The 57,671-nt window shown below is 39.2% G+C and carries 48 protein-coding genes and 2 pseudogenes (1 of these 50 running past the window's edge); 41 read left to right on the plus strand and 9 right to left on the minus strand.

Going from position 1 to position 57,671, the window contains the following annotated elements; translation table 11 throughout:
• The first annotated feature begins 456 nt into the window (after nt 1–456).
• Nucleotides 457–2,148 (plus strand): phospho-sugar mutase, encoded by a 1,692-nt coding sequence (locus RG565_RS04920; protein WP_247937114.1) that lies wholly within the window; start codon nt 457–459, stop codon nt 2,146–2,148.
• Nucleotides 2,149–2,329: 181 nt separating this feature from the next.
• Here the strand turns inward: RG565_RS04920 and RG565_RS04925 are convergent, their stop codons facing one another.
• Nucleotides 2,330–3,298, minus strand: coding sequence for an NAD(P)/FAD-dependent oxidoreductase (locus RG565_RS04925; RefSeq protein ID WP_247937115.1), 969 nt, complete (start codon nt 3,296–3,298; stop codon nt 2,330–2,332).
• Between the two features lie 126 nt (nt 3,299–3,424).
• Between RG565_RS04925 and RG565_RS04930 the strand changes: the two genes are divergently transcribed.
• The 13 genes from RG565_RS04930 (at nt 3,425) to RG565_RS04990 (ending at nt 20,236) form a co-directional block, all read left to right on the plus strand.
• Nucleotides 3,425–5,968 carry a M1 family metallopeptidase gene (locus RG565_RS04930; RefSeq protein ID WP_247937116.1) on the plus strand — a complete coding sequence of 848 codons (2,544 nt, stop codon included), beginning with the start codon at nt 3,425–3,427 and terminating at the stop codon, nt 5,966–5,968.
• A gap of 160 nt (nt 5,969–6,128) precedes the next feature.
• Nucleotides 6,129–6,872 carry a DeoR/GlpR family DNA-binding transcription regulator gene (locus RG565_RS04935; RefSeq protein ID WP_070671076.1) on the plus strand — a complete coding sequence of 248 codons (744 nt, stop codon included), beginning with the start codon at nt 6,129–6,131 and terminating at the stop codon, nt 6,870–6,872.
• Nucleotides 6,869–7,780 (plus strand): 1-phosphofructokinase, encoded by a 912-nt coding sequence (gene pfkB, locus RG565_RS04940; protein WP_247937117.1) that lies wholly within the window; start codon nt 6,869–6,871, stop codon nt 7,778–7,780. Before RG565_RS04935 ends, pfkB begins: the two co-directional genes overlap by 4 nt.
• The gene (locus tag RG565_RS04945; RefSeq protein ID WP_247937118.1) at nt 7,777–9,726 is read left to right on the plus strand and encodes a fructose-specific PTS transporter subunit EIIC; all 1,950 of its coding nucleotides are present in this window, start codon (nt 7,777–7,779) and stop codon (nt 9,724–9,726) included. The genes pfkB and RG565_RS04945 overlap by 4 nt, the downstream gene beginning before the upstream one ends.
• A gap of 160 nt (nt 9,727–9,886) precedes the next feature.
• Nucleotides 9,887–10,261 (plus strand): DUF1149 family protein, encoded by a 375-nt coding sequence (locus RG565_RS04950; protein ID WP_144208069.1) that lies wholly within the window; start codon nt 9,887–9,889, stop codon nt 10,259–10,261.
• A 3-nt stretch (nt 10,262–10,264) separates the two neighbouring features.
• Nucleotides 10,265–11,113, plus strand: a complete 849-nt coding sequence (locus RG565_RS04955) for a DegV family protein (RefSeq protein ID WP_247937119.1) — start codon at nt 10,265–10,267, stop codon at nt 11,111–11,113.
• 10 nt (nt 11,114–11,123) lie between these two features.
• Nucleotides 11,124–11,891 carry a 4-hydroxy-tetrahydrodipicolinate reductase gene (dapB, locus tag RG565_RS04960; RefSeq protein WP_247937120.1) on the plus strand — a complete coding sequence of 256 codons (768 nt, stop codon included), beginning with the start codon at nt 11,124–11,126 and terminating at the stop codon, nt 11,889–11,891.
• Nucleotides 11,888–13,087, plus strand: coding sequence for a CCA tRNA nucleotidyltransferase (locus RG565_RS04965; RefSeq protein WP_247937121.1), 1,200 nt, complete (start codon nt 11,888–11,890; stop codon nt 13,085–13,087). The genes dapB and RG565_RS04965 overlap by 4 nt, the downstream gene beginning before the upstream one ends.
• Nucleotides 13,084–14,949 carry an ABC-F family ATP-binding cassette domain-containing protein gene (locus tag RG565_RS04970; protein ID WP_247937122.1) on the plus strand — a complete coding sequence of 622 codons (1,866 nt, stop codon included), beginning with the start codon at nt 13,084–13,086 and terminating at the stop codon, nt 14,947–14,949. Before RG565_RS04965 ends, RG565_RS04970 begins: the two co-directional genes overlap by 4 nt.
• 305 nt (nt 14,950–15,254) lie before the next feature.
• Nucleotides 15,255–16,301: a phenylalanine--tRNA ligase subunit alpha gene (pheS, locus tag RG565_RS04975; RefSeq protein ID WP_049533066.1), complete on the plus strand. Its 1,047-nt coding sequence runs from the start codon at nt 15,255–15,257 to the stop codon at nt 16,299–16,301.
• Between the two features lie 5 nt (nt 16,302–16,306).
• Nucleotides 16,307–16,834: an N-acetyltransferase gene (locus RG565_RS04980; RefSeq protein WP_247937123.1), complete on the plus strand. Its 528-nt coding sequence runs from the start codon at nt 16,307–16,309 to the stop codon at nt 16,832–16,834.
• A gap of 123 nt (nt 16,835–16,957) precedes the next feature.
• Complete coding sequence (gene pheT / locus RG565_RS04985; RefSeq protein ID WP_247937124.1) at nt 16,958–19,363, plus strand: phenylalanine--tRNA ligase subunit beta; 2,406 nt, start codon at nt 16,958–16,960, stop codon at nt 19,361–19,363.
• Between the two features lie 90 nt (nt 19,364–19,453).
• Nucleotides 19,454–20,236, plus strand: a complete 783-nt coding sequence (locus RG565_RS04990) for a DUF4037 domain-containing protein (RefSeq protein WP_049533064.1) — start codon at nt 19,454–19,456, stop codon at nt 20,234–20,236.
• Between the two features lie 203 nt (nt 20,237–20,439).
• Here the strand turns inward: RG565_RS04990 and RG565_RS04995 are convergent.
• The 3 genes and pseudogenes from RG565_RS04995 to gorA all read right to left on the minus strand — a co-directional run bounded on the left by RG565_RS04995 (nt 20,440) and on the right by gorA (nt 23,526).
• Nucleotides 20,440–20,913: pseudogene (locus RG565_RS04995) on the minus strand (GNAT family N-acetyltransferase).
• A 152-nt stretch (nt 20,914–21,065) separates the two neighbouring features.
• Entirely contained in the window at nt 21,066–21,602 is a 537-nt protein-coding gene (locus RG565_RS05000) for a biotin transporter BioY (protein ID WP_059220850.1), read from the minus strand.
• A 574-nt stretch (nt 21,603–22,176) separates the two neighbouring features.
• Nucleotides 22,177–23,526, minus strand: a complete 1,350-nt coding sequence (gorA, locus tag RG565_RS05005) for a glutathione-disulfide reductase (RefSeq protein ID WP_247937125.1) — start codon at nt 23,524–23,526, stop codon at nt 22,177–22,179.
• A gap of 259 nt (nt 23,527–23,785) precedes the next feature.
• Here gorA and RG565_RS05010 point away from each other — a divergent pair, with 259 nt between their 5' ends.
• Genes RG565_RS05010 through RG565_RS05020 form a run of 3 tightly spaced genes read left to right on the plus strand, consistent with a single transcriptional unit; the run spans nt 23,786 to nt 26,893 of the window.
• Complete coding sequence (locus RG565_RS05010) at nt 23,786–24,940, plus strand: efflux RND transporter periplasmic adaptor subunit (RefSeq protein WP_247937126.1); 1,155 nt, start codon at nt 23,786–23,788, stop codon at nt 24,938–24,940.
• The gene (locus RG565_RS05015) at nt 24,924–25,616 is read left to right on the plus strand and encodes an ABC transporter ATP-binding protein (RefSeq protein WP_247937127.1); all 693 of its coding nucleotides are present in this window, start codon (nt 24,924–24,926) and stop codon (nt 25,614–25,616) included. The genes RG565_RS05010 and RG565_RS05015 overlap by 17 nt, the downstream gene beginning before the upstream one ends.
• Nucleotides 25,616–26,893: an ABC transporter permease gene (locus RG565_RS05020; protein ID WP_247937178.1), complete on the plus strand. Its 1,278-nt coding sequence runs from the start codon at nt 25,616–25,618 to the stop codon at nt 26,891–26,893. Before RG565_RS05015 ends, RG565_RS05020 begins: the two co-directional genes overlap by 1 nt.
• A gap of 105 nt (nt 26,894–26,998) precedes the next feature.
• Here the strand turns inward: RG565_RS05020 and RG565_RS05025 are convergent, their stop codons facing one another.
• Entirely contained in the window at nt 26,999–27,169 is a 171-nt protein-coding gene (locus RG565_RS05025) for a DUF3042 family protein (protein ID WP_003024081.1), read from the minus strand.
• A gap of 77 nt (nt 27,170–27,246) precedes the next feature.
• Between RG565_RS05025 and miaA the strand changes: the two genes are divergently transcribed.
• The 9 genes from miaA (at nt 27,247) to recJ (ending at nt 35,815) form a co-directional block, all read left to right on the plus strand.
• Nucleotides 27,247–28,131: a tRNA (adenosine(37)-N6)-dimethylallyltransferase MiaA gene (miaA, locus tag RG565_RS05030; RefSeq protein ID WP_247937128.1), complete on the plus strand. Its 885-nt coding sequence runs from the start codon at nt 27,247–27,249 to the stop codon at nt 28,129–28,131.
• The gene (hflX, locus tag RG565_RS05035) at nt 28,124–29,362 is read left to right on the plus strand and encodes a GTPase HflX (RefSeq protein ID WP_247937129.1); all 1,239 of its coding nucleotides are present in this window, start codon (nt 28,124–28,126) and stop codon (nt 29,360–29,362) included. The genes miaA and hflX overlap by 8 nt, the downstream gene beginning before the upstream one ends.
• Nucleotides 29,355–29,984 (plus strand): cystathionine beta-lyase, encoded by a 630-nt coding sequence (locus RG565_RS05040; protein WP_247937130.1) that lies wholly within the window; start codon nt 29,355–29,357, stop codon nt 29,982–29,984. The genes hflX and RG565_RS05040 overlap by 8 nt, the downstream gene beginning before the upstream one ends.
• A 10-nt stretch (nt 29,985–29,994) precedes the next feature.
• The gene (rnz, locus tag RG565_RS05045) at nt 29,995–30,924 is read left to right on the plus strand and encodes a ribonuclease Z (RefSeq protein WP_117644379.1); all 930 of its coding nucleotides are present in this window, start codon (nt 29,995–29,997) and stop codon (nt 30,922–30,924) included.
• Nucleotides 30,925–30,970: 46 nt separating this feature from the next.
• Complete coding sequence (locus RG565_RS05050; protein WP_247937131.1) at nt 30,971–31,579, plus strand: histidine phosphatase family protein; 609 nt, start codon at nt 30,971–30,973, stop codon at nt 31,577–31,579.
• 9 nt (nt 31,580–31,588) lie between these two features.
• Entirely contained in the window at nt 31,589–32,344 is a 756-nt protein-coding gene (locus tag RG565_RS05055; RefSeq protein ID WP_247937132.1) for an SDR family oxidoreductase, read from the plus strand.
• A gap of 9 nt (nt 32,345–32,353) precedes the next feature.
• On the plus strand, nt 32,354–33,091 hold the full coding sequence (locus RG565_RS05060) for a class I SAM-dependent methyltransferase (RefSeq protein ID WP_268732219.1): 738 nt from the start codon (nt 32,354–32,356) through the stop codon (nt 33,089–33,091).
• Entirely contained in the window at nt 33,069–33,485 is a 417-nt protein-coding gene (locus RG565_RS05065; RefSeq protein ID WP_247937134.1) for a GNAT family N-acetyltransferase, read from the plus strand. The genes RG565_RS05060 and RG565_RS05065 overlap by 23 nt, the downstream gene beginning before the upstream one ends.
• 95 nt (nt 33,486–33,580) lie before the next feature.
• The gene (gene recJ, locus RG565_RS05070) at nt 33,581–35,815 is read left to right on the plus strand and encodes a single-stranded-DNA-specific exonuclease RecJ (RefSeq protein ID WP_247937135.1); all 2,235 of its coding nucleotides are present in this window, start codon (nt 33,581–33,583) and stop codon (nt 35,813–35,815) included.
• A gap of 136 nt (nt 35,816–35,951) precedes the next feature.
• Here recJ and RG565_RS05075 read toward each other — a convergent pair whose 3' ends face one another.
• The 3 genes from RG565_RS05075 to RG565_RS05085 are packed head-to-tail and all read right to left on the minus strand — an operon-like array spanning nt 35,952 to nt 37,831.
• Nucleotides 35,952–36,749 carry a hypothetical protein gene (locus RG565_RS05075; RefSeq protein WP_003029266.1) on the minus strand — a complete coding sequence of 266 codons (798 nt, stop codon included), beginning with the start codon at nt 36,747–36,749 and terminating at the stop codon, nt 35,952–35,954.
• Nucleotides 36,750–36,766: 17 nt separating this feature from the next.
• Nucleotides 36,767–37,462, minus strand: coding sequence for an ABC transporter ATP-binding protein (locus RG565_RS05080; protein ID WP_003042057.1), 696 nt, complete (start codon nt 37,460–37,462; stop codon nt 36,767–36,769).
• Nucleotides 37,463–37,465: 3 nt separating this feature from the next.
• Nucleotides 37,466–37,831, minus strand: a complete 366-nt coding sequence (locus tag RG565_RS05085) for a GntR family transcriptional regulator (RefSeq protein ID WP_003029270.1) — start codon at nt 37,829–37,831, stop codon at nt 37,466–37,468.
• Nucleotides 37,832–37,986: 155 nt separating this feature from the next.
• Between RG565_RS05085 and RG565_RS05090 the strand changes: the two genes are divergently transcribed.
• The 7 genes from RG565_RS05090 to RG565_RS05120 all read left to right on the plus strand — a co-directional run bounded on the left by RG565_RS05090 (nt 37,987) and on the right by RG565_RS05120 (nt 46,722).
• Entirely contained in the window at nt 37,987–41,088 is a 3,102-nt protein-coding gene (locus tag RG565_RS05090; protein ID WP_247937136.1) for a DNA polymerase III subunit alpha, read from the plus strand.
• Between the two features lie 82 nt (nt 41,089–41,170).
• Complete coding sequence (gene pfkA / locus RG565_RS05095; RefSeq protein WP_003042339.1) at nt 41,171–42,181, plus strand: 6-phosphofructokinase; 1,011 nt, start codon at nt 41,171–41,173, stop codon at nt 42,179–42,181.
• A gap of 58 nt (nt 42,182–42,239) precedes the next feature.
• Complete coding sequence (pyk, locus tag RG565_RS05100) at nt 42,240–43,742, plus strand: pyruvate kinase (protein ID WP_003024114.1); 1,503 nt, start codon at nt 42,240–42,242, stop codon at nt 43,740–43,742.
• Between the two features lie 155 nt (nt 43,743–43,897).
• A complete protein-coding gene (gene lepB / locus RG565_RS05105; RefSeq protein ID WP_003042836.1) occupies nt 43,898–44,455 on the plus strand; it encodes a signal peptidase I in 558 nt (185 codons plus the stop codon).
• A 143-nt stretch (nt 44,456–44,598) separates the two neighbouring features.
• Nucleotides 44,599–45,240, plus strand: coding sequence for an amino acid ABC transporter permease (locus RG565_RS05110; RefSeq protein WP_268732220.1), 642 nt, complete (start codon nt 44,599–44,601; stop codon nt 45,238–45,240).
• A gap of 9 nt (nt 45,241–45,249) precedes the next feature.
• Nucleotides 45,250–45,879: an amino acid ABC transporter ATP-binding protein gene (locus RG565_RS05115; RefSeq protein ID WP_247937138.1), complete on the plus strand. Its 630-nt coding sequence runs from the start codon at nt 45,250–45,252 to the stop codon at nt 45,877–45,879.
• A gap of 9 nt (nt 45,880–45,888) precedes the next feature.
• Nucleotides 45,889–46,722: an amino acid ABC transporter substrate-binding protein gene (locus RG565_RS05120; RefSeq protein WP_247937139.1), complete on the plus strand. Its 834-nt coding sequence runs from the start codon at nt 45,889–45,891 to the stop codon at nt 46,720–46,722.
• Between the two features lie 266 nt (nt 46,723–46,988).
• On the opposite strand, the gene RG565_RS05125 is transcribed toward RG565_RS05120, so the two are convergent.
• Nucleotides 46,989–48,185 carry a cation diffusion facilitator family transporter gene (locus RG565_RS05125; protein ID WP_247937140.1) on the minus strand — a complete coding sequence of 399 codons (1,197 nt, stop codon included), beginning with the start codon at nt 48,183–48,185 and terminating at the stop codon, nt 46,989–46,991.
• Nucleotides 48,186–48,339: 154 nt separating this feature from the next.
• Here RG565_RS05125 and pcrA point away from each other — a divergent pair, with 154 nt between their 5' ends.
• The 8 genes and pseudogenes from pcrA to truB all read left to right on the plus strand — a co-directional run.
• Nucleotides 48,340–50,622, plus strand: a complete 2,283-nt coding sequence (gene pcrA, locus RG565_RS05130) for a DNA helicase PcrA (protein ID WP_247937141.1) — start codon at nt 48,340–48,342, stop codon at nt 50,620–50,622.
• A 19-nt stretch (nt 50,623–50,641) separates the two neighbouring features.
• Nucleotides 50,642–51,040: an NUDIX pyrophosphatase gene (locus tag RG565_RS05135; protein ID WP_247937142.1), complete on the plus strand. Its 399-nt coding sequence runs from the start codon at nt 50,642–50,644 to the stop codon at nt 51,038–51,040.
• Nucleotides 51,041–51,064: 24 nt separating this feature from the next.
• Nucleotides 51,065–51,964 carry a YafY family protein gene (locus tag RG565_RS05140; RefSeq protein WP_247937143.1) on the plus strand — a complete coding sequence of 300 codons (900 nt, stop codon included), beginning with the start codon at nt 51,065–51,067 and terminating at the stop codon, nt 51,962–51,964.
• 451 nt (nt 51,965–52,415) lie between these two features.
• Complete coding sequence (locus tag RG565_RS05145) at nt 52,416–54,185, plus strand: ABC transporter ATP-binding protein (RefSeq protein WP_247937144.1); 1,770 nt, start codon at nt 52,416–52,418, stop codon at nt 54,183–54,185.
• Nucleotides 54,178–55,917 carry an ABC transporter ATP-binding protein gene (locus tag RG565_RS05150; protein ID WP_247937145.1) on the plus strand — a complete coding sequence of 580 codons (1,740 nt, stop codon included), beginning with the start codon at nt 54,178–54,180 and terminating at the stop codon, nt 55,915–55,917. The genes RG565_RS05145 and RG565_RS05150 overlap by 8 nt, the downstream gene beginning before the upstream one ends.
• 124 nt (nt 55,918–56,041) lie before the next feature.
• Complete coding sequence (locus RG565_RS05155) at nt 56,042–57,316, plus strand: DUF2130 domain-containing protein (protein WP_247937146.1); 1,275 nt, start codon at nt 56,042–56,044, stop codon at nt 57,314–57,316.
• Nucleotides 57,317–57,325: 9 nt separating this feature from the next.
• Nucleotides 57,326–57,473: pseudogene (locus RG565_RS05160) on the plus strand (GNAT family N-acetyltransferase); the annotation flags it as partial.
• A gap of 43 nt (nt 57,474–57,516) precedes the next feature.
• Nucleotides 57,517–57,671, plus strand: the start of a protein-coding gene (gene truB / locus RG565_RS05165) for a tRNA pseudouridine(55) synthase TruB (protein WP_247937147.1). The gene runs 724 nt beyond the window's last position; the window shows 155 of its 879 coding nt (coding positions 1–155); it begins with the start codon at nt 57,517–57,519; the stop codon falls past the right edge of the window.

The following is a 57,671-nucleotide window of genomic DNA, read 5'->3' on the forward strand; positions in this document are numbered from 1 at the left end:
CAAAAATAAAAAAAGATTTTATTGCAAAAGCTATTGAAGAAAATTATCAAGACAAATTAGTACAAGTTAAGTAGTTTCTAATATGTCTCCTGTAATATTGCTACTATGATATCAAGCTTTAGCAGGAACCAGACTATGAATTCGAGAAAGTTCATCCTGCAGTCTTGTTTTTACATGCGCATTACGTTAAGTCTGTTGATCTATTATCTAAGCTAGATGTTGCTTATCAGGATATTCTTGTATTAGATGAGAATGATATTCAATTTATTGATTAAAATCTACCTAATCAACAATCACCCACTGAGAGATAAAATCTGCGAAGTTTACATATAAATAACTGTTTTAAACAAAGAACTGCAAGCGTTTTAAAGAAAAATCGGAAAAAGGATTGATAAAAACGAAAAGGTAGTATAGAATGGAATTATTGAGAAATAATATATTAAAAGGAGTCGTTATATGAACTACAAAGAAGTTTATGAACAATGGCTAAACAATGATTTCTTCGATGAAGAAACAAAAGCTGATTTGCTGTCTATTCAGGATGATGAAGCTGAAATCGAAGATCGATTCTACAAGGGTCTTGAGTTTGGGACAGCTGGTCTTCGTGGGAAATTGGGTGCTGGTACCAACCGCATGAATAAATACATGGTAGGAAAAGCAGCCCAAGCATTAGCTGAAACCTTGAAAGACCATGGTGAAGAAGCGATTAAAAGAGGTGTTGCAATCAGTTATGATGTCAGATATAAATCAAAAGAATTTGCTGAATTGACTTGCTCTATCATGGCGGCTCATGGAATTAAAACCTATATTTACAATGGCATTCATCCTACACCAATGTGCTCGTATGCAATTAGAAAATTGCACTGTAAAGCAGGAGTCATGGTAACGGCTAGTCATAATCCACAAGAATACAATGGCTATAAAGCGTATTGGGAAGAAGGTTCACAGATTTTAGATGACATTGCAGGACAAATTGCAGGTCATATGGATGAAATTGTGAATTTTGAAGACATCAAGTCCATTCCTTTTGAAGAAGCCTTGGAAAGCGGTCTTGCAAATTATATTGATGCATCTGTTGAAGAAGATTACTACCAAGAAGTTCTCAATTTAACGATCAATGAAGATGTTGATAAATCTATCAAAGTTGGCTATACGCCTTTGAATGGTACAGGAAATATTCCTGTCAGAGAAATTCTGAAGAGAAGAGGATTTGAAAATATTTTCGTCGTAAAAGAACAAGAATTTCCTGATCCAGATTTTACAACAGTTGGTTATCCAAATCCAGAATTTCCAAAAGCATTTGCTTACTCTGAAAAGCTTGGAAAAGAAAATAATTGTGACATTTTGATTGCCAATGATCCAGATTGTGACCGTGTTGCTCTGGAAGTAAGAGATGCGAATGGCGATTATATCTTTTTAAATGGAAATAAGATCGGTGCTTTGCTTGCTTATTACATCTTCTCTCAACGTTATGCCCTCAACAATTTACCTGAAAATCCTGTCATGGTGAAATCTATCGTTACAGGTGATTTATCTAGAGCAATTGCAAAGAAATATGGCATTGAAACAGTTGAGACTTTAACTGGATTTAAAAATATCTGTGGAAAAGCCAATGAATATGAACGCACCAAAGAAAAAACTTATGTGTTCGGTTATGAAGAAAGTATTGGCTTCTGCTATGGAACTTTTGTCAGAGACAAAGATGCTGTCAGTGCTTCTATGATGATTGTAGAAATGGCTGCTTACTTTAAAAAACAAGGTAAGACTTTGTTAGATGTTTTAAATGATATCTATGCAGAATTTGGATTTTATAATGAAAGACAGGTTTCGCTTGAGCTAGAAGGTGTAGAAGGTCAAGAGCGAATTGGTCGCATGATGGAAGAATTTAGAGAACATCCGTTGACAACAGTTGGAGCAATGGAACTTGAAAAAGTGATTGACTTTAAAGATGGCTATCTTGATTTTCCAAAACAAAACTGCTTGAAATATTACTTTAAAGATGGTTCATGGTATGCACTCAGACCGTCAGGTACAGAACCTAAAATCAAACTATACATCTATTCAATTGGTAAAGACGAAAAGGAAAGTGTTGAAAAACTCGATCTCATCGAAAAGGCTTGCCGAGAAAAAATGGATAGCGTGAAATAAGCACATATAAAAGAGTTTGGGACAAAAAGATTTCAATTTTTAAAAATCTTAATTATTAAGCCCTTCAAATCTATAATTAAATGCGAAAAGCGAACAAAGCAGAATTCTGATTACCAGAAAACTAGCTTTGTTCGCTTTTTATATTTGAGGTCGGACTTTTGTCCCAGCTTCTTTTTGCCTTTTAAAGACTGGTCGAATGTTTTGGCTGTATTTTTTGGTCGGGATAGATATAGTTCATAGCATTGTTGATAGCTGTAGGAGCTTCGCCTAGTCCTGTGGCTATCAAATCAATCTTTCCGTCGTAACTACAGCAATCTCCAGCAGCATAGATACCTGCGACAGAAGTTTCTTGTTTGCTATTGACGATAATCTTGTGGCGATTGAGTTCTAGTCCCCATTTTTTTAAGTTTCCAACAGATGATTTGAAGCCATAATTGACAAAAAGCTGATCAAGCGGCAAGAGCTCTGTTTCATTGCTTTTCACTTTAGTAATCTCAAGATGAGTGAGTTTGTTTCCATCGCCTATAAGTTGACTTGGGACAAATGGTGTTTTAATCGTGACAGTAGAAGCTTTTAGCTCATTGACACTGTGTTCTAAAGCACGGAAATTATCCCTGCGGTGAATGATGCTGGTCGGTGCAATCTTATCAAAAGCCAATGCCCAATCAACAGCAGAGTCACCACCGCCTAGAACGACAATATTTTGCCCAGCGTATTGATTGATATTTGACACGTGATAGTGAATGTTTTCAAATTGGTCTACATTTTCTAGCTCCAGCGGACGTGGTTTAAAAGCACCACCTCCCATAGCAATAAAAATGGCTTTTGAGATGTGTTCCCCTTTGCTAGTTGTTAAGGTAAATAATTCATCATTTTTTTCGATATCTAATACAGTCTCATTGAGATGTATGCTTGTTTCAAATGTTTTTACTTGATCAATCAAACGCTCAATCAATTCTTCACCTGTTAGATTGATAAAACCAGGAACATCCAGAATTTTCTTTTCAGGATAGAGAATGGCTGGCTGTCCACCGAGCTGAGGCAGCGAATCAATCAAATTTACTTTTGCTTGACGCATATGAGCATAAAAAGCAGCAAAAAGACCCACAGGTCCCCCACCAACAATCGTAATATCAAAAATTTCAGACATGATTTCTCCTTAAAATAGTAACGTATTTCTATTTTATCACAAAATGAGGAAAACGATAGAGAAATTGTGTTAGGACACGTGAATTATGTTACAATAGTTACAGATTATATTATTAAGGAGACATACATGCAAGCAGTTGCACATTTTATTGAAACATTTGTTCCAGAACATTATGATATTTTTTTAGATTTGAATCGGGAGCAAAAAACATTCACAGGTAAGGTTAGCATTAGCGGGGAAGCAAAGGGAGAAAAAATCTCTCTTCATCAAAAGGATTTGACAATCCAATCCGTTGAGGTAGCTGGCGAAGCTCGTCCTTTCTCTGTAGATAATGAAAATGAAGCAGTTTACGTTGAGCTTGGTCAAGCAGGAGTTGTTGAAGTAACGCTGACTTATACGGGTAAAATTACAGACAATATGACAGGGATTTATCCGTCTTACTATACTGTCAATGGAGTCAAAAAAGAAGTTCTTTCTACTCAATTTGAAAGTCATTTTGCACGTGAAGCCTTTCCAAGTGTAGATGAGCCAGAAGCAAAAGCTACGTTTGATCTTTCTTTGAAATTTGACCAAGAAGCAGGAGAAATCGCACTTTCAAATATGCCAGAAGTTGATGTAGAAAATCGAAAAGCAACTGGCATCTGGAAGTTTGCAACAACTCCTCGCATGTCGTCTTATCTTTTGGCGTTCGCGGCTGGTGATTTGCAGGGCGTTACAGCAAAAACGAAGAATGGTACCTTGGTCGGCGTGTACTCTACCAAAGCTCACCCTGCTTCAAATTTGGAATTTGCCTTAGATATTGCAGTTCGCTCTATTGATTTTTATGAAGAATACTACGGGGTAAAATATCCGATTCCTCAATCTCTGCATGTAGCTTTGCCAGACTTTTCTGCAGGAGCTATGGAAAATTGGGGCTTGGTCACTTATCGTGAAGTTTATCTTTTAGTAGATGAAAACTCAACTGTTACAAGCCGTCAGCAAGTAGCTCTTGTGATTGCTCACGAATTGGCTCACCAATGGTTTGGTAACTTGGTTACAATGAAGTGGTGGGATGACCTTTGGCTCAATGAAAGTTTTGCCAATATGATGGAATATGTCTGTGTGAATGCCATTGAGCCAACATGGAACATTTTTGAGGATTTCCAAACAGGTGGTGTCCCTCTGGCTCTAAAACGGGATGCGACTGACGGTGTTCAATCTGTCCATGTGGAAGTAAAACATCCAGACGAAATCAATACGTTATTTGACCCAGCGATTGTTTATGCTAAAGGAAGTCGTCTTATGCACATGCTTCGTCGTTGGCTAGGAGATGAAGATTTTGCAAAAGGCTTGAATGCTTATTTTGCAAAACACCAATACAGTAATACGATTGGTCGCGACTTGTGGAATGCTCTCGGTGCAGCTTCAGGGCGTGATGTGGCAGCCTTCATGGATTCGTGGTTAGAACAACCCGGTTATCCTGTTTTGACAGCGGTTGTGGAAGATGACACTCTCAAAATTTCTCAAAAACAATTCTTTATTGGAGAAAAAGAAGAAAAAGACCGTCTATGGGTTGTACCGTTAAATAGCAATTGGACAGGTATTCCAGATACTTTAGAAACCGAAACGCTTGAAATTCCGAATTATGCAGCTCTAGCAGCACAAAATGAAGGAGCGCTTCGCTTCAATACAGAAAATACTGCGCATTACATCACTGATTATCAAGGTGAATTGTTGGATAATATTTTGGCAACTATTACGAACTTGGATAATACAAGTAAGCTACAAGTGGTGCAAGAACGTCGTCTGTTGGCTGAAGCTGGTTCTGTTTCATTTGCAGACTTAATCCCAGTTATCGAAAAATTGACCAATGAAAAGTCTTATCTTGTAGTATCTGCTGTAAAGGCTGTACTAAATAGCTTGCGGACTTTTGTGGATGAAGGAACAGAAACAGAGGTTGCTTTCAAGAAATTACTCGTTAAGCTGAATCAAGCTAACTTTGACCGACTTGGATTTGAAGCGAAAGACGGTGAAACAGACGAAGATGAATTGGTTCGTCAAATTGTTGTAGCGAATATGATTGCGGCTGATGATGAAAAAGCTAGCCAAAAAGCTAGCCAAATTTTTGAAGCATATCAAGAAAACTTGGAAAAACTTCCAGCAGCCACTCGTTTGCAAATTTTGATTAACCAAATCAAACACCATGAGACAGCAGAATTGACTGATAACTATCTAGCAACCTACATTGCAACGGTTGATGGTAACTTCCAACGTCAATTGGCTTCGGCTCTGTCTTATACGAAGAGTGAAGCAACATTGACACGTCTTTTAAAAGAATGGAAAAATAAAGATGTTGTGAAGCCACAAGACTTGGCCATGAGTTGGTATCTGACTTTCTTACAACATGATTTTACTCAGGGAACGATTTGGACTTGGGCGCGTGAAAACTGGGATTGGATCAAGGCGGCTCTTGGCGGAGATATGAGCTTTGACAAATTTGTCATTTATCCAGCAAATATCTTTAAAACGCGTGAACGCTTGGCAGAATACAAAGCCTTCTTTGAACCACAATTGTCTGACTTGGCTATCAGCCGTAACATCAGCATGGGAATCAAAGAAATTTCCGCTCGTATTGATTTGATTGACAAAGAAAAAGCAGCTGTTGAAGCAGCGATCCAAGCTACTGTATAACAACTAAATGAAAAGAAAGGTTGAACGAAAATTTCAGCCTTTTCTTATTGCATTTTGCTGTTTTATTAAAAAAGTGATAGTTTTTGAAAGAAAATGCTTGACTTTGAAATAGAATGGTGTATAATAAGTCTGTAAACGATTGCAGGAAGGGGTGAGGTCTATCTTAAAATCAGAGCGCAAACAGGTGATTTTAGAAGAAATCAATCGTCATCAAGTTGTTTCTCTGGATAGCTTAGTTCGTTTGTTAAATACGTCTGAATCAACAGTGCGTAGGGATTTAGATGAATTGGAAGATGAAAGAAAGCTGCGCCGGATTCACGGTGGAGCAGAAAGCATTCATTTCCTTCAAGAGGAAGAAAGCAATCAAGAAAAATCTATCAAAAACGTTCAAGATAAATTGCGAATTGCTCAAAAAGCGGCGGAATTGATACAAGAACAGGATGTTATTTTTATTGATGCTGGAACGACAAATGAATTGTTAATCAATGAGCTTTCAAGCAAACATATGACGGTTGTAACCAACTCCATTCACCATGCTACAAAGTTAGTTGAGAAAAACATTCCAACGGTTATTATCGGAGGAGTTGTCAAAAGCTCAACAGATGCTAGTATCGGTGGTGTTGCTTTGAACCAAATTGGTCAGTTGAATTTCAATAAAGCTTTTATTGGTATGAATGGGATTGATGAAAATTTCTATACAACGCCTGATATGGAAGAAGGAGCAGTCAAGCGAGCGATTCTTGAAAACGCCAAACAGACTTATATCTTAGCTGACGCCTCAAAAATCGGTCAGACCTCTTTCGTGAAAGTCGCACCTATCAAACGTGCAAGTATTATTACCAGTGCTTGTGCCAGTGAGCAATTGGAAAAGATAAAAGAAAAAACGGAGGTTATTGAAGTATGATTTATACTGTTACGCTTAATCCTTCTATTGACTATATTGTCCGTTTGGATAAGGTCAATGTTGGAAGCGTGAATCGTATGGAGAGCGATGATAAATTTGCCGGTGGCAAAGGCATCAACGTCAGTCGTGTGCTCAAACGTTTGGGAATTGACAATACAGCGACTGGCTTTATTGGTGGCTTTACTGGAAAATTTATTACTGATACCTTGGAAAATGAAGCGATTGCGACAAAATTTGTCCAAGTGTCAGAGGATACGCGTATCAACGTCAAGATTAAAGCAGATGCTGAGACAGAAATCAATGGAACGGGTCCGACCGTCTCACCAGAGCAATTGGCAGCATTAAAAGATATTCTTTCAGGGCTGTCAGAGAAAGATACAGTTGTCTTTGCAGGGTCAAGCAATAAAAATTTAGGAAATGTCGTCTACAAAGAGTTAATTAGCCTGACGAGACAAACTGGCGCACAGGTCGTTTGCGATTTCGAAGGACAAACACTTATTGATTCACTGGAATTTCAGCCATTATTGGTTAAGCCGAATAACCATGAACTTGGTGATATTTTCGGAGTGAAGCTGGAAAAGCTGGATGAGATTGAGAAATATGCTCGTGAAATTCTAGCCAAGGGAGCCCAACATGTCATTATTTCTATGGCAGGCGACGGTGCGCTTTTGGTAACAAAGGACGGAGCTTATTTTGCAAAACCAATCAAGGGAATCGTAAAAAATTCTGTCGGAGCTGGTGACTCAATGGTTGCAGGCTTTACTGGCGAATTTGTCCGTTCAGGAAATGCTGTTGAAGCCTTCAAATGGGGAGTAGCTTGCGGAACGGCAACGACTTTCTCTGATGACTTAGCGACAGCTGATTTCATTAACGAAACATATGAAAAAGTAGAGGTAGAAAAAATATGAAAATTCAGGATTTACTGAGAAAAGATGTGATGTTGCTTGATTTACAAGCAACTGAAAAAACAGCTGCTATTGATGAAATGGTTCACAGTTTAGTTGACCACGGTTATGTAACGGATTTTGAAACATTCAAAGAAGGAATCTTGGCTCGTGAAGCTTTAACGTCAACAGGCTTGGGCGACGGGATTGCCATGCCACACAGTAAAAATGCCGCAGTCAAAGAAGCAACAGTGCTCTTTGCTAAGTCAAACAAAGGTGTGGATTATGAAAGTTTAGACGGGCAACCGACAGATTTATTCTTCATGATTGCTGCACCAGAAGGAGCGAATGACACTCACTTGGCTGCACTTGCAGAATTGTCACAGTACCTGATGAAAGATGGATTTGCAGACAAACTTCGTCAAGTAACTTCACCAGATGAAGTGATTGCATTATTTGACCAAGCATCTGAAAAAGCAGCAGAACCTACAACGGTAGCACCGGCAACCAAAGATGGTGATTTCCTTGTTGCGGTAACAGCATGTACAACGGGAATTGCACATACTTATATGGCGCAAGAAGCTCTTCAAAAGGTAGCTGCTGAAATGGGAGTTGGTATCAAGGTTGAAACCAACGGTGCTAGTGGTATCGGAAACAAACTGACCGCAGAAGATATTCAAAAAGCAAAAGCGGTTATTATTGCGGCTGATAAAGCTGTGGAAATGGATCGATTTGACGGTAAACCATTGATTAACCGCCCAGTTGCTGACGGTATTCGTAAGACAGAAGAGTTGATTAACTTAGCACTATCAGGAAAAGCAGAAGTGTATCATGCAGCCAATAAAAAAGCTGCCTCCTCTTCAACAAATGCAGCAGGTGGATTCTACAAACACTTGATGAGTGGTGTTAGCCAAATGCTTCCATTCGTTATTGGCGGTGGTATCATGATTGCGGTGGCATTCTTGATTGACCAAGCAATGGGAGTGCCAAAAGATCAATTAGCAAATCTCGGTACTTATCATGAGTTGGCAGCAATGTTTAAGAATATTGGTGGTTTGGCCTTTGGCTTTATGCTTCCTGTACTGGCTGGTTATATCGCTTATTCTATCGCTGAAAAGCCAGGTTTAGCACCAGGTTTTGTAGCAGGTAGTATGGCTTCAGCAGGTCTTGCTTTTGGTAAAATTCCATTTGCTGAAGGTGGGAAAGCAACTCTTGCACTTGCCGGTGTACCTTCTGGTTTCCTTGGAGCTCTAGTGGGTGGTTTCCTTGCAGGTTACGTTGTAAACTTCCTTAAAAAAACCTTGAGTGGTCTTCCAAAATCACTTGAGGGTATCAAGTCCATTCTACTTTATCCACTTTTAGGTACATTGCTAACTGGTTTCTTGATGCTGTTGGTAAATATTCCAATGGCCGCTATCAATACTGGCTTGAATAGTTTCCTAGAAGGCTTATCTGGTAGTTCAGCTGTCCTCCTTGGACTCGTTGTAGGTGGTATGATGGCTATTGATATGGGCGGTCCTTTCAACAAAGCGGCTTATATCTTTGGTACAGGAACTCTTGCTGCAACTGTTTCAACAGGTGGTTCAGTTGTAATGGCAGCAGTTATGGCTGGTGGTATGGTTCCACCTCTTGCAGTCTTTGTCGCAACCCTTCTATTCAAAGATAAATTCACCGAAGAAGAACGCAATTCAGGTTTAACAAACATTGTTATGGGTCTCTCATTCATCACGGAAGGTGCTATTCCATTTGGTGCTGCTGACCCTGCCCGTGCCATTCCAAGCTTTATGGTTGGTTCAGCTTTAGCAGGGGCACTTGTCGGCATGGCTGGTATTAAACTCATGGCACCGCACGGAGGTATCTTCGTTATTGCACTTACTTCAAATGCCCTTCTCTATATCATCTTCATCTTGATTGGCGCAATTGTAAGTGGTGTGTTATTCGGAGCGCTTCGCAAACCATTGAATAAATAATGATGAGTTTCATCGTTCTAGGAGTTGGAGAATAATTCTCTAGCTCCTTTTTTAATCTAAAAGAAAGAATGAAAGGAGATGATTTTCATACTGATTAAAATAGTCAGGCGCTGGAAAATATGTTATAATTTTAATAACGCATATTTTGAGGAGAAATGAAATGGAATTACAACGCGAAAAAGAATTTGTCAGTCAATATCACTATGACGCACGTAATTTAGAGTGGGAAAAAGAAAACGGAACGCCAGAAACGAAAGTGGATGTCAATTTTCAATTATTAAATCAAGATCAAGAAGGACAAGTGACTTCTATCGTTGTAATTGTGAGCTTTATGATTGTCTTTGATGCTTTTGTAATTAGTGGAACAATCTCACAAGTCAACCATATCATGGGACGAATTGTCAATGAGCCAAGTGAATTTGAGCAGGACGAAGTAGAACAACTTGCTCGTCCAAGTTTGTCCGTCTTAAATCGTTTGACCTATGAAGTAACAGAAATCGCCTTGGATTTACCAGGTATCAATTTGGAGTTTTAATGCATGAAATTAGCCGTAATTACTGATTCGTCAGCATATTTGGATAGCAAAGTCATCGAAAATGAGCATTTATTTGTCTTAGATATTCCCGTTAGTATTGACGGGGTTGAGTACATCGAAGGAAAGAATCTTTCTGCTAGCGAATTTTATCAAAAAATGGCAGCCTCTAGTGAATTGCCAAAAACTAGCCAACCGAGTATCGCTAGCTTAGTGAACACCCTGTCTTTAGTAGAAGGGCAAGGTTATACTCATGTCATTGGATTGTTTTTATCAAGTGGCATTTCTGGCTTTTATCAAAATATTCAGTATTTGAAAGATGAATTTCCAAGTTTAGAAATTGGTTTTCCAGATTCAAAAATCACAAGTGCGCCGCTTGGAATGATGGTGGAGCATATTTTGAATTGGGCTGAGCAAGGGTTAGCGTTTGAGCAAATTCTGAGCAATCTTGACGTTCAAATCAAAGGAATTGGCGCTTTTATCATGGTAGATGACTTAAATCATTTGGTAAAGGGCGGTCGTTTGTCGAACGGCGCTGCAATTCTGGGAAACTTGCTCAGTATCAAACCAATTCTTTACTTTAATGCCGAGGGTGTCATTGAGGTTTATGAAAAGATTCGTACCGAGAAAAAAGCTACGAAACGCCTAATTGAGATTGTTAAAGAGCAGACTGCACAGGGAAATTACCAAGTGGTGATTATTCATGGAAATGCTTTGGAAAAAGCAGAACATTTACATCAATTGTTGTTAGAAGATGGTATTTCCGGAGAGATTCCAATTGCGACATTTGGTAGTGTGATTGGAACTCACTTGGGTGCTGGAAGTATTGCCTTAGCTTATATTCCGATTGTTTAAGGAGAATTCCATGAGTATAAAGGTCATAATTGCTGGTTTCAAAGGAAAAATGGGACAAGCTGCTTATAACATGGTGACAGAAGATCCTGCTTTAGAGCCCGTTGGACTGCTTGATCCGTTCACTCCAGAAAGAGAAGTAGCTGGTGTTCCCGTTTTTAATCAGAAAGAAGATTTGAGTGGCGTAGAAGCGGATGTATGGGTTGATTTTACAACTCCTAAAGTAGCGTATGAAAATACTCGTTTTGCATTAGAGCATGGCTTTGCGCCTGTGGTCGGAACGACTGGATTTACATCGGATGAAATCAAAGAGTTAGTTGAGCTTTCTCGGCAAAAAGAGCTGGGAGGCTTGATTGCTCCTAATTTTGCTGTGGGAGCGGTTCTCTTGATGCAATTTGCAGCGCAAGCAGCTAAATATTTTCCAGATGTGGAAATCATTGAATTACATCATGATCAGAAAAAGGATGCGCCGAGCGGCACAGCGATTAAAACAGCTGAATTGATTAGCAAGGTTCGCCACAAGAAGCATCAGGGTGCAATGGATGAAAAAGAGTTATTACAAGGAGCGCGTGGTGCAGAAATGGACGGCATGCGTATTCATTCGGTTCGTTTACCAGGATTGGTGGCTCATCAAGAAGTCATCTTTGGCGGACAAGGTGAAGGACTGACACTTCGTCATGATTCGTACGATCGTAAGTCTTTCATGACGGGGGTGAATTTAGGTATTAAGGAAGTGGTCAAGAAAAAAGAGCTTGTCTACGGATTGGAATATTTATTATGAGATTAGAAAATCTGCCTTCTGAATTTCAGGAGGCTTTACCAGTATTAAAGAAGATTAAGAATGCCGGTTTTGAGGCGTATTTTGTCGGTGGTTCGGTCCGCGATGCTTTATTGAATCGACCGATTCATGATGTGGATATTGCAAGTTCCAGTTATCCAGAAGAAACCAAACGTATTTTTGAGCGAACGATTGATGTCGGAATTGAGCATGGGACAGTTTTAGTCTTAGAAGACAATCATGAATACGAAGTGACGACTTTTCGGACAGAGGATATCTATGTAGACTATCGCAGACCTAGCCATGTCACATTTGTTCGTTCTCTCGAAGAAGATTTAAAACGGCGCGATTTTACGATCAATGCTTTGGCTTTGGATGAAGCAGGGAATGTGATTGATTTATTTGCAGGGTTAGCTGATTTAGAAAATCAGATTTTACGTGCTGTAGGAACACCTTCGGAACGTTTCAACGAAGACGCTCTGCGCATTATGCGAGGATTTCGTTTTCAGGCAGCTTTAGGTTTTGACTTGGACACAGACACATTTCAGGCTATGAAACTGTGTTCGCCGCTATTAGAAAAAATTTCTGTGGAGCGGACTTTCATTGAATTTGACAAACTACTGACAGCGTCTTATTGGCGTAAAGGATTGAAAAGTCTGCTTGCCAGTGGTGCAACGGACTATTTACCTGACATGCGCAGCAGCCAATCACAATTGAAAACAATGTTTGATATTAAAGTAGATTTTCAATTTACGAGTTCAGAGCAAGCCTGGGCTACTCTTTTAATGGCTCTTCAAGTAAATAATGTTAAAAAATTCCTCAAACATTGGAAAACTTCAAATGAATTTCAAAAGCGCGTAGAGCAAATTGTCACGATTTATACTATCCGCCAAAGGCATTTTCTGGATAAGGAAGAATGCTATCGTTTTGAACTGGACCTGATGATACAAGCAGAAGAAATTCGTCAAGCACAGGGATTAGCGGTTGATTTTGAAAAAATTCATTCTACTTATGATTCACTAACGATTCATGATAAACATGAAATTGTCGTCAATGGTGGCCTGTTAATCAAAGAGTTTGGTTTTAAGCCGGGGCCTGCTTTAGGACAGCTCTTGACTGAGATTGAGACGGCTATTGTGAATGGTGTCTTGGATAACCGTCTGGAGGCTATTTTAGCTTTTGTAGAGGAGAGAAGATGAGTGACTTTATTGTTGAAAAGTTGACTAAAACGGTGGGAGATAAGACTGTTTTTAAAAATATTTCCTTTATTATTCATGATTTGGATCGGGTTGGCTTGATTGGGGTCAATGGAACTGGAAAAACGACTCTTTTGAATGTCCTGTCTGGAAAATCTGGATTTGACGGGGATGTCAATCCTTTTTCTGCTAAATCGGGCTATAAGATTGGTTACTTAACCCAAGAACCGCACTTTGATGACGACAAAACGGTACTAGATACGGTTTTATCTAGCAATCTGCGAGAAATGCAGCTCATTCGTGAGTATGAGCTATTGCTGTCTAACTATGATGAAAGCAATCAATCTCGTTTAGAGAAAATTATGGCTGAAATGGATGCTCTTCAAGCTTGGGAAATTGAAAGTCAAGTTAAGACTGTTTTGTCGAAGCTAGGTTTGAACGACTTATCTGCTAAGGTAGGCGACCTGTCGGGTGGTTTACGACGGCGCGTGCAATTGGCGCAAGTCTTGTTAGGAGACGATGACTTATTGCTCCTTGATGAGCCGACAAATCATTTGGATATTGATAGTATCGAATGGCTGACGAATTTTTTGAAGAATTCCAAAAAAACGGTTCTTTTCATTACCCATGACCGCTATTTTCTAGATCATGTTTCGACGCGGATTTTTGAATTGGACAGCGGAGATTTGCTTGAATATCAAGGAAATTATCAAGATTATGTTCGTTTGAAGGCAGAACAAGACGAGCGAGATGCTGCCCTTCTCCATAAAAAGCAGCAACTTTATAAGCAGGAATTATCCTGGATGCGCCGTCAGCCACAGGCCAGAGCAACCAAGCAGCAAGCTCGAATCAATCGTTTTCAAGATTTGAAAAAAGATTTATCTGATCAAGCGATTCAGACAGACTTAGAAATGAATTTCGAGACCAGTCGGATTGGGAAGAAAGTGATTGAATTTAAAGATGTGGACTTTGCTTATGGTGATAAGAAGATTCTTTCTCATTTCAATTTGTTAGTTCAAAATAAAGATCGGATTGGGATTGTGGGGGATAATGGTGTTGGAAAATCTACCTTGCTCAATCTAATTGCTGGGAAATTAGCACCTCAATCTGGTCAATTGATCATTGGTGAGACGGTTCGTGTGGCTTATTTCTCACAGCAAATTGAAGGGTTGGACGAATCCAAACGCGTTATTAATTTCTTGCAGGAAGTCGCAGAAGAAGTTAAGACATCTGTGGGGACGACATCTATTGCTGAACTGCTAGAACAATTTCTCTTTCCTCGCTCCACTCATGGAACTTTGATTGAAAAATTGTCTGGAGGAGAGAAAAAACGGCTTTACCTTCTCAAGTTATTGTTGGAAAAGCCGAATGTTTTGCTGTTGGATGAGCCAACCAATGATTTAGACATTACAACTCTGACGGTATTGGAGAATTTTCTGCAAGGTTTTGCTGGACCAGTCATTATAGTCAGCCATGATCGGTATTTTCTTGATAAAGTAGCAGATAAGATTTTAGCCTTTGAAGAGGGAATTATCAGAGAATATTTCGGCAATTATACTGATTATCTGGATGAAAAGGCGTTTGAGCTAGAGAGATCTGCCATTTCCCAACAACCTGAAAAGGAAAAAGTAGCTAAAGTGCGAGAGGAAAAGAAGCGCTTAAGCTACTTTGAAAAACAGGAGTGGGAGTCTATTGAGGGAGATATAGAGAAGCTTGAGGAGGAAATTGTAGCTATTGAGCGGGAAATGCAGGAATATGCTTCGGACTTCGGTCGACTCGCTAAACTTCAAAAAGAACTAGATGGCAAAAACGATTTACTTTTGGAGAAATATGAGCGCTACGAATACTTGAGCGAGCTAGTATAGAATTGACTGCTGCCTGTAATGTATGTTGAGTACGATTGCATTTTTAAACAAGGTCTATTTACAAGTCCTATAAAATTTGGTATAATACCAATTAATTAAATAAGAATCCGCAAGACTAGTAGCTTGGGGGAAGTTTGACAGGGAGAAGAGCCAGAGACTGAGAGCTCTTTAGATGGAATCTAGGTGAATTCACTTGCAAAAGGATTGAAAATTAAGGTCTGGAAAACCAGATAAAAACGGATGGTACCGCGTGTCAACGCTCCGCTTATGGAGTTTGGCATGCGGTTTTTATATTTGGAGGAATTATGTCAACCATTGAAGAACAATTAAATAAGCTTAGAGAAGAAACGCTGGCGTCGTTGAAAAAAATTTCAACTGAAAATGAAAAAGAAATGCAGAATCTGCGTGTTTCTGTCCTTGGAAAGAAAGGCTCTTTAACAGAAATTTTAAAAGGTATGAAAGATGTCTCTGCTGATATGCGTCCGATTATCGGGAAACATGTCAATGAAGCACGAGATGTGTTGACTGCTGCTTTTGAAGAATCGGCAAAGTTACTGGAAGAACAAAAAGTTGCCAATCAGTTGGCGAGTGAGTCTGTAGACGTCACCCTTCCCGGCCGGAAAATTTCTGCTGGGAATCGTCATGTTCTTAGCCAAACAAGTGAAGAAATTGAAGATATTTTCATCGGTATGGGCTATCAAGTCGTAGATGGTTTTGAAGTTGAAACAGACTATTACAACTTTGAGCGAATGAATTTACCAAAAGACCACCCAGCACGTGATATGCAGGATACTTTCTACATTACAGAAGAAATTTTGCTGCGTACTCATACCAGCCCAGTTCAAGCTCGTGCTATGGACGCTCATGATTTTTCTAAAGGGCCTCTAAAAATGATCTCGCCAGGGCGTGTGTTCCGACGGGATACGGACGATGCGACGCATTCTCATCAATTTCATCAAATTGAAGGTTTAGTTGTCGGAAAAAATATTTCTATGGCAGACCTTCAAGGGACATTGCAGCTCATTGTGCAAAAGATGTTTGGGGAAGACCGCAGCATTCGTCTGCGTCCATCTTACTTCCCGTTTACAGAGCCATCTGTTGAGGTGGATGTTTCTTGCTTCAAATGCGGTGGGCAAGGCTGCAATGTCTGCAAAAAGACTGGCTGGATTGAAATTATGGGAGCTGGAATGGTGCACCCTCGTGTCCTTGAAATGAGTGGCATTGATGCTGATGTTTATTCTGGCTTTGCTTTTGGACTGGGTCAAGAACGGGTGGCTATGCTGCGCTACGGTATCAATGATATTCGTGGATTCTATCAAGGTGATGTTCGTTTTTCAGAACAATTTAAATAAATGCTATGTTAGTAAAAGTAAAAGAAAAACAGGTTGAAGTTCTACGAGAACTGGAAGTGCAAACTTATCAAGAAACTTTCGGCCCTTATATCAAAGTGGAAGATATGCAAGATTATTTTACTCATGAACTCTCCCTTGAGCAGATTCAGAAGGATTTGGCGCAAGTAGAGTCGGAGACTTATTTTGCACTAGATGAGAAAGAAAAGATTGTTGGCTTTCTCAAATTTAACTGGGGGCAAGCACAGACTGAGCCAGTAGAATCAGAACACTCAATGGAGAATGCTTTTGAGGTTCATCGGATTTATGTTTTGAAACCTTATCAAGGACAGGGCTTCGGCAAGGAAATGTTTAATTTTGCCATGCAAGAAGCTACTAAACGAAAGTTTTCGTGGATTTGGCTAGGTGTTTGGGAAAAGAATTTCAAAGCGCAAAACTTTTACTTTAAATATGGTTTTGAACGTTTTAGTGAGCATGAGTATGCGACTGGTGAAACGGTTGATATTGACTGGCTCATTCGGAAAGAATTAAATTAAGCGAAAAAGCACTTGGCTTGGGCACTTGTCCCAGCCTCAAAAAGAAAGGAAGTAATATGAGGCAAAATTTTTGAGCAGAAACAATAGTTCTCAAAGATTTCTATGCACTCATATAGATGAATTATGCTAGTAAGTTATAAATGGTTAAAAGAACTAGTTGACGTAACTGTTCTGAGTGAAGAATTAGCTGAAAAAATGTCAACGACAGGGATTGAAGTAGAAGGGGTCAGCTCTCCTGCTGAGGGATTGTCAAAAATTGTAGTTGGTGAAGTGATTAGCTGTGAAGATGTAGCTGAAACACATCTCCATGTCTGTCAAGTGAATGTTGGAGAAGAAGCGTTTCGACAAATCGTTTGCGGCGCTCCAAATATACGAGCAGGAATCAAGGTTATGGTAGCTCTTCCAGGAGCTCGTATTGCAGATAATTATAAGATTAAAAAGGGAAAAATCCGTGGTTTAGAATCCCTTGGAATGATTTGTTCTCTTGGAGAATTAGGCATTTCGGACTCGGTTGTTCCAAAAGAATTTTCTGATGGCATTCAAATCCTGCCAGAAGAAGCTGTGCCGGGGGATTCCGTTTTTCCTTACCTTGACTTAGATGATGAAATTATTGAGCTTTCTATCACACCGAACCGTGCAGATGCGCTTTCAATGCGTGGAGTAGCGTATGAGGTAGCAGCTATCTACGACAAGTCAGTTCATTTTAAAGATTTTCCGTTGTTGGAAACACAAGATCAAGCTGGAGAACAGCTCTCTGTTGCGATTGAAACGGACAAGGCGCCTTTTTATGCAGCACGTATTTTGGAAAATGTAACCATTGCTCCAAGTCCGCAATGGCTTCAAAATCTGCTGATGAATGCAGGGATTCGTCCTATCAACAATGTAGTAGATGTGACAAATTATATTCTACTTTACTTTGGACAACCAATGCACGCCTTTGATTTAGATACTTTTGAGGGCAATCAAATTGTGGTGCGCAAAGCGCATGTGGGTGAAAAATTAGTAACTCTTGATGACGAAGAGCGCGACTTAGAGACGAGCGATCTTGTGATTGCGGTAGCAGATAAGCCAGTCGCTCTTGCTGGTGTCATGGGTGGAGCTGCAACAGAAATTTCTCCTCAATCAAGGCGTGTAGTGCTTGAAGCAGCAGTTTTTGACGGAACTTCTATTCGTAAGACAAGCGGGCGTCTCAATCTTCGTTCAGAATCATCTTCTCGTTTTGAAAAAGGAATTAACCTAGCGACAGTAACAGAAGCTCTAGATGCTGCGGCTAGTATGATTGCAGATCTTGCAGGTGCAACGGTACAAGCCGGTATCGTCTCAGCAGGTCAAGTGGACACATCAGATGTTGAAGTTGTTTCAACATTGGCAGATGTCAATCGTGTACTTGGAACGGAATTAACTTATACAGATATTGAAGATGTTTTCCGCCGTCTTGGTTTTGGTCTTACTGGCAATGCAGAGGAATTCACAGTCAGCGTACCACGCCGTCGTTGGGACATTCATATTGAAGCAGACCTTTATGAGGAAATTGCGCGTATCTATGGTTATGATAAATTACCAGCAACTCTTCCAAAAGGTGACGGAACAGCTGGTCAATTGACAGAAACCCAAAAACTTCGTCGCAAAGTTCGTACAGTTGCAGAAGGTGCTGGTTTGACAGAAGTTATCACCTATGCTTTGACCACTCCTGAAAAAGCTGTGCAATTCAGCACCAACCCAAGTAACTTGACAGAGCTGATGTGGCCGATGACAGTAGATCGTAGTGTCCTTCGTCAAAATATGGTAGCTGGCATTTTGGATACCGTTGCCTATAATGTAGCACGTAAAAATAAGGACTTGGCTCTGTATGAAATCGGAAAAGTCTTCGAGCAAAAGGGGAATCCACAGGAAGAATTGCCAACTGAAATTAACAGCTTTGCCTTTGCTTTGACAGGTTTGGTTACTGAAAAGGATTTTCAAACATCTGCTATACCAGTTGATTTCTTTTATGCAAAAGGAATTCTGGAAGCACTTTTTGACCGTCTGGGTCTAAAAGTAGAGTACACAGCGACGCAAGCATTAACTAGTATGCATCCAGGTCGTACAGCGACTGTTTCACTAGACGGACAAGTCATTGGTTTTGTCGGTCAAGTTCATCCAGTAACTGCTAAGGATTATAATATCCCAGAAACGTATGTAGCAGAAATCAACTTGACAGCGATTGAACAAGTAATTCAACCAGCAAAACCATTTGTAGAAATTACCAAATTCCCAGCTGTAACACGTGATATAGCACTGCTTCTTAAAGCAGAAATCAGTCACAAAGAAGTCGTTGAAGCTATTGAGGCTGCTGGTGTGAAACGCTTGACAGATATCAAATTATTTGATGTCTTCTCAGGTGAAAAACTTGGGCTTGGTATGAAGTCCATGGCTTACACCTTAACTTTCCAAAATCCAGAGGATACTCTGGAAGATGAGGAAGTAGCTCGTTATATGGAAAAAATCCAAAAGTCTCTTGAAGTAACGATTGGTGCAGAAGTGCGGTAAGACATGAAAAGCTCCTAAATTGAAGTTTAGGAGTTTTTTCTTGTAGCAATATAATGTATAATAAGGAAAAGTTTTATATCGGAGGAGAAAATGACAGTTTTTACACAACTTTGGAAAGCATTTTCCAATTTACCAGAAGTGACAGCGATTGCTTTAGGCGGATCTCGTAGCGGAGAAACTTATGATGAGACTTCGGACTATGATTTATATATTTACTGCACGAGCATTCCAGATGAAGACAGTCGGAAGTTGATTTTGACCCAATATTGTTCTTATATGGAAATAAGCAATCAATTTTGGGAATTGGAAGACGACTGTACCTTAAATAATGGCATTGATATTGATATTCTTTATCGGAACATTCGTGATTTTGCGATAGATATTGAAAATGTCGTCGAAAAGTGCCGAGCAGGAAATGGCTACACCACCTGCTTCTGGCACAATTTAAAAACCTGCAAGGTTCTTTATGATTCCAATGGAGAGTTAGGAAAATTGAAAAAACGGTTTGACGTTCCTTTTCCTCAAAAATTAAAAGACAACATCATTTCACGAAATTTTAATTTGTTAACCGGACATTTGCCGTCCTACGATACGCAGATTTTAAAAGCAGCAAAACGAAAAGACCTTGTCAGTGTCAATCACCGTATTGCAGCCTTTTTAGAATCTTATTTTGACATTATTTTTGCAGTTAATGAATTGACCCACCCCGGTGAAAAGAGAATGATGTCGTATGCAGCAGCGCATGCGAATCTTCTTCCTAATCAATTTGAGCAATCTTTAAATACTCTACTAATGAGCATCACTGCTAGTCCTGAAATTCTTGAAAAACAATTAAGGGATATTATTGCAAATTTAGAGGGAATTTTATCATAAAATCGGCTGGAATTGAGTATAAAAAAACGGCTTAAACCGTTTTTTGTATTTAGTAGATTTTTCTTGAAATCATTATAAAAAGCTCCTTTAGTAGTTTCTTCTGCAGAGAGAGTCAAAAATATTTTGGGCAGTCTTATTGTTTGGTTGTGCCTAGTCATGTTTTTCGTATTGCAGTTGTTTTCTCTCTTACTCATGCACTTTTCCTATTTCTTTAAAATTTTTTCCATGATTGTTTGTTGGGGCTTTAGATCTAAACGTTCATAAAAGCGCAAGGCAGCGACATTATCATTCCATACATCAAGGGTTAAGTTGTAACAGCCAATTTCTTGGGCAAATTCTTCTGCAAAATGGCAGAGCTGCTCACCAATTTTTTGACCACGAGCATTTTCATCAACGCAAAGGTCTTCAATAAAAAGCGTTTTGATAGGTGTTTGTGCGAGACTTTGTGGTTCTTTAATGATTCAAAAGAGATGACCTAAAATTTTTCCTTCTTCATTTTCAAAGACAAAGATTGGTGTATTTTCCTGAGACATCAGTGTTTTCAACTCTTCATCGTTGAATTTGCGACCACTCTCTTTGAAAATATCTGGTCGAACTTTATGATGTACAAGCAAGACTTGCTCTAAAAGATGATTGAGTGCGGTAATATCGCTTGGGACTGCTTTTCTAATAGGCATGGTGAGCTCCTTTTGTGACCGCTGGTCATTTTTATAAAATATTATATGACTGCTGGTCATTTTTGTCAAAAAGAAAATGAAAAAATTTTTTTGAGTAATGTAAAAAGAACTCACAACACGTGAGTTCTAATAATGGGAGTGAGACAACTTTATCAATTTTTAAAGTAGGGATGATCTTTTAAGCTTTTAAAAATAGTTCTACTGATAAAGCTAATTGCAATCAGTTTTATGAGATCTGGTAAAATGAAGGGGATGACTCCGACTGTAATAGCTTTATCAAGTTGAAAACCTGCTAGAAACATTAAACCAAGTACACCACCGACAAAAACAAAAGCATCTCCGAGTAGATTTGATAAAAATATCGTCAAAAAGCTGCTATTTTTGGAAGTTAGACTAGCTGTTATTAGGGCGTAGAACAAATAAAACCAGAGATAACCTGCATTGGGACCGACAAGTGCTTGAAATCCACCGCTTCCTCCTGCAAAAACAGGAAGACCGATAGCGCCTAAGAGAAGATAAAGAGCGACTGCTAATAGAGCTTCTTTTCGATGAAAAATAGTAGCCACTAAGCCAATTGCCATATTTTGCAAAGCAAAAGGAACTGGACCGATAGGAATAGTAATCTGAGCAAAAACGGCTATCAAAGCTGCGCCAATTGCTGGTAAAACGAGTGTAAATGATTTTTTCATAATGGTAACCCTTTGTTTTTTAATATGGTAACTATTATAAAATAAATAAGAAAAATGTCAAGGGTTAAATAAAAAGGTGAAAGACTGAATTTACCTTTTTGTCAAAATGGTTACTTTTTCTGCGATATTGCTTTTCTTTTATTTTTACTGCGAAGGAATAATATCAAAAATGCAATTAGTCCAAAGACATTTAAGAAAATAAGTAGGATGGTTATCAGAATTGTTTTTATCTTTTGCATAAAAGCACCTCCTCGTAAAATAGCTTTGAGATTATCATAACAAAATTTACATCTTTATCAACTAAAAAATCAAAGGAAAAAGGAAAGGCTAGGCAAAAAGTGTCCCAGCTTCTATCAGATTTAGTAATAAACGAATAACGCAGTGGGTGATTGGGCTCTTCATTCGCTTTTCAAGACCGGAAGAGCACCTAATCACCCTTGCGGATAAAATGAAAGAATAAGTTATGGAATGAGAAGAAGTTATCGTGTAAACTAAAATAGTCAGAAGCGATGGTTGCAATTCTGACTATTGAGATAAAGTTGGAAAAATTCGGGGAGTAAGACATTTATGACACTCAGCGCATGGTGACAAACTCTTCTGAACCGGTTGGGTGAATGGCGACAGTCGCATCAAAATCTGCTTTGGTAGCTCCCATTTTAATAGCAACGGCAAAACCTTGAATCATTTCATCAACACCATAGCCAATAGCGTGGAGACCGATGACTTTCTCATCTGGTCCAGTTGTAATGAGCTTGAACTTAGCTTGTTGTCGGTGTTGGGTGACAGCTGAATACATGGAGGTGAAACTAGAGGTATAAATATGAAGATTTTCTGCTCCATATTGTTGGATTGCCTGTTCTTCAGTCAAGCCAACGGTTCCAATCGCTGGATGAGAGAAGACAACAGTTGGAATGTTAGAATAATCCATTTTAGCTTCAGTTTTTCCATTAAATAAGCGTTCGGCTAAGGTACGACCTGCTTTGATAGCGACAGGGGTTAATTCTTTTTCGCCTGTAACATCTCCTAGAGCATAAATCCCCGGTGTTGCTGTATTTTGAAATTCGTCAACTGCTATAAAGCCACGAGAATTTAGGGTAATACCAGCCGCCTCTAAATTCAACCCTTTGGTGTTTGCAGTTCGCCCAGTTGCCCAGATGACGTGTTGAGCGGTGTGGCTCGTTCCGTCCTCAAAGGTAATGCGAATCGCTCCGTTTTCAAGTTTTTCAAGCTTTTCTGGTATTTTGTGAGTATGTAGAGTAGGACCTGATTTCTTCATTTCTTCCACAAGACCATCAATGATATAAGAATCAAAGCTGCGGAGAGGACGATCTCGACGAACGAAAAGGTCTGTTTTTACACCCAGAGCATGAAGGAGTCCGGCTAGTTCAACTGCGATATAGCCGGCACCGAGAATGGCAACGGATTGAGGGAGTTCTTCCCATGCAAAAACATCGTCAGAGGTTTCGCCGAATTCTGCTCCAGATACTGCTGGAATATGAGGGTGAGCACCAGTTGCGATGACAATGTGCTTGGCTTGGATAAGCTCGCCGTTGACTTCAACCGTATGATGGTCTATGAATTTAGCGCGACCTTCAATCAGCTCGACGCCATTTCGATTGAAACTATTATTGTAAGAATTGCGGGCACGATCAATATAGGCTTCGCGATTTTTCCGAAGCATCTTAAAGTCAAACTGCTGATTATCCGAAGTAAAACCATAGTCTGGTCCGTAATCTTGAATGGCTTCAGCGATTTGGGCACCATACCACATGATTTTTTTAGGAACACAGCCGACGTTGACACAGGTGCCTCCTAATTTCTTTTCTTCAATAACGGCAGCTTTTGCACCGTGTTCTCCAGCACGATTCATGGTTGCAATTCCTCCGCTACCGCCCCCAATAGCAATGATGTCAAATGTTCTCATACGAGTCTCCTTTTATCTATAGTATGAAATCATTGTAACGTTTTTGGAAAATGATTGCAAAAATCTGCTACAAAAATTGATAAAAGGCTTGATTATTCAATTGTATTGTTGTATTATATATTTAATACAATATGAAATAACTAGAAAGAAGGTAGACGGATGTTAAAAGAGTAAAGGATTTCTTATAGATGTTATTTTATTTTTAATCGTATGTGTTATAATATAAAAAATAGACCGTTTTCATCAGGAGGAGAAAGAGATGAAAAAATTGAAAAAGTGGCAGTTGTACAGCTTGATTGGTGTAACTGTGGTTGTCGTTTTAGGAGCGATAGGTACCATGTTATTGTTTAATGGTAATAGTACTGCTGATAAAGATAAAGAAGAAACGATTCAAGTGCAGAAAGCAAAAGAAGGGTCAGTTGCTTCATCTACTTTGCTGTCAGGAAATGTTGCGGCTAACAATGAGCAATATGTCTACTATGACGGGACAAAGGGCGATTTGGATAATGTTCTTGTAAATGTTGGAGATCAAGTTACAGCCGGACAAGCCTTAGTTCAATACAAGAGTGTTGAAGCACAAGCTACATATGATACTGCTGTTCGTGCTTTAAACAAGATTGATCGCCAAATTTATGATTTGAAAACGTATGGAACAACTGTTGATATGACGGGTGATGAAGCGGCAGATAATAAAACAACTGCGTCTGCACAACGTTCGGTGGATTCTCAATTAAACGATTTGCAGGACAATCGCGCGGATGCTGTGGACAATATCAATAAAGCACAGGCATTACTAGATGCAACGACTGTCACCAGTACAAATAATGGAACTGTAGTAGAAGTCAATCGTGATGTTTCTAAGTCTACGACAGGTACTAATCAAACACTCGTTCATATTGTCAATAACGGCAACCTTCAAGTAAAGGGAGAGCTATCAGAGTATAATCTGGCAAATCTTTCAGTCGGGCAAGAAGTGACGATTACGTCCAAGGTCTATCCAGATAAGAAATGGACTGGGAAAATCAGCTATATCTCAAATTATCCAAAAGACAGTCAAAATGCAGCGGCAGCTGGTGCAGGCACTGCAAATTCAGGAGCAAAATACCCCTATACAGTAGATATTACAAGCGAAATTGGTGATTTGAAGCAAGGATTTTCCGTCAATGTTGAAGTAAAAAACAATACAAGAGGGATTTTAGTGCCGGTCAGCAGTGTTGTTTCTGAAAATAATAAAAACTATGTTTGGACATTAGAAAAAGGAACTGCAAAAAAAGTGCAAGTAACACTGGGAAATGCAGATGCTAAAAATCAAGAAATCTCATCTGGTTTGACAAAAGACAGTAAAGTTATCACCAATCCAACAGATAGCTTGAAGGACGGTCAAGAGGTGAAATCGTATGAAGAAACTCATTGATTTAAAAAATGTTAGTAAAAGTTACCGCAACGGAGATCAAGAGCTTCAAGTCTTGAAAAATGTTCATTTAGAAGTTGAAGAAGGTGAGTTTGTTGCGATTATGGGACCTTCTGGCTCAGGAAAGTCAACCTTGATGAATATCATTGGTATGTTGGATCGCCCAACGAGTGGCGAATATTACTTGGAATGTGAAGAAGTTGCCAAGCTCAGTGAGAAAAAGCTAGCCAAAGTGCGTAATCAGCAGATTGGCTTCGTTTTCCAACAATTCTTCCTCTTGTCAAAATTAAATGCTCTTCAAAATGTAGAACTTCCTTTGATTTATGCAGGGGTTTCTCAATCCAAACGGAAAGCTTTAGCAGAGCAATATCTTAAAAAAGTTGAGTTGGAAAAGCGGATGCACCATTTGCCGTCAGAACTTTCTGGTGGTCAAAAGCAACGGGTGGCTATTGCGCGTGCCTTGGTCAATCATCCCTCCATTATCTTAGCAGATGAGCCGACGGGAGCCTTGGATACCAAGACGGGTGAGCAAATTATGGAATTGCTGACGGAGCTAAATCGTGAAGGAAAAACCATTATCATGGTCACTCATGAGCCTGAGATTGCAGCCTTTGCAAAACGACAAATCGTTATTCGAGACGGTGTCATCTCGTCAGACAGTAAGAAAGGAGAAGCATGATGCAGAATTGGAAATTTGCAATCAACTCCATTATGGGGCATAAAATGCGCTCTTTCTTAACGATGTTGGGCATTATCATTGGTGTTATGTCTGTTGTTGTTATTGTGGCTCTAGGAAGTGGTATGTCAAATGCTTTCACAGATGTTCTAGGTGGTGCCCAGCAAGATGTTTCCTTATTTTACTCACACAAGAGAAGTAAAAACGGTAACGGTGTTATGACGTATCAAGAGATGCGTGATGATGCCGAAAGTGGAAATGGTGATGAGACAGTTTCGACAGAAGAAGAGCCTCAAATCCAAGAAGTTTGGGTCAAGCAAGCGGTTAATGATATTAGCGGAATTGACAATTATTATGTTACAAATAACACAACTGCTACTGTAAATTATGGTAAGAAGAAGGCGGATAATATTCCTATAACGGGTATCAATTCCACTTACTTTACGGTAAAGAAATACCAAATCGTTGCAGGACGGACATTGAAATCAAATGATTATCAAACATTTGCAAGAGTTGTATTACTGGATACGAAACTAGCTGATATTCTTTTTGGAGGTGCAGATAAGGCGCTCAATCAGATTGTCCAGCTGGGATCTAATAATTACCGTGTGATTGGGGTTTATAAAGATCCGAATGAAACGCGAAATCGCTTAGCCAATATGAACAACGGAAATTTATTAATGGCTAACACTCAGTTGGCAGCTGAATACAATGTTGCTGAGATTATGAATGTCGTGGTACATGTAAAAAAATTAGATGATGTGTTGAAAGACGGAAGTGCAGCTGCGCGCTTGATGACAAAATTGTCTGGTGTGAGAGAAGGCGAGTACCAGATGTTTGATCAAGCCAGTCAATTGGCTGCTATCCAAAGTCAGGTTGCCATTGTGCAAGTGGTTTTTGGAGCGATTGCCGGGATAGCACTTCTCGTTGGTGGTATCGGTGTTATGAATATTATGCTTGTATCAGTGACAGAACGAACCCGTGAAATCGGTCTTCGAAAAGCCCTTGGAGCAACCCGTGGAAATATCTTGATGCAATTTGTCATTGAGTCAATGGTGTTGACAGCGATTGGCGGTTTGATTGGGCTTGCTTTAGCAGCTCTTATCGTGGCATCTATCGGTCATAGTTTGGATGCATTTTTCGGAGCTCCACCTACTATTACGACTGTGTCTGCTGTCGGAAGTGTGCTTTTTTCTGCAACTATCGGAATTGTTTTCGGTATTTTGCCAGCTAATAAGGCTTCTAAATTGGATCCAATCGAATCCTTGCGTTATGAATAAAAAACTGACCGTCGCAGTATGAGAAAAAACGTGTAAAAAACTCCAACAGATACTCATTTTTCTAGTGAGTTATCTATTGGAGTTTTTATATGAAATGAATGGTTTTTAGTGTGATACACGTTTGCGAGCTGCTTTTTTACGGTTTTCTTCGATGAAAGCTGCTTTCTTTTCTTCAGGTTCAATCACTTTTTTCTTGAATGTATAAACTGCACCTGCAACGGCAGCAACAGTACCAGCTACGCCAGTTACAACACCTTTAACAAATCCTTTAGCCATGAGATTTCTCCTTTTCTGAACTTTATTTATGTTATAATATATAGTAACGAAAAATTAAATTTTTTTCAAGGGAAAAGATGAAAACCAAGATAATTGTAATTGTAGGACCAACTGCTGTCGGAAAAACAGCTCTCAGTATAGACCTCGCAAAACGTTTCAACGGGGAGATTATTAGCGGTGATAGTCAGCAAGTGTATAGAAAACTGAACATCGGAACGGCTAAAGTCACTCCAGATGAGCAGGAGGGGATTCCTCATTATTTGATAGATGTTCGGGAAGTGACCGAGTTTTATTCAGCCTTTGACTTTGTAAAAGAAGCCGAGGCTGCTGTTGAGATGATTGTAGCAAAAGGAAAACTGCCGATTATTGCAGGCGGAACAGGGCTTTACATTCAAAGTTTTCTGGAGGGCTATCATCTGGGCGGTTCAGCTTCTCATGAGGAGATTTTAGCTTATCGAGCTGAACTAGATACCTTGGCTGATGAGGAATTATTTGGCAAAATAGCAGAGCTGGGCATCAGAATTCCCCAGATTAACCGCAGGCGGGCTATGCGAGCGCTGGAAATTGCTCATTTGAGGAATGAACTTGAAAACAAACAGCCTGACTATGAAGCCCTGCTGATTTGTCTGGACGATGACCGAGAAGTTCTCTATGAGCGTATCAATCAGCGAGTGGATCTAATGCTAAAGGATGGACTTTTAGAAGAGGCGAAGTGGCTTTATGACAACTATCCACATGTCCAAGCCAGCAAAGGAATTGGCTACAAGGAACTTTTCCCCTACTTTGCTGGGGAGTTGACCTTAGAGGAAGCTATCAATAAACTTAAACAAAATACTCGCCGCTTTGCTAAACGTCAGCTAACTTGGTTCAGAAATCGCATGAATGCTACTTTTTATCAGGTTTCAGAGCCGAATGTCAAAGAGCGGATTATGCAGGATATAGAGGAATTTTTGAATGATTGAAACAGAAAAACAGCAGGAACGAGTCATCCTCATCGGAGTAGAATTGCAGGGAATAGAAAACTTCTCTATGTCTATGGAAGAATTAGCCAGTTTAGCAAAGACTGCTGGCGCTCAGGTGGTTTCCTCTTACACTCAGAAACGAGAGAAGTATGACAGCAAGACTTTTGTTGGTGCTGGAAAATTGGAAGAAATCAAGCGTATGGTAGAAGCAGATGAAATTTCCACCGTTATTGTCAATAATCGTCTGACACCTCGCCAGAATATCAATTTGGAAGAAATTTTAGGGATCAAGGTTATTGACCGCATGCAATTGATTTTGGATATTTTTGCTATGCGGGCTAGAAGTCATGAAGGAAAACTTCAAGTTCACTTGGCTCAACTCAAATATCTCTTGCCTCGCTTGGTCGGGCAGGGGATTATGCTCAGCCGTCAGGCTGGGGGAATTGGTTCCCGCGGTCCTGGTGAAAGTCAGTTGGAACTCAATCGTCGTAGTGTTCGCAATCAGATTCATGATATTGAGCGCCAACTCAAAATTGTAGAGAAAAACCGCGCAACTGTACGGGAAAAACGTTTGGATTCTAGTGTTTTTAAAATCGGTCTGATTGGTTATACCAATGCTGGGAAGTCTACCATAATGAATGTCTTGACGAACAAGAATCAATATGAAGCGGACGAGCTTTTTGCCACTCTAGATGCGACAACAAGAAGCGTCAATTTGATAGGTAGGCTGAATGTGACACTGACGGATACGGTCGGTTTTATTCAGGATTTGCCGACGGAGTTGATATCTAGCTTCAAGTCCACTTTAGAAGAGAGCAAAAATGTGGACCTTTTGGTTCATGTGATTGACGCTAGCGACCCTAACCACGAGGAACATGAAAAAACGGTCTTGGCTATTATGAAGGACTTGGATATGCTAGACATTCCTCGCTTGACCCTCTATAATAAAGCAGACAAAGCAGAGAACTTCACTCCAACCTTAACTCCCTATGTCCTGATTTCGGCGAAAAATGAAAATAGCAGAACAGTTTTGCAGAATGCTCTGTTGAATAAGATGAGAGAACTTTTTGTCCCTTTTCGTATCAGGGTTAGTCCTAGCAAGGCTTATAAGTTACATGAATTGGAAAGTCTGGCAATCATTGATAAGAGAGAGTATCTGGAAGAAAGTGAAATGATTTCTGGCTATATAGCAGAAAAAAATAAATGGAGACTAGAAGAATTTTATGACTGATTATATCAATTTAGCGCTTAAATACGGTGGCTTTACGAGTTTAGACCGTATTTACCTAGAAAAGGTTCTGGACAAGCTGTCCGATTCGCAAAAAATGACTTTTATCACGCCACCGCCAAGTGTTATCAATGCGTATTTTTCGGAACTCTATCAAAAAAAGAGTCCGAAAGCTGCAACAACTTATTTTCTAGAACTAAGTAAAGAATTGGCTCTTTTTAACGACCATCCTAGCTTTGAGGAGGAAAAACCTTTTATTCGCCTGAATCTTTCAGGTAAGTCTTATGGTTTTTGCTTTGAAAATGAGGATGAAATTGGCTTGATTTTCTCGGAACGTCCAGAGGAAATTGAGTCCAATTTGCTTTTTGAAATTGCCCAGATTTTTCCTCACTATCTGGTTTATGAAGAGGAAAATGTCATTCGGATGATGCCAGCAATGCCTGAAGAAGTAGTCCAAAAGCAGCCGCTCTCTGCTCTGACAGATCTTTATAAGCTAGCAGATGGTCGCTTGAAACTGGAAGGGTACAATCAGGAAGAGCTAATCCAGTTGGCTCAAGACTATGCTGGTCAGCTTTACTATCGCTCGCAGAATCGCTCTGCGATGATTTATATTAAGAAAAAATAGAAAGAAAAAGATGCAACTACAATTTTTAGGTACAGGAGCTGGTCAGCCTTCTAAGGCTCGGAATGTTTCTAGTCTGGTTTTGAAACTATTGGATGAAATCAATGAAATTTGGATGTTTGATTGTGGTGAAGGAACCCAGAATCGCATTTTAGAGACGACGATTCGTCCCAGAAAGATTAGAAAGATTTTTATCACTCATTTGCATGGGGATCATATTTTTGGTCTACCGGGCTTTTTATCCACTCGATCATTTCAAGCTAATGAAGAGCAAACAGATATTGAAATATATGGACCGATTGGCATTAAAAATTTTGTCATGACGAGTCTGCGAGTGTCGGGATCGCGCCTGCCTTATCGGATTCATTTTCACGAATTTGACGAAAAACACTTAGGGAAAATTTTAGAAACTGATAAATTTACAGTTTATGCAGAGAAACTCGATCATAGCATTTTTTGTGTGGGTTACCGCATTATGCAAAAAGATTTGGAAGGTACGTTGGATGCTGAGAAATTGAAAGTCGCAGGTGTTCCTTTTGGCCCTCTCTTTGGTAAGGTGAAAAATGGAGAAGATGTAGTACTGGAAGATGGGACGAAAATTATAGCAGCGGATTATATTTCAGCTCCACGACCTGGCAAGATTATCACTATTTTGGGGGATACGCGTAAAACGCATGCCAGTGTGCGACTGGCTGTGAATGCAGATGTTTTGGTGCACGAGTCCACTTATGGTAAAGGGGACGAGAAAATCGCCAAGAACCACGGACATTCTACTAATATGCAGGCAGCAGAAGTTGCTAGAGAAGCTGGTGCCAAGCGTCTCCTTCTCAATCATATTAGCGCACGCTTTCTATCAAAAGATATAGGTCAAATGCGCAGAGATGCCAGTTCCATTTTTAAAAACGTTCACTTGGTCAAGGATTTAGAAGAAGTAGAACTATGAATTTTTGGCAAAGATAATTCTTAAAATTTAAAGGAAAGAGGAAATCATGAACATATTATTTGTCAGACATGGGAAAGATTCTGATCAACACAGAGGTGGATGGAGTCAGCTCGATTTGCTTCCTGAAGGGAAAAGAGAAGCAAAAACGTTAGCAGATTACTTAGTCCAACACAAAGAAGACTATCATTTTACGAAAATGATTACGAGTGATTTAAAAAGAGCTGAGACAACTGCAACAATTTTAGTGGAGGCGCTTCAACTGCCGTTGGAGAAAGAAAGCAGCTTACGAGAAACGAATAATGGTGATTTAGCAGGAATGTTAAATAGTGAAGTTGATCAAAAATTTCCTCGTCTTTATTTTAGAAGTCTTGCAATGGACGAGCATTATCCAAATGGAGAAAGTCCGAGAGAATTTTATCAACGGATAAAAACTTGGTTTCAACGCTTCTTGCAGGAAAATAATAATTCAGATGAGACACAAATTGTGGTCACACATGGTGGAGTGATTAACATTATCTATCATTTAGTGAATCAGATAGAATGGACGAATAAAAGCAATCTATTCCACGTTAAACATTGCAGCATTAGTCTATTGAATACAAAAACGCTTGTTTTTGAGGTTGAAAACCAAACGGATTTTTTAGAAGAAAAATAAGGAGAACACATGCGAACAATTGTTATTACAGGGGCTAGTGGCGGTGTGGCTCAGGAAATGGTGAAGTTGTTGCCAAATGACCAGCTGATTTTAGTGGGACGCAGTCGAGAAAAGTTAACAAAACTTTATTCAAATCATGCACATTGCGAGTTAGTTGAGTTAGATATTACAGATTACAAAGTTTTAGAAGCTTTTACTGAAGAAATTTACCAGAAGTATGCTCAGGTGGATGTTCTAGTCAACAATGCTGGTTACGGTATTTTTGAGGAATTTGACAAGATTAGCAACGAGGATATTCATGCCATGTTTGAAGTCAATACGTTTGCTCTTATGAATCTGTCTCGTCTCTTCGGAGAGCGAATGAAGCAAGCGGGTCATGGGCATATTGTCAATATTGTTAGTACAGCTGGGCTGATTGCCAGTGCCAAATCCAGTCTTTACTCGGCTACCAAGTTTGCTGGAATTGGTTTTTCCAATGCTTTGCGTTTAGAGTTGATGCCGTACAATGTCTATGTGACGACGGTTAATCCAGGACCGATTAAGACGGCTTTCTTTGACAAAGCTGACCCCGATGGTAGTTATGTTAAGGCAGTTGATAAGTATATTTTAGAAGCGGATGTCGTTGCTAAGCAAATTGTGGACAATTTTGGAAAGAAGAAACGGGAGCTGACGATGCCTTTCGCTCTGAAAGCAGCCCACAAACTTTACACACTTTTTCCAAATATTGGTGACAAACTAGCTAGTAAAATGTTTAATTATAAATAGGAGAAATTTATGGATGTGACAGCTTACAAGGCATTTGTAAATCAACCATGGGGCAAGCTTTATTATGAGATTCTCTTTGCTCAGCTAGCCCATATAAAAAATAAGGAAGTACTGGATTTCGGTAGTGGTTTTGGTCTGGTGGCGAATTTTTTAGCACAAAACAATCAGGTAACAGCCATAGAACCAAATGACGAGATGGTTGCAGAGCGGAAGCAGAATTTTCATTATCATCAACTACAAGGCAGCCTAGAATTGTTGAAGGAAATTCCAAGTGCTCGTTTTGACCTTATCATTTGTCACAATGTTCTGGAGTATGTGGATGAACCAGCTCTTTACCTAGCTGAATTTAGAAGATTGTTGAAAAAAGGCGGACAAATTTCGCTCGTTAAGCACAATGAAGTGGGGCGGATTATGCAGACGGTTGTGTTTGCAAATGATACAAATTTAGCATTGGATTTATTATCAGGTAAGTCCTATCAATCACATACGATGGGGCAAGCAACCTATTATGAAATAGCAGACTTATTACAAAAAGCTGACACTGAACTGACTGTTCAGGACTATCAAGGAATCCGAATTTTCTATGGTTTGCAAGACAATGCAGTGAAGATTGCTAATGACTGGCGGGAAAAGATGTTGGAGATAGAGCTTGCAGTTTGCCAACAGTCTCCTTATCGGGACATTGCGGCTTTTCAGCACATTTGGCTGCAAAAAGGAGACAAGAATGATTCGTTACTTTGCAAATAGACAAATTGCAATTGAAGACTTGCTTCCGCTTTACCAATCTGTTAGCTGGACTAACTATACAGAACGAGCAGATATGTTAGAACAAGCATTTCAGCACTCACTATTTACTGTATCAGCCTATGATGGGGAACAGTTAGTTGGTCTCCTTCGAGCAGTCGGAGACGGATTTTCTAGTGTTTTCATTCAGGACTTGTTAGTTTTTTCGTCTTATCAGCGCCAAGGTATCGGTCGAGAATTGGTTCGACAAACGCTGGAGACATTTGCAGATGTTTATCAGATTCAGCTAGTAACAGAGCAGTCAGACAAAAATTTAACCTTTTATCGCTCTTTAGGATTTCGGGAACTGTCGGATTTGAATTGCACGGGTTTGATTTATAGAGGTAAAAGCTATTAGATAAATGCTTGTGTATAAAATTGGAGGTTTGGGCTAGTGAAAGCTAGTCTTTTCGTGTTATAATAGACTTTATATTGCAACAGAAAGATAAAAGCATGATTACATCAAAATATGATTGGCAGATTGCCACAAATTTTTCAGATGAAAGCTTTATTAAAAAAGCTAAAAAACTTGGCTTGGAGGCTTCGGTAGCTAATCTGGTTTATCAGAGAGGAATCCAGACAGAAGAAGCGCTGCGAGATTTTCTAGAGCCTAGTTTGGACCAGCTGCATGATCCTTATGAATTACATGATATGGATAAGGCAGTGACGCGCATTCGTCAAGCAATTGAAAATTATGAGCAGATCTTGATTTATGGAGATTATGATGCGGATGGCATGACTTCGGCTTCTATTGTTAAAGAAGCACTAGAACAACTTGGAGCAGAGTGTCAGGTCTATTTGCCCAATCGATTTACAGACGGTTATGGTCCTAACGCGAGTGTTTACAAGTATTTTATTGAAAATCAGGGAATTTCACTCATCGTTACAGTGGATAATGGAGTTGCAGGACATGAAGCAATCGAACTAGCTCAGTCTATGGGAGTGGATGTCATTGTGACGGATCACCATTCTATGCCAGAGGTACTTCCTGATGCTTATGCAATTATTCACCCAGAACATCCGGAAGCTGATTATCCTTTTCAGCATTTAGCTGGTTGCGGTGTAGCTTTTAAGTTAGCGACTGCTCTTTTAGAGGAAGTACAAGTAGAGTTGCTAGATCTAGTCGCTATTGGAACTATCGCAGATATGGTCAGCCTAACGGATGAAAATCGCATTTTAGTTAAATATGGCTTATCTATTTTGAAAAATACCCAGCGCATCGGTTTGCAGGAACTTTTCAAAATAGCAGGCATACAGTCTGACGAGCTGAACGAAGAAACAGTTGGTTTCCAGATAGCCCCTAGGCTCAATGCTCTAGGTCGACTTGATGATCCAAATCCTGCTATTGAACTTCTGACGGGTTTTGATGAAGAAGAAGCGCGTGATATTGCCCTGATGATTAACCAGAAAAATGAAGAGCGCAAGGAGATTGTTCAGAAGATTTATGATGAAGCCAAGACCATGGTTGATCTCAATAAACCTGTTCAGGTTCTAGCCGGTGAAGGTTGGAATCCAGGTGTTTTGGGAATTGTGGCAGGGCGGCTTTTGGAAGAATTACACCAGCCAGTCATTGTCTTGAATATTGAAAATGATTTGGCAAAAGGCAGCGCTCGCAGCATTGAAGCAGTTGATATTTTTGAAGCCTTAGACCCTCATCGAGATTTATTTGTGGCTTTTGGTGGGCATGCAGGGGCAGCTGGTATGACTCTAGAGGCCAGCAAGTTAGAAGCACTCAGTCAGGTTTTGGTAGCATATATTGAAGATAATCAAGTGGATTTGTCCACTAAGAATGAGCTCTTTTTGGATGAGGAATTATCTTTGCCAGATTTGACACTAGAGACCCTCAAAAACTTTGAAAAGTTAGCTCCTTTTGGCATGGACAATAAAAAGCCTGTTTTTTATTTGAAAGATTTTAAGGTTGAAAATGCCCGCACTATGGGGGCGGGAAATACTCACCTTAAGCTGAAAGTTTCTCAGGCTGACGCAGTTTTTGAGGTAGTGGCTTTTGGTCTGGGTGATCTTGCGACAGAATTTTCCCAAACTAAAAATTTAGAGCTGGCGGTTACTCTGTCGGTCAATAAATGGAATGGTCAGACTAGTCTGCAACTTATGTTGGTAGACGCTCGAGTCAACGGAATTCAGCTCTTTAATATTCGAGGTAAAAATGCTCCTTTGCCTGAAAATGTGCCCGTCCTGCGTTTTTCAGAAGAAATGCCTAATTTGGAAAAGAGCAGAGCAATTGTCGTGTATGACTTGCCTGAACGCCTAAATCAGCTCAAAGCAATCATTCAGCAAGGACATTTTGAAGCAATTTACTTTAAAAATGAGATTGCTCAGCCTTATTATCTGACAGGTTTCGGAACGAGAGACCAGTTTGCAAAACTCTATAAAACAATTTATCAGTTTCCAGAGTTTGACATTCGTTATAAGCTCAAAGAATTAGCAGCTTATCTCAAGATTGACTCCATCCTACTCATCAAAATGATTCAGATATTTGAAGAGCTGAACTTTGTGACAATTCAAGATGGAGTGATGCAGGTAAACAAAAAAGCAGAAAAAAAGGCTATTGAAAACAGCCATATTTATCAAGAACTGAAGAAAACAGTCAAAGAGCAGGAGCTTATGGCTCTAGGAACGGTGCAGGAAATTTATGATTATCTGATAGAAAAAGATGAATTTTCAAACTAAATTTTAGATGAACTATTTATTTGTCTCGCACCAAAGGCTGCGAGACGGACTGAAAGTCGCATAATAAAAAAGTCATGAGTAAGATGGATCTCATGACTTTATTGTTTATATAAGTATTGCTATTAGCTTGTGTTACCTACTGCAAATTCACTTTATTTTTGAGGATATAATACGTTCCGGCATAGTAGATAAGCCCTAAAAGAAGATAGGCTATGACTCCGCTCAAACTACCTAAAGAAGTTGAAAGTGATGGGAAGGCTGAAACATATAGATTAGCAGCGATAATCAGAGCAAATTGAATTCCAAAATAGGCTAGAAAGGCTATAGCGGCGCGGTGGTCTTGGAAAAGTTGACCGATAGAGATAGAAAGATAAATCAATAGGATATTTGGAATGAGAACTACAAGATAGTATCCAAATGATTTCAATAGTTCACTAGCAAATTCCCAAAAATGCTTGCCGAGTAATTGCACAAATGTTCCCATTTCAAACTGTGTATGAGAAGCTATTCCTACGATAAGAACAATGATTCCAAAGCTAAGAAATAATGCAAGTGTGCTAAGAATCGTCCATATAACAGCACCGAGCAATTTTGAGAGAATAATTTGGTGTTCATTAACTGGTAAGGTGAGCGTTAGATATCCTTCTCTTTCATAAACACTATTTTTAAAACGACGAATAATCAAAAAGAGTGTTGAAATTGCAAGTGCCACAAGGAGGCCTGAGAAAATCAGCATTGTAAAACCGAAGAAAGTACTTGTCATACTCCCTGCTTCATTAGTAGAAGACTGCAAACGGTCGAAAAAGTTCCTTCCATTTGCCAACTGTCTAAGCCAAAGTCCGATGCTAGCGGATAAAAACAGTACGATTCCGTATAAACCTAAATACCACTTGTTCACATTTTTAAATTCGTATTTTAATAAATTCCAAAACATAGTCAATCCCCTTTGTTCTAAGCCTTAAATTCTTGGCGGAAGAGCTGGTCAATAGATTCACCAGACTCATAGCGAATATCATCTACATTCCCTTGTCGAACAATCTTGCCATTATCAATAAAGATGATTTCATCTAGGATTGGTTCAATATCTGAAATCAAATGTGTTGAAATGAGAACAGAAGCGCTAGGTGAGTAATTGTTGATAATCGTCTTTAGAATGTAGTCTCGCGCTGCTGGGTCAACCCCTCCAATAGGTTCATCCAGAACATACAGTTTGGCTTGGCGGCTCATGACTAAAATCAGCTGAACTTTTTCCTTGTTTCCTTTAGACAATTTTTTGAATGCCAGATTTTCGTCAATATGAAGATCTTGCAAGAGTGCCTGTGCACGCTCTATTTCAAAGTCTGCATAGAAAGATTGAAAATACTGCAAAGCATCTTTGACTTTCATATTTTCATTTAGGTAAGTCGTATCTGGTAAATAAGATACGATTTTCTTGGTTTCTGAAGACGGTTGAAGTCCATTGATGAGGATTTTTCCGTCATTGGGTTGAAGCAGTCCATTGATTAGTTTTATCATGGTTGTTTTTCCAGAGCCATTTGGACCAAGTAAGCCGATAATTTTTCCGGCTTCAATTTCAAAATTGATGTGTTCTAAAGCGGGTGTGCTGCCGTATGATTTTGAGACATTTTCAAATGCAAGTAATACCATTTCCTAAACTCCTTTTATATAATCTGCAATGATAGTTGGTAGTTCTTCTTTGTGATAGCCAAAGCGAGTCATATTGTTTACAAAATTTTTCACTTCCTCCTCAGAAAGTTTTTGTCTTGCTTGTAAAATCAAGTCGCGATTATCTGTGACGAAACGTCCTGATGTTCGTTGAGAATAGACAAATCCTTCTTTTTCCAAGTCAGATAAAGCACGCTGGATTGTATTGGGATTGACCCCCGCTTCAGCAGCCAATTCTCTGACGGCAGGTAGCTTTTCGCCAGCTTGCAGTTGATTGGAGATGATTTGTAATTTTATCCTGTCCATAATTTGTAAATAAATGGGCAGATTATTATCAAAAGTCCAACTCATGATTTCTCCTTTCTTCTGTATCTTTGTACTAATTAAATAATACAGTATTTTTTGAAAAATAGCAAGCCTTTAGAAAAAACTTCTATTATTTTTTCTTTAGCAAGCAGGCCAGAAATTTAGTATAATAGAAAAAAGAAGAATCAAAGGAGGATGCCGTGGTTGCTCAATTAGATACCAAAACTGTTTATACATTTATGGATAGTTTGATTTCTATAAAAAAATATGTAGAAACAGCTAAAAATTTAGGCTATCAAACTCTAGGGATAATGGACATTGACAATCTCTATGGAGTTTATCATTTCATGGAAACGGCGATCGAGCAAGGAATTCAGCCGCTTTTAGGCGTGGAAATGACCTTGGATTACGCTGGACTTCCTCTTAATCTTCGCTTTCTAGCTCTTGATAGTCAAGGGTATCGCAATTTAATGAAACTTTCTACTTTAAAAATGATAGGAAAAAGCAAGTGGGAAGAATTTCAGCATTTATTGGAAGGAATAGCGGTTATTGTGCCTGTGTTTGAGGGCATTGAAGCCTTAGACTTGGGACGAGAGTTTTATATTGGCGTATTTTCTGACACTCCTAAGCAGGCGTTTCCTCATCCAACCTTGCCTTTGCAGACAGTTCGCTATTTTGATACAGGGGATTTAGAAACCTTGCAAATGCTATGTGCCATTCGTGAAAATAGTAGCTTGCGGGAAGTTGGAAATTTGCCAAATCACGACTACCTCTTATCACCTGAGCAATTCACACAATCCTTTCAAGAAAATTATCCAGAAAGTCTGGATAATTTAAAGCAGCTAGTTGCAGGCATTCATTATGAAATCAATACAGAGTTAAAATTACCGCGTTTTAATCCAGAACGACCGGCAGTAGAAGAGCTACGAGAACGAGCTAAGGCTGGATTGAAAGCAAAAAAATTATGGACAGAAGCGTATCAAGAACGCTTGAATCAAGAATTGGCTATCATCCACCAAATGGGTTTTGACGACTACTTTTTGATTGTCTGGGATTTATTGCGCTTTGGTCGCAGTCAGGGATATTATATGGGCATGGGACGTGGTTCTGCCGTTGGAAGCCTAGTTGCCTATGCGCTAGAGATTACAGGGATTGATCCTGTCGAAAAGGACCTCCTTTTTGAGCGTTTTTTAAATGTGGAACGTTATACTATGCCCGATATTGATATTGATATTCCTGATGTCTATCGTCCAGAATTTATCCGCTATGTCCGCGATCGCTATGGAACCATGCATGCAGCTCAAATCGTGACCTATTCGACCTTTGGAGCTAAGCAAGCGATTCGTGATGTTTTTAAACGCTACGGTGTTCCAGAGTATGAATTGACCAATATTACCCGTAAAATTAGTTTCCGTGATAATCTGACATCTGCTTATGAAAAAAATATGTCTTTCCGCCAGATTATCAACAGTAAGCTGGAATATCAAAAAGCTTTTGAAATTGCGAAAAAAATCGAAGGAAATCCTCGTCAGACTTCTATCCATGCAGCAGGTGTCGTGATGAGTGACAATGACCTGACAGATCACATTCCGCTTAAATATGGGGAGGATATGTACATCACGCAATACGATGCGCATGGTGTTGAGAGTAACGGTCTGCTCAAGATGGATTTCCTTGGCTTGCGCAATCTAACCTTTGTCCAACGAATGAAAGAAGCAGCCTTGGAGAAATACGGTGTCGCTATTGATATTGCAAAGATTAACTTAGAAGATACAGCAACCTTACAGCTTTTTGCTGCTGGCAGAACTAAAGGGATTTTTCAATTTGAGCAAGCAGGTGCCATTAACCTTTTGAAACGAGTGCAGCCAGCTCGATTTGAAGAAGTGGTTGCAACAACCTCACTCAATCGTCCAGGAGCTAGTGACTATATAGATAATTTTGTCAGAAGAAAGCATGGACAAGAAAAAATAGAAATGCTGGACTCAAGTTTGGAAGACATCTTGGCGCCAACTTACGGCATTATGCTCTATCAAGAGCAAGTAATGCAAGTAGCGCAACGGTTTGGGGGCTTTTCACTCGGAAAAGCTGACATTTTACGTCGTGCTATGGGTAAGAAAAATGTTGTTGAAATGCATAAAATGGAAGCAGAGTTTGTCACAGGAGCTCTCGAACTTGGGCATTCTGAAACTAAAGCAAAAGAAGTATTTGCAGTTATGGAAAAGTTTGCAGGTTATGGCTTCAACCGTAGTCACGCTTATGCCTATTCTGCACTTGCTTTTCAGTTGGCTTATTTTAAGGCACATTATCCTGATATTTTCTTTGATATTATGCTGAATTATTCAAGTAGTGATTACATCACAGATGCGCTAGAATTCGACTTCCAAGTTGCTTCTTTAAATATCAATAACATTCCTTATAGAGATAAGTTTCAAGACAAGCAGATTTATTTAGGGTTAAAAAATATCAAAGGCTTACCACGTGATGTTGCTTATTGGATTATTGAAAACCGCCCATTTACAAATGTTGAAGATTTTATTTTGAAGTTGCCAACGCAATATCATAAGATTCAGTTGATAACCCCTTTGGTACAAGTCGGTTTGTTTGATGTATTTGAAAAGAATCGCCAAAAAATCCTACAAAATCTTCCGAATTTATTTGTCTTTGCGAACGAGCTGGGTGGCCTTTTTGCAGATACAAATTATAGCTGGACAGAAGCAGAGGATTATACAGAAGCAGAAAAATTTGAGTTAGAAAAAGAAATTATCGGTGTCGGTTTGAGCGAGCATCCCTTGGTAAAACTTGCAAAATCTGCTACTCAAGCCTTTACCCCTATTCAAGACTTGGTTGAAAACAATCATGCAACGATTTTAGTAGAGATTTTGTCCATTCGTGTTATCCGTACCAAAACGGGTGAAAATATGGCCTTCTTACAAGTGAGTGATGCTAAAAGAAAAATGGAGGTAACAGTCTTTCCAGATGTTTTTAAACAGTTCAGCAAAGGTTTGCATGAAAAAGGCTTTTATTATCTGACTGGTCGGGTTCAAAAACGCGAGGAGCGTTTGCAGCTGATTTTAAATGATTTGCAGGAAGCTGTTACAGAACGTTTTTGGATACAAGTAGAAGATCATGAAAGCGATGCAGCAATATCCGCTATTTTACGACAATTTCGAGGAGATATTCCGGTTGTTCTTCGATATGAAAATGAAAGAAAAACAGTAGCAATTACTCAATATCGTGTTCAAAAATCAGAGAAATTACAAGAAGAATTGAAAAAAATAACCATGAAAACGATTTATCAATAAAAAATTAGGAAAAAAGAAGAATTTTGGTTTTGATTGTGGTATAATCAAGGGTGAATGTAAAAAGAAAAAGGAGCACAAACGAATGAAACGTATTGCTGTTTTGACTAGTGGTGGTGATGCCCCTGGTATGAATGCTGCTATCCGTGCAGTTGTTCGTAAAGCAATTTCAGAAGGAATGGAAGTTTACGGTATCTATGACGGTTATGCCGGTATGGTTGCTGGTGAGATCTATCCACTTGATGCTGCATCAGTTGGAGATATTATTTCACGTGGTGGTACTTTCCTTCACTCAGCTCGTTATCCAGAATTTGCCCAATTAGAAGGACAATTAAAAGGGATTGAGCAACTTAAAAAACATGGTATTGAAGGAGTCGTAGTTATCGGTGGTGATGGTTCTTACCATGGTGCTATGCGTTTGACAGAACATGGTTTTCCAGCTGTCGGACTTCCTGGTACGATTGACAATGATATTGTTGGTACAGACTTTACAATCGGCTTTGATACTGCTGTAACAACTGCAATGGACGCCATTGATAAGATTCGTGACACATCATCTAGTCACCGTCGTACTTTTGTTGTTGAAGTCATGGGACGCAATGCTGGAGACATCGCTCTCTGGGCTGGTATTGCTACAGGAGCCGATGAAATCATCGTTCCCGAAGAAGGCTTCAAGATTGAAGATATCGTCGCTAGCATTAAACGTGGCTATGAAGAAGGTAAGAAACATAACATTATCGTTCTGGCAGAAGGTGTCATGTCGGCGAATGAGTTTGGCAAGAAATTGAAAGAAGCTGGTGATGTGAGTGACCTCCGTGTGACCGAACTTGGACATATTCAACGTGGTGGTTCACCAACTGCACGTGACCGTGTTCTTGCTTCACGTATGGGTGCTCATGCTGTTAGCCTTCTTAAAAAGGGCATTGGTGGTGTTGCAGTTGGTATTCGCAACGAACAAATGGTTGAAAATCCAATCCTCGGTACAGCAGAAGAAGGTGCTTTGTTTAGTTTAACTGAAGACGGCAAGATTATTGTTAATAATCCACACAAAGCTGATCTTGATCTCGCTAAATTAAACCGTAGCATTTCAATGTAATTTTAATTTGTTATCCTGGTCATAAAGACCATTAAATAAAAAGGAGTTTTCATATATCATGAATAAACGTGTAAAAATCGTTGCAACTTTAGGTCCTGCGGTAGAAATCCGTGGTGGTAAAAGATTCGGTGAAGACGGATATTGGGGCGAAAAACTTGACGTTGAAGCATCAGCGCAAAATATCGCTAAATTGATTGAAGCTGGAGCTAACACTTTCCGTTTCAACTTCTCACATGGTGACCACGCAGAGCAAGGTGACCGTATGGCTACTGTTCATCGTGCTGAAGAAATTGCTGGTCAAAAAGTTGGTTACCTTCTTGACACTAAAGGTCCTGAAATCCGTACAGAATTATTTGAAGGCGATGCTAAAGAATATTCTTACAAAACAGGTGAAAAAATCCGTGTTGCAACTAAACAAGGTATCAAATCAACTCGTGAAGTTATCGCATTGAATGTTGCTGGTGCACTTGATATCTATGACGATGTTGAAGTTGGAAAACAAGTTCTTGTTGATGACGGTAAACTTGGTCTTCGCGTTATTGCAAAAGATCCTGCTACACGTGAATTTGAAGTAGAAGTTGAAAACGACGGTATTATCGCTAAACAAAAAGGTGTTAATATTCCAAATACAAAAATTCCTTTCCCAGCACTTGCTGAACGTGACAATGACGATATTCGTTTTGGTCTTGAACAAGGAATCAACTTTATCGCTATTTCATTCGTACGTACTGCAAAAGACGTCAACGAAGTTCGCGCAATCTGTGAAGAAACTGGTAATGGACATGTGAAATTGTTCGCTAAAATCGAAAACCAACAAGGTATCGAAAACTTGGATGAAATCCTTGAAGTAGCGGACGGTATCATGATTGCTCGTGGTGATATGGGTATTGAAGTACCATTTGAAATGGTTCCAGTTTACCAAAAAATGATTATCACAAAAGTCAATGCAGCTGGTAAAATTGCGATCACAGCAACAAACATGCTTGAAACAATGACTGAAAAACCACGTGCGACTCGTTCAGAAGTATCAGACGTATTTAACGCTGTTATTGATGGAACAGATGCGACAATGCTTTCAGGTGAATCTGCAAATGGTAAATACCCACTTGAATCTGTAACAACAATGGCTACAATTGATAAAAACGCTCAAACTCTATTGAACGAGTATGGACGCTTGTCATCAGTTGACTACGCACGTAGTTCTAAGACAGAAGTTGTGGCTTCAGCTGTTAAAGATGCTACAAACTCAATGGATATCAAATTGGTTGTAACAATGACTGAATCAGGAAATACAGCTCGTTTGATTTCTAAATATCGTCCAGATGCTGATATCTTGGCAATTACATTCGATGAATTGACACAACGTTCATTGATGTTGAACTGGGGTGTTATTCCAGTAGTAACTGAAAAACCTGCATCTACTGATGATATGTTTGAAGTTGCTGAAAAAGTTGCTCTTGAAAGTGGTCTTGTAGAATCTGGCGACAATATTGTGATTGTAGCTGGTGTGCCAGTCGGAACTGGTGGAACAAACACAATGCGTATCCGTACAGTACGGTAATCTATCTCATTCAGAAAAAACTAGTCTATCAATCCAACGATTATCTGATTGATAGGCTTTTTAGTTGCAAATGGGAGCAGAGATAACAGTTGACTTTCCTACCTTTGTTTATTTTCTGAAAACATGATATAATGAGTAGAAGAAGAGGAGAGACTATGGTTAAAAGAGATTTAATTAGGAATGTTATTTTTTTATCTATTGTTGTGGTAATCATTGCTTGTTTGCGAATTTTTATTTTTACACCATACAGGATTACTGTAAAAGATGCGAATCATTTTTTACAAGATAAAGATGTTGTTGTTGCCAATAAAAATGAAGAAATCAAAAGAGATGATTTTGTCTTGTACGAGGTGAAGGGAAAAGAGCATGTCGGACGTGTCATTGGTCTAGGAAATGACTCCGTTGTTTATATGGATGATGTTCTTTACTTAAATAATAAAATCAAGTCAGAAGATTATTTAACGAAGGCTAAGGAAGAATACTTAGCAAAAGCTACTAGTACAGGTTATTTCACTCATGATTTCACCATTCAGACATTAACTAAATCGAATGCAAATAAAATTCCAGCGCAGTCGTATCTGATTCTGAATGATAATCGACAAGATATGGAAGATAGTCGGAAGTTCGGCTTGATTACAGAGAAACAAATTAAAGGAGTTATCTCATTTAGAGTACTCCCGTTTAATCAATTTGGATTTATTAAAACAAAGTAGTTCAACTATTTTGTTTTTTTTATTCTTTGAAAAATGAAGTTTTTGCGATATTTAGTAAAAATTTATGGATATATTTGCAAAAAGATGTTGAAAATATAAAAATTTTTGATATAATGATAAATATTTATTTGGGAGGTGTACGCATGAACTATATTTTTGAAGTTTTGCCAAGCTTATTGAGTGGCGCATTGGTGACTTTGCAAGTATTTGTTTTAGTCTTAGTTTTATCCATACCACTTGGAATTGTGATTTCCTTTTTAATGCAGATCCACTTTAAGCTGCTTCATTGGCTTATAAATATTTATATTTGGATTATGCGCGGTACACCTCTCTTGCTACAACTGATTTTTATTTATTATGTTTTGCCAAGCATTGGTGTGCGTTTGGATCGGCTTCCGGCGGCTATCATAGCATTCACGCTAAATTATGCTGCTTATTTCGCCGAAATTTTCCGTGGTGGGATTTTATCTATTCCAGCAGGGCAATATGAGGCAGCTAAGGTTTTGAAGTTTACACCATTTCAAACGATACGGTTTATTATTTTACCGCAAGTTGTCAAAGTGGTGCTTCCGAGTGTCTTTAATGAAGTGATGACGTTGGTAAAAGATACATCCCTTGTTTATGCGCTTGGTGTTTCCGACTTAATCTTGGCTAGTCGGACTGCAGCCAATCGTGATGCAAGTTTAGCACCGATGTTTATAGCAGGGGCTATTTACCTTGTCTTGATTGGTCTTGTGACGATTGTATCGAAGCAAGTTGAAAAGAGATATAGTTACTATAAGTAGGAGGCGCTTATGTTAGAATTAAAGAATATTAGCAAACGTTTTGGCGAAAAGCAAATTATTTCCGACTTGAATTTAAAGGTGCCAGAAAAGCAAATCCTTGCCATTGTAGGACCGTCTGGCGGCGGGAAAACGACATTATTGCGGATGTTAGCTGGCTTGGAAACAATTGATTTGGGTGACATTATTTATAATGGAGAAGAGTTGCCCTTGGATGAACTTGAAAAACGTAATTTATTGGGATTTGTGTTTCAAGATTTTCAGCTATTTCCACATTTAACGGTTCTTGAGAATTTAACTTTATCACCCATTAAAACAAAAAATGTTGCAAAAGAGGATGCGGAAAAGAAAGCAATTAGCTTATTGACCCGATTGGGGTTAGCAGAACATGTAAATGCTTATCCTTATTCTTTATCAGGTGGTCAAAAACAACGTGTAGCATTAGCTCGTGCGATGATGATTGACCCAGAAATTATCGGTTATGATGAGCCAACTTCCGCATTGGATCCGGAATTGCGTCTTGAAGTTGAAAAGTTGATTCTTCAGAATCGTGAGCTAGGAATGACGCAAATTGTAGTGACCCATGATTTGCAGTTTGCGGAAAATATCGCAGATACGATTCTTAAAGTTCAGCCTAAATAGGAGGAGAATATGAAGATAAAACGTTATGTTCTTGCGATCTGTGGTTTGATTCTTTTTTTGCTCCTTACAGCTTGTAGCAATGTTAGCAACCCTAAAGTAGATAATTGGTCAAAATACCAACAAAAAAAGAGCATTACTATTGGTTTTGACAATACATTTGTTCCTATGGGATTTGAGCAAAAAAATGGTCAATATGCTGGTTTTGATATTGATTTGGCAAATGCTGTCTTTAAAGAATATGGGATAAAAGTGAATTGGCAGCCGATTGATTGGGACATGAAAGAAACTGAGCTCACAAATGGAACGATTGATCTTATCTGGAATGGGTATTCGGCAACTGATGAGCGACGAAAGAAAGTACAGTTCACCATTCCTTATATGAAAAATGAACAAGTACTGGTTACTAAAAAATCATCGAACATTGCAAAAACAGCTGACATGAAGGATAAAATTCTTGGTGCTCAGACGGGTTCTTCGGGTTACGATGAGTTTGAAGCTCATCCGGAGCTTTTGAAGAATCTAGTTAAAAATCACAAAGCTGCTCAATATCAAAGTTTTACAGAGGCGTTGATTGATTTGCAAAATAGCCGGATTGATGGATTGTTGATTGACCGAGTTTATGCCAATTATTATTTAAAAGAAGAGGGGATTTTGCAGGATTATTATGTTTTCCCAGCCGGATTTGATAGCGAATCCTTTGCAGTAGGTGCTAGAAAAACGGATAAGCAGCTCGTTGAAAATATAAACCAAGCATTTAAAAAATTATATCAAACAGGTCAATTTCAAAAAATAGCAGACAAGTGGTTTGGTGAGGATATTGCGGCAGATGAAGTCAAAAAATGAGAGAACATCTGATTGTTGCCCCAATCACCCACAGAAGAAGTAAAGACAAAACCCAAAGTTTTCGCTAGGAGTATCATCTTAGTGAGGGCTTGGGGTTTGATGATTTATTGATTGTGAGAAACGGGGGACAAATTAGATTGCTTTACTGATAAATTCCTAAAAAATATAGGCTGAGAATACTGTTATCTCAGCCTTATTTTTATAGCAAAATTCCTTATTAGCCTTGTGGGAGCGAGATAAGAAAGTCGATTTCTATGGCATTACGACTATTGTTCGCTCTCGTTTTTTCGTGTTTCCTGATGGAAAATATTCTGCCATGTTTCGTGACGACGCCAAAGGCTGGTATGAATAATCCCGTCTTCTTCGTAGCAAATTAGTTTGGTTTTTTGGCTGATAGAAGTTAATTGGAAATTTTTGATAGGAGATTGCTTTCCTTTTTCGATTTGAAATTCCTCTTTGTTCATTTGGCAGCCATCCTGAGAAATGTAAACAAATTCAGGCGCTAGTAAGTCCTCTAGTTGATTGCCCTGTTCAACCAATTGTTCTCTCATAAATAGCTTTCGATAAACATTGTCCAATATTTCATCTTCAGGGATAGGAGCCGGCTCAATGTGAATGTCAATATCAAAGACACCAAAGCGTTCTTTGAGCATATTTTCAACTTGATCGGCAATTTCGTGGCTTTCATAGACAGACAAGTCAGGATTCATTTCTAAAATGAGGTCAAGATAGATGTTGCTACCGTAGGTTCGCCCTCTTTGAGATTTAACACGGGAAATTTTAGGAATTTCTAAAATGGCTTCTTTGTATTCTTTTAAAAGATTTTCATCAAAGCCGTCTGATAGACTAAAAGAAGATTCCATGAAAATTTCATAAGCCGTTTTAAGGATGAAAAAGGTAATGACGATAGCGACCAGTTTATCTACAATCGGGAAATTGAAGGCGCTTGCGATGATTGCAATGGTTGTACCAAGCGAAGTAATAGCATCAGATAAATTGTCTTTGGCAGCTGCGTCGAGTGCTTTAGACTGAGCTTTTTTTGCTAAGGCTTTATTGTAAAAATACACTCCTGTCATGACCAAAGCGGAAATAATCCCGACGATGGCGCCTAAGGGATCGATAGTCGTTTCTTGGTTAGAGATGATTTTTTGAACGGTATCAATTAAAACATCAAATCCGACAAAAAACATGATAAGAGAAGTGATAAGGCTGGCTAAGTCCTCAATTTTCCAGTGACCAAATTTGTGATCTGTATCGGCAGGCTTACGTGCCATGCGAAGTCCAATCAAGACGGCAATATTAGCAACAATATCCGAAACATTGTTAAAACCGTCGGCTGTCAAACTAGAGGACTGTAAGACAGATCCGGCAATGATTTTAGCAATGGATAAAACGATATAGGCTAGAATGGCTAAGATAGCACCGCGCTCTGCGAGTTTAAGATTCTTTGCTGGATTATTCATGCGTTTTCCTTTCAGAATGTTTATTATAACGCTTTTTTATTGATTTTTCAAACGTTTATATAGTAAGAAAATAAAACAAAGATTTTCTTTTCTAGTTTAGCTTATGAGTGATTTTTGTTATAATAGAGTCATTGACTTTGAAAGAGGAAAAAAGATGAATCCTTTATTAACTAGTATGAATGACCGTCAGGCGGAGGCGGTTCAAACAACGGAAGGTCCTTTGCTGATTATGGCAGGAGCTGGGTCTGGGAAAACCCGTGTTTTAACTCACCGTATTGCTTATTTGATTGATGAAAAGTTAGTCAATCCTTGGAATATCTTAGCGATTACCTTTACCAATAAAGCAGCTCGTGAGATGAAGGAGCGTGCTTACACTCTCAATCCAGCGACAGAGGATTGCTTGATTGCGACTTTTCACTCAATGTGCGTGCGGATTTTGCGTCGGGAAGCTGACCATATCGGCTATAACCGCAATTTTACGATTGTCGATCCTGGCGAGCAGCGAACGTTGATGAAACGAATACTTAAAACGCTCAATTTAGATCCTAAAAAGTGGAATGAACGAGCTATTTTAGGGACGATTTCCAATGCGAAAAATGATTTGATTGATGAAGTGGCCTATGCAGCTTTAGCAGGAGACATGTACACAGAGATTGTGGCGAAGTGCTATGAAATGTATCAAAAGGAACTGCGCCAGTCAGAAGCGATGGACTTTGATGATTTAATCATGCTGACCTTGCGCCTTTTTGATAAAAATCCAGATGTGTTGACTTATTACCAGCAGCGTTATCAATACATCCATGTGGACGAGTATCAAGATACGAACCACGCTCAGTACCAACTAGTTAAACTGTTAGCTTCACGCTTTAAAAATATTTGTGTGGTTGGAGATGCCGACCAGTCTATTTATGGCTGGCGAGGTGCTGATATGCAGAATATCTTGGACTTTGAAAAAGATTATCCTGAAGCTAAAGTTGTTCTTCTGGAGGAAAATTATCGCTCAACTAAGACCATTCTGCAAGCTGCTAATGATGTTATCAAAAACAACCGCAACCGCCGTCCAAAGAATCTCTGGACACAAAATGCTGATGGTGAAGATATTGTTTATTATCGGGCTAATGATGAGCAAGACGAAGCTCTCTTTGTAGCTAAAACCATTGATGAGCTATCTAGCACATCTGACTATGTCTATCGGGATTTTGCTGTTCTTTATCGAACTAACGCCCAATCTCGGAATATTGAGGAAGCTCTTCTAAAAGCTAATATTCCTTACACCATGGTGGGGGGGACTAAGTTTTATAGTCGTAAGGAAATTCGAGATGTCATCAGCTATCTCAATCTCATCGCTAATACTAGCGACAACATCAGTTTTGAGCGTGTTGTGAATGAGCCTAAACGGGGTGTCGGACCGGGTACAGTGGAGAAAATTCGTAATTTTGCAGCTGGTCAAGAGATGTCTCTTTTGGATGTTTCTTCGCAGATTATGCTCTCACCTGTTAAGGGGAAAGCTGCTCAGGCTGTTTTTGACTTTGCCAATCTCATTTTGAATCTGCGCGAGCAATTGGACGAGTTGACCGTGACAGAAGTGGTAGAGCTGGTGCTTGAAAAGACTGGTTACACCGAGCAATTAGCAGCTCAAGCTACGCTGGAAAGTCAGGCTCGGATTGAAAATATCGAAGAATTTCTTTCTGTTACTAAGAATTTTGACGAAAATCCAGAAAATGATACTGAAGAGACTGGTTTAGACAGACTTAGCCGTTTTCTCAATGATTTGGCTTTGATTGCGGATACAGATGATGGCGATCAGGAAAGCTCAGAAGTGACACTTATGACGCTACATGCTGCCAAGGGATTAGAGTTTCCAGTGGTTTTCATTATCGGTATGGAAGAAAATGTCTTCCCACTTAGTCGCGCGGCTGAAGATGAAGACGAGCTAGAGGAAGAGCGTCGATTGGCTTATGTCGGAATTACTCGTGCTGAAAAAGTCTTGTTCCTAACCAATGCAAACTCGCGCCTACTATACGGAAAAACCAATTACAATCGTCCAACTCGTTTTCTCAATGAAATTAGCTCAAGCTTACTAGATTATCAAGGCTTGGCTCGACCTGCTAATACATCCTTTAAAGCTTCCTATGTGAATGGCAAAGCTGTTCAGTTTGGTCAAGGAATGAGTCTCGCTCAAGCATTGCAGGAACGCAAGCGGCAAGCTGCACCGAGCAGCATTTCCTCAAGCCAGTTGCCATTTGGTAAAAATGTAGCTGCTAATCAGCCGACTATTGATTGGGCTATCGGTGATATTGCTCACCATAAAAAATGGGGAGACGGAACGGTATTGGAAGTGTCAGGCAGCGGTAGTAGCCAAGAATTGAAAATCAATTTCCCAGAGGTTGGATTAAAGAAACTGTTGGCAAGTGTTGCGCCAATTGAGAAAAAGTGAAATCTAAGGGACTACTGCGATGAAATATTCCATTGAAGCCTGGATTTATAACCCGATTGCTAAGGAAATTTTGCTCTTAAAAGTTAAAACTGAACAACGTTCTTTCTGGCAACCGATTACTGGTGGTATTGAAAGTGATGAAAGTCCTGAAATAGCTTGTATTCGTGAGATTTTTGAAGAAACTGGACTGGAAATCGAGCTAACAAAACTGTTGCAAATCGGTCATCACACAGTTGTTATTGATGAAGACTTGACCATTTTTAAAACACTTTTTCTTGTGGAAACAAAGCAAAAAGATATTCATATTTCTGATGAGCACATTGATTTTATGTGGACAGAAGTTAAAAATGTGCCTGATATATTGTACTGGCAGAGCAATCAAGAGACTTTTCAAAAGATTTTAGAGAAATTGAGATAAGGTATTCATGGAAAGGCACGGTCTATGATAGAGAGTAGATTATTTAGAATAGTGTATGTTCTTTTAGAAAGAGATAACGTTACAGCGAAGGAGCTGGCAGAACAATTTGAAGTATCTGTTAGAACGATTTATCGAGATGTTGACCGACTTAGCAGTGCGGGCATTCCAATCTACACCATGCAAGGCAGAGACGGAGGCATTCGACTGACGGAGGATTTTGTACTAAATAGTTCTTTGCTTAATCAATCAGAAAAAGAGCAACTGTTGGTTGCCTTACAAGGATTAGAGGTTACGGGTCTTCTGCATGAAAACGAGCTTTTGACCAAACTATCGGCTTTATTTCAATTGAACCAACCAAACTGGATAGAAGTAGATTTTACCAGCTGGTCCAATAGCAAGAAATATGAAGAGCTATTTCAGAATTTGAAAAATGCAATCATCAGTAAGCAAGTGATTTCCTTTTCTTATGTTAGCAACAAAGAGGAATTCACCCAGCGTCAAGTAAAACCAGTTCGCCTGCTTTTTAAAGGACAATCATGGTATCTTCATGCATTTTGCTTAGTACGAAATGATTTTCGTTATTTTAAACTTTCTCGCATAAGCCAGCTAAAGCTTTTACCACAACATTTTACAGATAACTTTGACAATGTGAGCTTGGGAAAAGAAGCGCGATTAGAAGAGGTCGTACGAGTCAAGCTGAAATTTAATAAAAAAGCTGCTTTCAGAGTATATGATGAACTGGATTGTCCAGTCAAAGAAGATGAGCAAGGAAACTTGTACGCAGAGATAGAAATTCCGAATGACTATAGTCTGTACTGCTATATTCTCTCTTTTGGAGACAATGTGGAAGTGCTGGAGCCAACAAAGATTCGTGAGCAAATAACAGAAATGATTGAACGTATGGCACAAAAATATAAAAACTGATAGCAGTGTCTATTTTTTCAAGCTACAATGAAGTTGGGGCAAAAGTGCTCAGCCTCCTTTGTTTATATAGTCAAAATTATAAGACGCAGTAGTTTGGAGAAGCTCTATTGACTTTCGTCAATGTAGAGTTTCCTATGCACAATCAATCACTACCGAGTGGACTCAAATATGTTGATAACTCAACTTTTACAGCCCTTTTGACGCCAAGCTTCACTTGACTTTATTTCCAACCTCGAAAGGCTCCCCAAACCTTTCGAGTTGTGCGGAGGTGGGATAGAAATCAGGTTTCTACGAAACTACTGATTTTTGTCTCGCTCTTTTATTTTTGTTTGACATTAGAATTGTCAGAATTTATAATATAAGTATAAATTAAATCATAGCATTGTTAGCATATCATGAATTGTTTGACTAGGGTTCTTTATTCGTTTTCTAGGAGAAAGAAGGGATTTGTATGAAGAAAAAGTCGGTTGTATCTTGGATACTGGAATTTGTCTCTCTTCACAAATTTTATTTTATTGTTAGTCTTGTTTTTGCCTTTTTATCTGTTTTGTGTGGATTTTTGCCTTATTTTTTTGTGGGTAATATCATCAATCAGCTCTTACAAGGCAATCGAGATTGGCATTTTTATGTTCATCAGTCCATTTGGATAGGGCTGGCATGGATTGCTTATTGGGGTTTTCATGGTATTTCAACGCTCTTGTCACACACAGCAACTTTTAAGATTTTGGCAGAAATACGCTATCGTCTGACAGAAAAATTGGCCAAGTTGCCTCTTGGAATGGTCTTGAGTCAATCTTCTGGAACTTACAAAAATATCATTGTTGAGCGAGTGGATGCCACAGAAGTAACCTTGGCACACTTAATTCCTGAGTTTACATCTGGGCTATTTGGTCCCTTTATTATCTTAATTGCCATGTTGGTGATTGATTGGCGCCTAACTTTGCTTTCGCTACTGACAATCCCGATTGTTATCTTAGCTTATGGGAATATGCTACGCAAGAGCGAAGGTGATTTTGAAAATACAGTCGAGAAAACGAAGAAGCTCAATGATACAGCAGTAGAATACATCAATGGGATTGAAGTCATCAAGGTTTTTGGAAAAGAGAAATTTTCTTACGATAAATTTGTCAAGGCTGCCAAAGAAGGAGCTGATTGCTTTATTGAATGGATGCGCAAGTGCGTAGTTGCAATGGGTATTGTTACAGTTTTCTTACCGGCCGGTTTGCTTTTCTTACTCCCTTTTGGAACTCTCTTTTACCTTCAAGGTAGCCTAACAGCTAGCAACTTTATTTTACTAATCATTCTGTCTCTTAGTCTTTTGACACCGTTTATTTTAGTGGCTTCCTATATGGATGATTTACGGAAAATTGCGACAATCTTTGGTGAAGTGATTGTTATTTTGGAAAAACCTGATTTGCCTCGTCCAACAGAATTAACGGACATTCCAAAGGGAACAGAACTTCAAATGACAGATGTTAGTTTTGGTTATTCAGATGAGGAAGAAGTATTGCATAGTATTTCCTTAACGATTGAGCCTGATACAGTAACTGCTCTTGTCGGTCCTTCTGGCTCAGGGAAATCTACGATTGCTAAACTTCTAGCTTCTTTCTGGGATGTTAGTTCTGGTAGTATTACCTTTGGTGGCGTGGACATTCGAAACCTACCTCTTGATTATTACAGTCGTCAGATTGCCTATGTCACACAGGATAATTACCTTTTTGATGGAACGATTATGGAAAATATCCGTATGGGTAATTCCGCTGCTTCAGACGAAGACGTGATAGAGATTGCTCGCAAATGTGGCTGTTATGATTTCATTATGAAGTTGGAAAATGGGTTTGAAACGCGCGTTGGTACTGGCGGCGGTCATTTATCTGGTGGAGAACGGCAGCGAATTGCAATTGCACGAGCTATGCTGAAAGATGCACCGGTTATCATTTTGGATGAAGCAACGGCTTATACTGACCCCGAAAATGAAGCTCTCATTCAGTCTAGTATTGCTCGTTTGATTGAAGACCGTACACTCCTTGTCATTGCTCATCGTCTTTCAACGATTGCAAGTGCAGATCAGATTGTTGTGGTCAATGACGGGCGTATTGAAGCAAAAGGAAAATATGCAGATTTGCAGAAGACTTGTCCGCTTTATGCTTCTATGTGGCAGGCTCATCTTGCAGTAAAGGATAGCGATCAAATGACAGAAGGAGGATTGGCAGATGCTTAGTACATTGAAAAAATTCTTTGATTTTTGTACAGAAGAAGATCGCAAGAAATTCTACACTTCTGTTTGTTTAGGGGTTCTAAAAGCTTTCATTATTGCTTTTCGGATTCCAGCTATTGGGTTGGTTGTTATGGCTATCATTAACAATGATGTTTCTATGCAGACTGTATTGCTCTCTCTCGGAATTATGCTCTTGTCTGTTATTCTTAACATTTGGATTAGCTTGAAAATTACAATGTTGCAGACAGAAGCGGGCTATCATACATGTACTCATAAGCGGATTGAAATTGCTGAACACATGCGCTACCTGCCAATGGGGTATTTTAATCAAAATAGTCTGGGACAAATCACCAGCGTTACAACCAATACACTTGAAAGTCTAGCAGATGTTGCTACTCGGGTTGTCATGATGACGCTGGAAGGATTCCTAACAGCAGGAACTATTACGGTTTTTGTATTTATCTACGATTGGAAAATTGGTTTGATTTTGTTGGCAGGCTTGATACTGTTTCTCTTGCCAAATGGATTGATGCGTTGGCAAGCTGGAAATGTGTCAGAAGCTAAACAACAAGCTGATACAGATTTGGTAGCAGTTGTGCTAGAATACAGTCAAGGGATTGCGGAAGTAAAGAACTATAATATTGTTCAATCATCGGCTAAAAAACTATCGCGTGCTATTGAGAATAAAAGGCATTTAGATACAAAGCTGACTTGGGTTACCTTGCCTTATATCGCTCTGCAAGGGATGATTACCAAGCTGACTGGAACGATTATAGGGCTGTTCTCCATTTACTTTTACCTGCAAGGAAGTATGAGCCTTTTGATTTGCATCATGATGCTCATCAGTGCTTTTATGATTTACGAAAGTCTGGACGGAGTTGGTAGTTTTTCTTCTCTTCTTCGCATTGTTGATTTATCGGTTGATATGATCAACAAAGTTTTGTCCATTAAACCAATGGATATTAGCGGAAAAGATTTACAGCCAAAAACCAGCAATATCAAGTTGGATCATGTCAGTTTCTCCTATGAAAGTAAGAAAATTATTGATGATGTATCGTTGGATATTCCAGAAAAGACAACGACAGCTCTGGTAGGGCCTTCTGGTTCTGGAAAGACAACTCTTTGCAATCTCATTGCCCGTTTCTGGGATGTAGAGAGTGGCAGCATCAGCTTAGATGGTCATGATGTAAAAGAATACAGCTATGACAGCCTTATTCGTAATTTTAGTTTTGTTTTTCAAACGGTCTATTTGTTTGAGGATACCATTGAAAATAACATTAAATTTGGAAAGCCAGACGCTAGTCATGAAGAAGTTGTAGCTGCTGCGAAAAAAGCTGCTTGTCATGACTTTATTCTGTCTTTTCCAGAGGGTTATCAGACCAAGATTGGTGAAGGCGGAGCCAGTCTCTCCGGTGGGGAACGGCAGCGGATTTCCATTGCTCGTGCCATTATCAAGGACGCTCCAATTATTATTTTGGACGAAGCAACTGCTAATGTCGACCCAGAAAATGAAGAAGCGCTTATGCAAGCCATTCATTCTTTAACAAAGAATAAAACCATTATTATGATTGCTCATCGGCTAAAAACAGTAGAGCATGCCGATCAAATTGTTGTCCTTGATCAAGGACGCATTGTCGAGCAAGGGAAACACCAAGAACTGCTTGCCAAACAAGGTTTATATAGCCGCTTTATCCAGGAAAGACGTAGTGCTGCCAGCTGGAGGATACAGGCTTAATTTACAAACAAAAAGATTGTTGTTCATGTGCAACGGTCTTTTTATATTTAAGCTGTTAATTTAAAATAATCATAAGAAATGGTATAATAAGATGTTATAGAGAACAATCAATGAAGAGGTATCCATGAACGAAATCAAATGCCCCAACTGCGGGGAAGTCTTTACAGTCAACGAAAGCCAGTACAGCGAGCTCCTAGCTCAGGTACGGACGACAGAATTCGACAAGGAAATTCATGCTCGAATTGAGCAGGCATTAGCTTTAGAAAAACAAAAGGCACAGAATGAGCAACAGCAAATGTTAAGTCAGAAAGAATCTGAAATCCAGGAACTCAAGGCGACTATTTCCAATTTTGAATCACAAAAGGAGCTGATCAAAAAGGATACGGAGCAGGCTCTGTCTGAAAAACTCATCAATAAAGACAAGGAGTTGCTGGGCTTGCGATCGCAACTGGATCGTATGAAGCTGGAACACCAAAATGAGCTGCAAGCTTCGTTGACAAATATTGAAAAAGAACGCGACCAAATCCAAAATCAGCTTTTATTGCAAGAGAAAGAAAATGAATTATCCCTTGCATCTGTTAAACAAAATTACGAAGCTCAGCTAAAGGCTGCCAATGAGCAAGTAGAATTTTACAAGAATTTTAAAGCGCAGCAATCTACTAAAGCGATTGGAGAGAGTTTAGAGCATTACGCTGAAAGCGAATTTAACAAAGTTCGTAGCTTCGCCTTTCCAAATGCTTACTTTGAAAAGGATAATCAAGTTTCTGCGCGAGGGTCTAAAGGGGACTTTATTTTCCGTGAGGAAGATGAAAACGGAGTAGAAATCATTTCTATTATGTTTGAGATGAAAAATGAAGCGGACGGTACTGAGAAGAAGCATAAAAACGCTGATTTTTACAAAGAATTGGACAAGGATCGCAGGGAAAAGAAATGTGAGTATGCTGTTTTGGTAAGTATGCTGGAAGCAGATAACGACTATTTCAATACTGGCATTGTTGATGTCAGCCACGAGTATGAAAAAATGTATGTGGTTCGTCCTCAATTTTTTATCCAGCTCATTGGACTTTTACGCAATGCTGCGCTCAATTCTCTTAAATACAAGCAGGAGCTGGCTCTGGTTCGAGAGCAGAACATTGACATTACCCACTTTGAAGACGATTTAGAAACCTTTAAAGTAGCGTTTGCAAAAAATTACAACTCAGCTTCTAAGAATTTCAATAAGGCAATCGAAGAAATTGACAAAGCCATTAAGCGAATGGAAGCAGTCAAACAGGCACTTCAGACATCAGACAATCAACTGCGCCTCGCCAACAACAAACTGGATGACGTCTCCGTCAAGAAATTGACCCGCAAAAATCCAACTATGAAAGCTAAGTTTGAGGCGTTGAAGAACGACTAAGAGGAAACGATGCAGATACGACAAGCAACCTTGAAAGCCATAGAAGCCTTGCTACCCCTCTATGAAGATTTAGGCTATCCGACGACTGCTTCTAGTCTGACTAGATGTTTGAATACGGCTTCATTACGGCTCTTGTGGGGCTGAAAGAAATAAAGAATTTAATCAACTACTAATAGAATTTTTAGTAGAATAAGGAATCAATGAACGGAATTATCAATTTAAAAAAAGAAGCGGGAATGACCTCGCATGATGCGGTTTTTAAACTGCGTAAAATTTTAGGAATGAAAAAAATCGGTCATGGTGGGACTTTAGACCCAGATGTGGTGGGTGTCTTGCCCATTGCAGTCGGGAAGGC

The organism is Streptococcus sp. IsoGale021 (assembly GCF_031142795.1).
Lineage (GTDB): Bacteria > Bacillota > Bacilli > Lactobacillales > Streptococcaceae > Streptococcus > Streptococcus hominis.

What these genes read in the sequence shown, in the direction of transcription:
- RG565_RS04920 (WP_247937114.1), top strand. Translation starts at nt 457, where the DNA reads ATGAACTACAAAGAAGTTTATGAACAATGGCTAAACAATGATTTCTTC.
- RG565_RS04925 (WP_247937115.1), bottom strand. Translation starts at nt 3,298, where the DNA reads ATGTCTGAAATTTTTGATATTACGATTGTTGGTGGGGGACCTGTGGGT.
- RG565_RS04930 (WP_247937116.1), top strand. Translation starts at nt 3,425, where the DNA reads ATGCAAGCAGTTGCACATTTTATTGAAACATTTGTTCCAGAACATTAT.
- pfkB (WP_247937117.1), top strand. Translation starts at nt 6,869, where the DNA reads ATGATTTATACTGTTACGCTTAATCCTTCTATTGACTATATTGTCCGT.
- RG565_RS04945 (WP_247937118.1), top strand. Translation starts at nt 7,777, where the DNA reads ATGAAAATTCAGGATTTACTGAGAAAAGATGTGATGTTGCTTGATTTA.
- RG565_RS04950 (WP_144208069.1), top strand. Translation starts at nt 9,887, where the DNA reads ATGGAATTACAACGCGAAAAAGAATTTGTCAGTCAATATCACTATGAC.
- RG565_RS04955 (WP_247937119.1), top strand. Translation starts at nt 10,265, where the DNA reads ATGAAATTAGCCGTAATTACTGATTCGTCAGCATATTTGGATAGCAAA.
- dapB (WP_247937120.1), top strand. Translation starts at nt 11,124, where the DNA reads ATGAGTATAAAGGTCATAATTGCTGGTTTCAAAGGAAAAATGGGACAA.
- RG565_RS04965 (WP_247937121.1), top strand. Translation starts at nt 11,888, where the DNA reads ATGAGATTAGAAAATCTGCCTTCTGAATTTCAGGAGGCTTTACCAGTA.
- RG565_RS04970 (WP_247937122.1), top strand. Translation starts at nt 13,084, where the DNA reads ATGAGTGACTTTATTGTTGAAAAGTTGACTAAAACGGTGGGAGATAAG.
- pheS (WP_049533066.1), top strand. Translation starts at nt 15,255, where the DNA reads ATGTCAACCATTGAAGAACAATTAAATAAGCTTAGAGAAGAAACGCTG.
- RG565_RS04980 (WP_247937123.1), top strand. Translation starts at nt 16,307, where the DNA reads ATGTTAGTAAAAGTAAAAGAAAAACAGGTTGAAGTTCTACGAGAACTG.
- pheT (WP_247937124.1), top strand. Translation starts at nt 16,958, where the DNA reads ATGCTAGTAAGTTATAAATGGTTAAAAGAACTAGTTGACGTAACTGTT.
- RG565_RS04990 (WP_049533064.1), top strand. Translation starts at nt 19,454, where the DNA reads ATGACAGTTTTTACACAACTTTGGAAAGCATTTTCCAATTTACCAGAA.
- RG565_RS05000 (WP_059220850.1), bottom strand. Translation starts at nt 21,602, where the DNA reads ATGAAAAAATCATTTACACTCGTTTTACCAGCAATTGGCGCAGCTTTG.
- gorA (WP_247937125.1), bottom strand. Translation starts at nt 23,526, where the DNA reads ATGAGAACATTTGACATCATTGCTATTGGGGGCGGTAGCGGAGGAATT.
- RG565_RS05010 (WP_247937126.1), top strand. Translation starts at nt 23,786, where the DNA reads ATGAAAAAATTGAAAAAGTGGCAGTTGTACAGCTTGATTGGTGTAACT.
- RG565_RS05015 (WP_247937127.1), top strand. Translation starts at nt 24,924, where the DNA reads ATGAAGAAACTCATTGATTTAAAAAATGTTAGTAAAAGTTACCGCAAC.
- RG565_RS05020 (WP_247937178.1), top strand. Translation starts at nt 25,616, where the DNA reads ATGCAGAATTGGAAATTTGCAATCAACTCCATTATGGGGCATAAAATG.
- RG565_RS05025 (WP_003024081.1), bottom strand. Translation starts at nt 27,169, where the DNA reads ATGGCTAAAGGATTTGTTAAAGGTGTTGTAACTGGCGTAGCTGGTACT.
- miaA (WP_247937128.1), top strand. Translation starts at nt 27,247, where the DNA reads ATGAAAACCAAGATAATTGTAATTGTAGGACCAACTGCTGTCGGAAAA.
- hflX (WP_247937129.1), top strand. Translation starts at nt 28,124, where the DNA reads ATGATTGAAACAGAAAAACAGCAGGAACGAGTCATCCTCATCGGAGTA.
- RG565_RS05040 (WP_247937130.1), top strand. Translation starts at nt 29,355, where the DNA reads ATGACTGATTATATCAATTTAGCGCTTAAATACGGTGGCTTTACGAGT.
- rnz (WP_117644379.1), top strand. Translation starts at nt 29,995, where the DNA reads ATGCAACTACAATTTTTAGGTACAGGAGCTGGTCAGCCTTCTAAGGCT.
- RG565_RS05050 (WP_247937131.1), top strand. Translation starts at nt 30,971, where the DNA reads ATGAACATATTATTTGTCAGACATGGGAAAGATTCTGATCAACACAGA.
- RG565_RS05055 (WP_247937132.1), top strand. Translation starts at nt 31,589, where the DNA reads ATGCGAACAATTGTTATTACAGGGGCTAGTGGCGGTGTGGCTCAGGAA.
- RG565_RS05060 (WP_268732219.1), top strand. Translation starts at nt 32,354, where the DNA reads ATGGATGTGACAGCTTACAAGGCATTTGTAAATCAACCATGGGGCAAG.
- RG565_RS05065 (WP_247937134.1), top strand. Translation starts at nt 33,069, where the DNA reads ATGATTCGTTACTTTGCAAATAGACAAATTGCAATTGAAGACTTGCTT.
- recJ (WP_247937135.1), top strand. Translation starts at nt 33,581, where the DNA reads ATGATTACATCAAAATATGATTGGCAGATTGCCACAAATTTTTCAGAT.
- RG565_RS05075 (WP_003029266.1), bottom strand. Translation starts at nt 36,749, where the DNA reads ATGTTTTGGAATTTATTAAAATACGAATTTAAAAATGTGAACAAGTGG.
- RG565_RS05080 (WP_003042057.1), bottom strand. Translation starts at nt 37,462, where the DNA reads ATGGTATTACTTGCATTTGAAAATGTCTCAAAATCATACGGCAGCACA.
- RG565_RS05085 (WP_003029270.1), bottom strand. Translation starts at nt 37,831, where the DNA reads ATGAGTTGGACTTTTGATAATAATCTGCCCATTTATTTACAAATTATG.
- pfkA (WP_003042339.1), top strand. Translation starts at nt 41,171, where the DNA reads ATGAAACGTATTGCTGTTTTGACTAGTGGTGGTGATGCCCCTGGTATG.
- pyk (WP_003024114.1), top strand. Translation starts at nt 42,240, where the DNA reads ATGAATAAACGTGTAAAAATCGTTGCAACTTTAGGTCCTGCGGTAGAA.
- lepB (WP_003042836.1), top strand. Translation starts at nt 43,898, where the DNA reads ATGGTTAAAAGAGATTTAATTAGGAATGTTATTTTTTTATCTATTGTT.
- RG565_RS05110 (WP_268732220.1), top strand. Translation starts at nt 44,599, where the DNA reads ATGAACTATATTTTTGAAGTTTTGCCAAGCTTATTGAGTGGCGCATTG.
- RG565_RS05115 (WP_247937138.1), top strand. Translation starts at nt 45,250, where the DNA reads ATGTTAGAATTAAAGAATATTAGCAAACGTTTTGGCGAAAAGCAAATT.
- RG565_RS05120 (WP_247937139.1), top strand. Translation starts at nt 45,889, where the DNA reads ATGAAGATAAAACGTTATGTTCTTGCGATCTGTGGTTTGATTCTTTTT.
- RG565_RS05125 (WP_247937140.1), bottom strand. Translation starts at nt 48,185, where the DNA reads ATGAATAATCCAGCAAAGAATCTTAAACTCGCAGAGCGCGGTGCTATC.
- pcrA (WP_247937141.1), top strand. Translation starts at nt 48,340, where the DNA reads ATGAATCCTTTATTAACTAGTATGAATGACCGTCAGGCGGAGGCGGTT.
- RG565_RS05135 (WP_247937142.1), top strand. Translation starts at nt 50,642, where the DNA reads ATGAAATATTCCATTGAAGCCTGGATTTATAACCCGATTGCTAAGGAA.
- RG565_RS05140 (WP_247937143.1), top strand. Translation starts at nt 51,065, where the DNA reads ATGATAGAGAGTAGATTATTTAGAATAGTGTATGTTCTTTTAGAAAGA.
- RG565_RS05145 (WP_247937144.1), top strand. Translation starts at nt 52,416, where the DNA reads ATGAAGAAAAAGTCGGTTGTATCTTGGATACTGGAATTTGTCTCTCTT.
- RG565_RS05150 (WP_247937145.1), top strand. Translation starts at nt 54,178, where the DNA reads ATGCTTAGTACATTGAAAAAATTCTTTGATTTTTGTACAGAAGAAGAT.
- RG565_RS05155 (WP_247937146.1), top strand. Translation starts at nt 56,042, where the DNA reads ATGAACGAAATCAAATGCCCCAACTGCGGGGAAGTCTTTACAGTCAAC.